Annotated in this window: 63 protein-coding genes, 1 tRNA gene and 1 pseudogene (1 of these 65 only partly in view); 36 read left to right on the plus strand and 29 right to left on the minus strand. The window is 64.3% G+C overall.

Annotation, left to right across the window (positions count from 1 at the left end):
• Nucleotides 1-171: 171 nt before the first annotated feature.
• On the minus strand, nucleotides 172-1362 hold the full coding sequence (locus ACIHAX_RS28300; protein ID WP_397280497.1) for a lipase family protein: 1191 nt from the start codon (nucleotides 1360-1362) through the stop codon (nucleotides 172-174).
• 198 nt (nucleotides 1363-1560) lie between these two features.
• On the opposite strand from ACIHAX_RS28300, the gene ACIHAX_RS28305 reads away from it, so the two are divergent.
• Complete coding sequence (locus ACIHAX_RS28305) at nucleotides 1561-2562, plus strand: YdcF family protein (protein ID WP_356964953.1); 1002 nt, start codon at nucleotides 1561-1563, stop codon at nucleotides 2560-2562.
• A 1-nt stretch (nucleotide 2563) separates the two neighbouring features.
• Here the strand turns inward: ACIHAX_RS28305 and ACIHAX_RS28310 are convergent, their stop codons facing one another.
• Entirely contained in the window at nucleotides 2564-3304 is a 741-nt protein-coding gene (locus ACIHAX_RS28310; RefSeq protein ID WP_364427488.1) for a glucose 1-dehydrogenase, read from the minus strand.
• A 212-nt stretch (nucleotides 3305-3516) separates the two neighbouring features.
• On the opposite strand from ACIHAX_RS28310, the gene ACIHAX_RS28315 reads away from it, so the two are divergent.
• On the plus strand, nucleotides 3517-4413 hold the full coding sequence (locus ACIHAX_RS28315; RefSeq protein ID WP_397280500.1) for an alpha/beta fold hydrolase: 897 nt from the start codon (nucleotides 3517-3519) through the stop codon (nucleotides 4411-4413).
• Nucleotides 4414-4459: 46 nt separating this feature from the next.
• Here the strand turns inward: ACIHAX_RS28315 and ACIHAX_RS28320 are convergent, their stop codons facing one another.
• Nucleotides 4460-5851, minus strand: a complete 1392-nt coding sequence (locus ACIHAX_RS28320; protein ID WP_364427494.1) for a wax ester/triacylglycerol synthase family O-acyltransferase — start codon at nucleotides 5849-5851, stop codon at nucleotides 4460-4462.
• Between the two features lie 196 nt (nucleotides 5852-6047).
• On the opposite strand from ACIHAX_RS28320, the gene ACIHAX_RS28325 reads away from it, so the two are divergent.
• From ACIHAX_RS28325 to ACIHAX_RS28335, 3 genes are all read left to right on the plus strand, one after another.
• A complete protein-coding gene (locus ACIHAX_RS28325; protein ID WP_397280502.1) occupies nucleotides 6048-6950 on the plus strand; it encodes a metal-dependent hydrolase in 903 nt (300 codons plus the stop codon).
• 62 nt (nucleotides 6951-7012) lie between these two features.
• A complete protein-coding gene (locus ACIHAX_RS28330; RefSeq protein ID WP_397280719.1) occupies nucleotides 7013-8050 on the plus strand; it encodes a PDR/VanB family oxidoreductase in 1038 nt (345 codons plus the stop codon).
• 32 nt (nucleotides 8051-8082) lie between these two features.
• Nucleotides 8083-9861, plus strand: a complete 1779-nt coding sequence (locus ACIHAX_RS28335) for an SDR family oxidoreductase (RefSeq protein WP_397280504.1) — start codon at nucleotides 8083-8085, stop codon at nucleotides 9859-9861.
• A 2-nt stretch (nucleotides 9862-9863) separates the two neighbouring features.
• On the opposite strand, the gene ACIHAX_RS28340 is transcribed toward ACIHAX_RS28335, so the two are convergent.
• Entirely contained in the window at nucleotides 9864-10376 is a 513-nt protein-coding gene (locus ACIHAX_RS28340) for a hypothetical protein (RefSeq protein ID WP_397280506.1), read from the minus strand.
• A gap of 315 nt (nucleotides 10377-10691) precedes the next feature.
• Nucleotides 10692-10844 carry a hypothetical protein gene (locus tag ACIHAX_RS28345; protein WP_174553193.1) on the minus strand — a complete coding sequence of 51 codons (153 nt, stop codon included), beginning with the start codon at nucleotides 10842-10844 and terminating at the stop codon, nucleotides 10692-10694.
• A 78-nt stretch (nucleotides 10845-10922) separates the two neighbouring features.
• Here ACIHAX_RS28345 and ACIHAX_RS28350 point away from each other — a divergent pair, with 78 nt between their 5' ends.
• Nucleotides 10923-11918, plus strand: a complete 996-nt coding sequence (locus ACIHAX_RS28350; RefSeq protein WP_397280508.1) for a zinc-binding dehydrogenase — start codon at nucleotides 10923-10925, stop codon at nucleotides 11916-11918.
• 64 nt (nucleotides 11919-11982) lie between these two features.
• A complete protein-coding gene (locus ACIHAX_RS28355; protein ID WP_397280510.1) occupies nucleotides 11983-12138 on the plus strand; it encodes a hypothetical protein in 156 nt (51 codons plus the stop codon).
• A 5-nt stretch (nucleotides 12139-12143) separates the two neighbouring features.
• Here the strand turns inward: ACIHAX_RS28355 and ACIHAX_RS28360 are convergent, their stop codons facing one another.
• Complete coding sequence (locus ACIHAX_RS28360; protein ID WP_397280512.1) at nucleotides 12144-12572, minus strand: nitroreductase/quinone reductase family protein; 429 nt, start codon at nucleotides 12570-12572, stop codon at nucleotides 12144-12146.
• A gap of 112 nt (nucleotides 12573-12684) precedes the next feature.
• Between ACIHAX_RS28360 and ACIHAX_RS28365 the strand changes: the two genes are divergently transcribed.
• From ACIHAX_RS28365 to ACIHAX_RS28375, 3 genes are all read left to right on the plus strand, one after another.
• Nucleotides 12685-12758, plus strand: a tRNA-Ile gene (locus tag ACIHAX_RS28365).
• A gap of 97 nt (nucleotides 12759-12855) precedes the next feature.
• The gene (locus ACIHAX_RS28370) at nucleotides 12856-13788 is read left to right on the plus strand and encodes a tyrosine-type recombinase/integrase (RefSeq protein ID WP_397280514.1); all 933 of its coding nucleotides are present in this window, start codon (nucleotides 12856-12858) and stop codon (nucleotides 13786-13788) included.
• 64 nt (nucleotides 13789-13852) lie between these two features.
• Nucleotides 13853-14383 carry an HD domain-containing protein gene (locus ACIHAX_RS28375; protein WP_397280516.1) on the plus strand — a complete coding sequence of 177 codons (531 nt, stop codon included), beginning with the start codon at nucleotides 13853-13855 and terminating at the stop codon, nucleotides 14381-14383.
• An 18-nt stretch (nucleotides 14384-14401) separates the two neighbouring features.
• Here the strand turns inward: ACIHAX_RS28375 and ACIHAX_RS28380 are convergent, their stop codons facing one another.
• Both ACIHAX_RS28380 and ACIHAX_RS28385 read right to left on the minus strand, forming a co-directional pair.
• Entirely contained in the window at nucleotides 14402-14872 is a 471-nt protein-coding gene (locus tag ACIHAX_RS28380; RefSeq protein ID WP_223517490.1) for an NUDIX hydrolase, read from the minus strand.
• 6 nt (nucleotides 14873-14878) lie between these two features.
• Nucleotides 14879-15619: a helix-turn-helix domain-containing protein gene (locus ACIHAX_RS28385; RefSeq protein ID WP_397280519.1), complete on the minus strand. Its 741-nt coding sequence runs from the start codon at nucleotides 15617-15619 to the stop codon at nucleotides 14879-14881.
• A 75-nt stretch (nucleotides 15620-15694) separates the two neighbouring features.
• Between ACIHAX_RS28385 and ACIHAX_RS28390 the strand changes: the two genes are divergently transcribed.
• From ACIHAX_RS28390 to ACIHAX_RS28475, 18 genes are read left to right on the plus strand one after another with little or no spacing between them, the layout of a single operon-like run.
• Complete coding sequence (locus ACIHAX_RS28390) at nucleotides 15695-15982, plus strand: helix-turn-helix domain-containing protein (RefSeq protein ID WP_397280521.1); 288 nt, start codon at nucleotides 15695-15697, stop codon at nucleotides 15980-15982.
• On the plus strand, nucleotides 15979-16251 hold the full coding sequence (locus tag ACIHAX_RS28395) for a hypothetical protein (RefSeq protein ID WP_397280523.1): 273 nt from the start codon (nucleotides 15979-15981) through the stop codon (nucleotides 16249-16251). The genes ACIHAX_RS28390 and ACIHAX_RS28395 overlap by 4 nt, the downstream gene beginning before the upstream one ends.
• Nucleotides 16245-16400 carry a hypothetical protein gene (locus ACIHAX_RS28400; RefSeq protein WP_397280525.1) on the plus strand — a complete coding sequence of 52 codons (156 nt, stop codon included), beginning with the start codon at nucleotides 16245-16247 and terminating at the stop codon, nucleotides 16398-16400. Before ACIHAX_RS28395 ends, ACIHAX_RS28400 begins: the two co-directional genes overlap by 7 nt.
• Nucleotides 16397-16738: a hypothetical protein gene (locus ACIHAX_RS28405; protein WP_397280528.1), complete on the plus strand. Its 342-nt coding sequence runs from the start codon at nucleotides 16397-16399 to the stop codon at nucleotides 16736-16738. The genes ACIHAX_RS28400 and ACIHAX_RS28405 overlap by 4 nt, the downstream gene beginning before the upstream one ends.
• Complete coding sequence (locus tag ACIHAX_RS28410; RefSeq protein WP_397280530.1) at nucleotides 16735-17067, plus strand: hypothetical protein; 333 nt, start codon at nucleotides 16735-16737, stop codon at nucleotides 17065-17067. Before ACIHAX_RS28405 ends, ACIHAX_RS28410 begins: the two co-directional genes overlap by 4 nt.
• Entirely contained in the window at nucleotides 17064-17474 is a 411-nt protein-coding gene (locus ACIHAX_RS28415) for a hypothetical protein (RefSeq protein WP_397280532.1), read from the plus strand. The genes ACIHAX_RS28410 and ACIHAX_RS28415 overlap by 4 nt, the downstream gene beginning before the upstream one ends.
• On the plus strand, nucleotides 17471-18532 hold the full coding sequence (locus ACIHAX_RS28420; protein WP_397280534.1) for a hypothetical protein: 1062 nt from the start codon (nucleotides 17471-17473) through the stop codon (nucleotides 18530-18532). Before ACIHAX_RS28415 ends, ACIHAX_RS28420 begins: the two co-directional genes overlap by 4 nt.
• The gene (locus ACIHAX_RS28425) at nucleotides 18529-20523 is read left to right on the plus strand and encodes a hypothetical protein (protein ID WP_397280536.1); all 1995 of its coding nucleotides are present in this window, start codon (nucleotides 18529-18531) and stop codon (nucleotides 20521-20523) included. The genes ACIHAX_RS28420 and ACIHAX_RS28425 overlap by 4 nt, the downstream gene beginning before the upstream one ends.
• A 32-nt stretch (nucleotides 20524-20555) precedes the next feature.
• On the plus strand, nucleotides 20556-21170 hold the full coding sequence (locus tag ACIHAX_RS28430; RefSeq protein WP_397280538.1) for a hypothetical protein: 615 nt from the start codon (nucleotides 20556-20558) through the stop codon (nucleotides 21168-21170).
• A gap of 23 nt (nucleotides 21171-21193) precedes the next feature.
• On the plus strand, nucleotides 21194-21559 hold the full coding sequence (locus tag ACIHAX_RS28435; RefSeq protein ID WP_397280540.1) for a hypothetical protein: 366 nt from the start codon (nucleotides 21194-21196) through the stop codon (nucleotides 21557-21559).
• A 38-nt stretch (nucleotides 21560-21597) separates the two neighbouring features.
• Complete coding sequence (locus ACIHAX_RS28440; protein ID WP_397280542.1) at nucleotides 21598-23109, plus strand: hypothetical protein; 1512 nt, start codon at nucleotides 21598-21600, stop codon at nucleotides 23107-23109.
• 1 nt (nucleotide 23110) lies between these two features.
• Nucleotides 23111-23530 (plus strand): hypothetical protein, encoded by a 420-nt coding sequence (locus ACIHAX_RS28445; RefSeq protein ID WP_397280544.1) that lies wholly within the window; start codon nucleotides 23111-23113, stop codon nucleotides 23528-23530.
• Between the two features lie 3 nt (nucleotides 23531-23533).
• Nucleotides 23534-23869, plus strand: coding sequence for a hypothetical protein (locus ACIHAX_RS28450; RefSeq protein WP_397280546.1), 336 nt, complete (start codon nucleotides 23534-23536; stop codon nucleotides 23867-23869).
• Nucleotides 23870-23871: 2 nt separating this feature from the next.
• Nucleotides 23872-24909: a toprim domain-containing protein gene (locus ACIHAX_RS28455; protein ID WP_397280548.1), complete on the plus strand. Its 1038-nt coding sequence runs from the start codon at nucleotides 23872-23874 to the stop codon at nucleotides 24907-24909.
• A gap of 30 nt (nucleotides 24910-24939) precedes the next feature.
• Nucleotides 24940-25347, plus strand: a complete 408-nt coding sequence (locus ACIHAX_RS28460; RefSeq protein ID WP_397280550.1) for a hypothetical protein — start codon at nucleotides 24940-24942, stop codon at nucleotides 25345-25347.
• Between the two features lie 3 nt (nucleotides 25348-25350).
• Nucleotides 25351-26271 carry a DUF2637 domain-containing protein gene (locus ACIHAX_RS28465; protein WP_397280552.1) on the plus strand — a complete coding sequence of 307 codons (921 nt, stop codon included), beginning with the start codon at nucleotides 25351-25353 and terminating at the stop codon, nucleotides 26269-26271.
• A complete protein-coding gene (locus ACIHAX_RS28470; RefSeq protein WP_397280554.1) occupies nucleotides 26268-26468 on the plus strand; it encodes a hypothetical protein in 201 nt (66 codons plus the stop codon). Before ACIHAX_RS28465 ends, ACIHAX_RS28470 begins: the two co-directional genes overlap by 4 nt.
• Before the next feature lies 1 nt (nucleotide 26469).
• On the plus strand, nucleotides 26470-26646 hold the full coding sequence (locus tag ACIHAX_RS28475; protein WP_397280556.1) for a hypothetical protein: 177 nt from the start codon (nucleotides 26470-26472) through the stop codon (nucleotides 26644-26646).
• Nucleotides 26647-27355: 709 nt separating this feature from the next.
• Here ACIHAX_RS28475 and ACIHAX_RS28480 read toward each other — a convergent pair.
• From ACIHAX_RS28480 to ACIHAX_RS28550, 15 genes are all read right to left on the minus strand, one after another.
• Nucleotides 27356-28801, minus strand: a complete 1446-nt coding sequence (locus tag ACIHAX_RS28480; protein ID WP_397280558.1) for a HEPN domain-containing protein — start codon at nucleotides 28799-28801, stop codon at nucleotides 27356-27358.
• A 489-nt stretch (nucleotides 28802-29290) separates the two neighbouring features.
• Nucleotides 29291-31072 carry a recombinase family protein gene (locus tag ACIHAX_RS28485; RefSeq protein ID WP_397280560.1) on the minus strand — a complete coding sequence of 594 codons (1782 nt, stop codon included), beginning with the start codon at nucleotides 31070-31072 and terminating at the stop codon, nucleotides 29291-29293.
• Nucleotides 31069-31500, minus strand: coding sequence for a recombinase family protein (locus tag ACIHAX_RS28490; RefSeq protein ID WP_397280562.1), 432 nt, complete (start codon nucleotides 31498-31500; stop codon nucleotides 31069-31071). Before ACIHAX_RS28490 ends, ACIHAX_RS28485 begins: the two co-directional genes overlap by 4 nt.
• Complete coding sequence (locus ACIHAX_RS28495; RefSeq protein WP_397280564.1) at nucleotides 31497-32141, minus strand: ImmA/IrrE family metallo-endopeptidase; 645 nt, start codon at nucleotides 32139-32141, stop codon at nucleotides 31497-31499. The genes ACIHAX_RS28490 and ACIHAX_RS28495 overlap by 4 nt, the downstream gene beginning before the upstream one ends.
• Nucleotides 32142-32298: 157 nt before the next feature.
• Nucleotides 32299-32712, minus strand: a complete 414-nt coding sequence (locus ACIHAX_RS28500) for a helix-turn-helix domain-containing protein (RefSeq protein ID WP_397280566.1) — start codon at nucleotides 32710-32712, stop codon at nucleotides 32299-32301.
• A 117-nt stretch (nucleotides 32713-32829) separates the two neighbouring features.
• Entirely contained in the window at nucleotides 32830-33486 is a 657-nt protein-coding gene (locus tag ACIHAX_RS28505; RefSeq protein ID WP_397280568.1) for an antirestriction protein ArdA, read from the minus strand.
• 113 nt (nucleotides 33487-33599) lie between these two features.
• Nucleotides 33600-34025, minus strand: coding sequence for a hypothetical protein (locus ACIHAX_RS28510; protein WP_397280570.1), 426 nt, complete (start codon nucleotides 34023-34025; stop codon nucleotides 33600-33602).
• 81 nt (nucleotides 34026-34106) lie between these two features.
• On the minus strand, nucleotides 34107-34733 hold the full coding sequence (locus tag ACIHAX_RS28515; RefSeq protein ID WP_397280572.1) for an MT-A70 family methyltransferase: 627 nt from the start codon (nucleotides 34731-34733) through the stop codon (nucleotides 34107-34109).
• Entirely contained in the window at nucleotides 34730-35743 is a 1014-nt protein-coding gene (locus ACIHAX_RS28520) for a replication-relaxation family protein (protein ID WP_397280574.1), read from the minus strand. Before ACIHAX_RS28520 ends, ACIHAX_RS28515 begins: the two co-directional genes overlap by 4 nt.
• Nucleotides 35740-37932 (minus strand): type IV secretory system conjugative DNA transfer family protein, encoded by a 2193-nt coding sequence (locus tag ACIHAX_RS28525; protein ID WP_397280721.1) that lies wholly within the window; start codon nucleotides 37930-37932, stop codon nucleotides 35740-35742. Before ACIHAX_RS28525 ends, ACIHAX_RS28520 begins: the two co-directional genes overlap by 4 nt.
• Nucleotides 37913-38167, minus strand: a complete 255-nt coding sequence (locus ACIHAX_RS28530; RefSeq protein ID WP_397280576.1) for a hypothetical protein — start codon at nucleotides 38165-38167, stop codon at nucleotides 37913-37915. Before ACIHAX_RS28530 ends, ACIHAX_RS28525 begins: the two co-directional genes overlap by 20 nt.
• Before the next feature lie 207 nt (nucleotides 38168-38374).
• A complete protein-coding gene (locus ACIHAX_RS28535) occupies nucleotides 38375-38575 on the minus strand; it encodes a hypothetical protein (RefSeq protein ID WP_397280578.1) in 201 nt (66 codons plus the stop codon).
• A gap of 2 nt (nucleotides 38576-38577) precedes the next feature.
• The gene (locus tag ACIHAX_RS28540) at nucleotides 38578-39849 is read right to left on the minus strand and encodes a hypothetical protein (RefSeq protein WP_397280580.1); all 1272 of its coding nucleotides are present in this window, start codon (nucleotides 39847-39849) and stop codon (nucleotides 38578-38580) included.
• Nucleotides 39850-40085: 236 nt separating this feature from the next.
• Nucleotides 40086-41288: an OmpA family protein gene (locus ACIHAX_RS28545; protein ID WP_397280582.1), complete on the minus strand. Its 1203-nt coding sequence runs from the start codon at nucleotides 41286-41288 to the stop codon at nucleotides 40086-40088.
• Between the two features lie 87 nt (nucleotides 41289-41375).
• The gene (locus tag ACIHAX_RS28550) at nucleotides 41376-41525 is read right to left on the minus strand and encodes a hypothetical protein (protein ID WP_397280584.1); all 150 of its coding nucleotides are present in this window, start codon (nucleotides 41523-41525) and stop codon (nucleotides 41376-41378) included.
• 237 nt (nucleotides 41526-41762) lie between these two features.
• Between ACIHAX_RS28550 and ACIHAX_RS28555 the strand changes: the two genes are divergently transcribed.
• Both ACIHAX_RS28555 and ACIHAX_RS28560 read left to right on the plus strand, forming a co-directional pair.
• The gene (locus ACIHAX_RS28555; RefSeq protein WP_397280586.1) at nucleotides 41763-42404 is read left to right on the plus strand and encodes a hypothetical protein; all 642 of its coding nucleotides are present in this window, start codon (nucleotides 41763-41765) and stop codon (nucleotides 42402-42404) included.
• A 97-nt stretch (nucleotides 42405-42501) separates the two neighbouring features.
• The gene (locus tag ACIHAX_RS28560; protein WP_397280588.1) at nucleotides 42502-43206 is read left to right on the plus strand and encodes a hypothetical protein; all 705 of its coding nucleotides are present in this window, start codon (nucleotides 42502-42504) and stop codon (nucleotides 43204-43206) included.
• A 1312-nt stretch (nucleotides 43207-44518) separates the two neighbouring features.
• Here ACIHAX_RS28560 and ACIHAX_RS28565 read toward each other — a convergent pair.
• Both ACIHAX_RS28565 and ACIHAX_RS28570 read right to left on the minus strand, forming a co-directional pair.
• Nucleotides 44519-44791 (minus strand): hypothetical protein, encoded by a 273-nt coding sequence (locus ACIHAX_RS28565; protein ID WP_397280590.1) that lies wholly within the window; start codon nucleotides 44789-44791, stop codon nucleotides 44519-44521.
• 6 nt (nucleotides 44792-44797) lie between these two features.
• Nucleotides 44798-45016 (minus strand): hypothetical protein, encoded by a 219-nt coding sequence (locus ACIHAX_RS28570; RefSeq protein WP_397280592.1) that lies wholly within the window; start codon nucleotides 45014-45016, stop codon nucleotides 44798-44800.
• Between the two features lie 299 nt (nucleotides 45017-45315).
• Between ACIHAX_RS28570 and ACIHAX_RS28575 the strand changes: the two genes are divergently transcribed.
• Together ACIHAX_RS28575 and ACIHAX_RS28580 are read left to right on the plus strand one after the other, a co-directional pair.
• Complete coding sequence (locus tag ACIHAX_RS28575) at nucleotides 45316-46644, plus strand: hypothetical protein (protein WP_397280594.1); 1329 nt, start codon at nucleotides 45316-45318, stop codon at nucleotides 46642-46644.
• Nucleotides 46645-46672: 28 nt separating this feature from the next.
• Nucleotides 46673-47002 (plus strand): MTH1187 family thiamine-binding protein, encoded by a 330-nt coding sequence (locus ACIHAX_RS28580; protein WP_397280596.1) that lies wholly within the window; start codon nucleotides 46673-46675, stop codon nucleotides 47000-47002.
• A 194-nt stretch (nucleotides 47003-47196) separates the two neighbouring features.
• On the opposite strand, the gene ACIHAX_RS28585 is transcribed toward ACIHAX_RS28580, so the two are convergent.
• A complete protein-coding gene (locus ACIHAX_RS28585; RefSeq protein WP_397280598.1) occupies nucleotides 47197-47796 on the minus strand; it encodes a TIR domain-containing protein in 600 nt (199 codons plus the stop codon).
• A gap of 80 nt (nucleotides 47797-47876) precedes the next feature.
• Here ACIHAX_RS28585 and ACIHAX_RS28590 point away from each other — a divergent pair, with 80 nt between their 5' ends.
• Nucleotides 47877-48770 (plus strand): DUF4231 domain-containing protein, encoded by an 894-nt coding sequence (locus tag ACIHAX_RS28590; RefSeq protein ID WP_397280600.1) that lies wholly within the window; start codon nucleotides 47877-47879, stop codon nucleotides 48768-48770.
• Nucleotides 48771-48799: 29 nt separating this feature from the next.
• Here the strand turns inward: ACIHAX_RS28590 and ACIHAX_RS28595 are convergent, their stop codons facing one another.
• The 3 genes and pseudogenes from ACIHAX_RS28595 to ACIHAX_RS28605 form a co-directional block, all read right to left on the minus strand.
• Entirely contained in the window at nucleotides 48800-49759 is a 960-nt protein-coding gene (locus ACIHAX_RS28595; RefSeq protein ID WP_397280602.1) for a toll/interleukin-1 receptor domain-containing protein, read from the minus strand.
• Between the two features lie 398 nt (nucleotides 49760-50157).
• The gene (locus ACIHAX_RS28600) at nucleotides 50158-50697 is read right to left on the minus strand and encodes an Lsr2 family protein (protein WP_397280723.1); all 540 of its coding nucleotides are present in this window, start codon (nucleotides 50695-50697) and stop codon (nucleotides 50158-50160) included.
• Nucleotides 50674-51843 (minus strand): annotated as a pseudogene (locus ACIHAX_RS28605) (IS110 family transposase); the annotation flags it as partial. The pseudogene ACIHAX_RS28605 and the gene ACIHAX_RS28600, both read right to left, overlap by 24 nt.
• Before the next feature lie 425 nt (nucleotides 51844-52268).
• Between ACIHAX_RS28605 and ACIHAX_RS28610 the strand changes: the two are divergent.
• The 3 genes from ACIHAX_RS28610 to ACIHAX_RS28620 form a co-directional block, all read left to right on the plus strand.
• On the plus strand, nucleotides 52269-52847 hold the full coding sequence (locus ACIHAX_RS28610) for a DUF3558 domain-containing protein (protein WP_397280604.1): 579 nt from the start codon (nucleotides 52269-52271) through the stop codon (nucleotides 52845-52847).
• An 84-nt stretch (nucleotides 52848-52931) separates the two neighbouring features.
• On the plus strand, nucleotides 52932-53366 hold the full coding sequence (locus tag ACIHAX_RS28615; RefSeq protein ID WP_397280606.1) for a hypothetical protein: 435 nt from the start codon (nucleotides 52932-52934) through the stop codon (nucleotides 53364-53366).
• A gap of 10 nt (nucleotides 53367-53376) precedes the next feature.
• On the plus strand, nucleotides 53377-54336 hold the 5' portion of the coding sequence (locus ACIHAX_RS28620) for a WXG100 family type VII secretion target (protein WP_397280608.1). 249 nt of this gene lie beyond the right edge of the window; only the first 960 of its 1209 coding nucleotides appear in the window; it begins with the start codon at nucleotides 53377-53379; the stop codon falls past the right edge of the window.

Below are 54336 nucleotides of genomic sequence, written 5' to 3' on the forward strand. Positions count from 1 at the left end.
CGACGATCCATATCGCTGCGATCAATCAGTGGCTGCGACACGGGTGAGGACGGGGCCCAACAGCCCGCCCTCCCCACTTCGAAACACTCCCTAGCTCCCGCGAGATTCGATGTGGCCGTTTGGCGGAACGGCCCGTCACCGGCCCGGCGGTGAACCACCGCCGGGCCGTTCTCAGCAATTACTCGGCGCGGGAACACCTTTGAAGCGCGCTTCCAGCCAACTGAGCGCGGACGGTACGCCGAGCACCGCGGCGGACAGATGGTCCGGGCTCGGGAATTTCTCGTATTGCACTCGCGCACCCGCGGCGCAATACCGCCGAACCGTAGCGTCGACCGACTCAACCGGGATGAGAGTGTCCTGCTCCGCCCGCCATTGGTAGCTCGGCGTGGCCGGGATGTCCTCGTAGAGTTCGAGGCTGTTCTCCTCGAGCACCTCGCGTGCGCGCTTGTCGTCGGCCAGTGAGTTCGAGGCCGCGACGTCCACGATGCCGCGGCCTGCGCCGACCAGCAGGATGTCGTTGGTGCAACTGTTGGCGATCCGATTGCGGACCGACAGCCCGAGCGAATTCAGCTGATCGCTCACCGGCAGCCGCGTCGGGTACTCACGCTCCAGCCCGAGGGCGGCGGCGAAAGCGAGACCGAACACCGCGTGCGGCGCGTAGCCGAGGCCCTCGATCATCTTGACCAGATTCATCGGCACCCCGCCCGAGGCGACCCCGACGAGCGACAGTTCCGGCGCGTAGGTCGGCGCCAGCGCGGCCGCCCACGCGCTCGCCATGCCTCCGCCGGAATAGCCGAGCAGGCCGACCGGGCTGTCCGCCAATCCGAGTTCGGCGACCCGCCGTGCGGCGCGGATGCCGTCCAGCGTGATCATGCCGCCGAGTTTGGCGGCGCCGTAGGCACTGGTGGGTCCGAGGTGGTCGGGGAGAGCGACCGACCAGCCGCGCAGCAGGAGGGCATTGAGCGCGGGCGCTTCGCGGATCGACAGGTTGGGGTCGCTGGTGTAGAGCACGCGCGACACCGTGCACTGGGTGCCGAGTGCGTTGATGATGTGCTGATAGGACAGCAGTGGCCTACCGGGGGTGGGATTCTGCGGCGTCAGCACGGTGGTGGTGGCCGCGATCGGCTCGCCCGCGGAGTTGGTGGAGCGGAATTTGATCATCGTGACCGTCGAGCCGGGAAACATCGGTAGCGCGGGCATCGGGCGGACGGCGAGGACGTCGCCAGGCGCGGCGTGGTCCAATCCCGCCGAAGCGGCGTAGAACGGATCCGGATCCGGTGCGGGGTAAATCGGTTGCGCCGCGGCCTGCGGTGTGATCACACAGAGGGCGGCCGCTGCGGTGGCGATGAATAATCGAAGCATGGTTTTCGTCGACTCCCCTTCATCACAACGTGCTGTTCAGTAACGCTGGTGTGCTGAAGCCGAATGCAGCCGGACACCGGTCGCTCGCGACCGATGCCCGGACCTGCACACTGTAGGGGACGATCGGGAAAAGCCGAGGTCGCCGCGCCGCCCGTCGACGGAGGGGCGCGCCGCGCGCCCGTCGGCTACCGTGACCCGGTGCTTTTGCTGGTCGTCGGCGTGGTCCTGCTCGGTGTGTTCGCGGTGCGATTCGGCAGGGACCGCAGGCGTCTGGGCCACGGGGTGTTCCTGCTCCTCGGGCTGGGGTTCGTCGGCGCGTGGGTGGTCGGCCGGATCATCGAGGGCGATCGCACGGTGGTGCTCGCGCCGCTGGTGGTGCTGCTGTCACCGCTGCTGGTGCTGGTGCTGGCCGGGTTGTCGATCGCCAACGGCGCGCAGTTGGTGCGCCGTGAGGGTTGGCGTCTTCCGAACCTGTTGCCGCTCGGACTCGGTATCGCCCTGTTGACGCCGTACGTGGTGCTCCTCCTGGCACTGCTGACCGAGAACATCTGGCTGGTAGTGCTTCTGGCGTCGCTCACGATGACGATCAGCTACGTCGGATTTCTGTTCGCGGCGTTCCTGTTGTATTCCCTGTGCTACGGACTGTTGCCCTACCGTCCCGGGATGGACGCGATCGTCGTGCACGGCGCCGGGCTGGTCGACGGTGAGGTGCCGCCGCTGCTGGCCGCGCGCCTGGATCGGGCGATCGAGGTCTACCGTGACGAAGCCGGTGCTGGGCGCGCCCCACTGCTGATCGCCAGTGGCGGTAGAGGAGACGACGAGGAGGTCTCCGAGGCGTCGGCCATGGGTGATTACTTGATCGACCGGGGCGTGCCGGAAGACCGCGTCGTGCTGGAAGACCGGTCGGGAACGACCGAGGAGAATCTGCTCTTCACCAAACGGCTGCTCGGCGAGCGCGGTCCCACTACGCGCATGGTGCTGGTGACGAGCAACTTTCACATGTTGCGCACGGCGATCCTGGCCCGCCGCCTCGACCTCGACGCCGAGGTGACGGGCGCCAAGACCGCCTTCTACTACTTGCCGAGCGCCTTCCTGCGCGAGTTCGCCGCGCTGCTGGTGGCCTACAAGTGGAGCAACGCGATCGTGGCCGCGGCGCTGGTGTCGCTTCCGCCGCTCGCCCTGCTGGCCACCCGCGGGTGACTCAGAAGCTCTTGTGCGGAACGCCTACGGTGAGACCGCCGTCCACCACGAACTCGGCGCCGGTCGAGTACGACGATTCGTCGCTGGCCAGGAACGTCACCAGCGCGGAGACCTCGGACGGGTCGGCGCCGCGGCCGAGCGGGATCTGGAGGAAGTCCTCCGGGATGTTCTCGGTCATCGGTGTACGGATCAAGCCGGGGTGCACGGAATTCACCCGGATCTTGTACTGCGCCAGCTCGAGCGCGGTGGATTTGGTGAGCCCGCGCACGGCGAACTTGGTGGCCGTGTAGCCGTGCAGGCCCGGGCTGCCGCGCATGCCTTCGACGGAGGAGATGTTGATGATCGAGCCGCCGCCTGCATCGATCATCGCGGGCGTAGCGGCCTGCATCCCGAGGAATGTGCCGGTGAGGTTGATGTCGATGATCCGTTGCCACTCGGCCAATTCGAACGCGACGAGCAGGTTGCCGTTCACGATGCCCGCGTTGTTCACCAGGACACTCAGCGAACCGAAGCGCTCCACCGCCGCGCCGACGGCTTTGCGCCAGTCTTCCGGCTCGCGCACGTCGAGGTGGACGTAGGCGGCGTTGTCGCCGAGTTCCGCGGCGACCGCGGCGCCCTCGTCGTCGAGCACGTCGCCCAGCACCACGCGCGCGTCCTCGGCGACCAGGGCCTTGGCGTGCGCCGCGCCCATGCCACGCGCTCCGCCGCTGATCAACGCCACCTTGCCGGTCAACCGCCCCATCCGGGGTACCTCCGTCTCTCGATCTGCCTGTAACACGTTACAGAAAATGCGCCTGGTGTCGACACGTCTCGCGACAGTAGCCCAGGCGGTCGCCGGTGACAGCGTGATCGACCGCGCGTCCCGGTGAGCGGGCCGTCGATGCCATTCCTGTGCGCCGCAGATATGGAACGTGTTCTAGAATTGCGGAGGTGTGACCACTCGGGAGGTGCGCTATGACGAACCCCGGCCGAAGCGTGACGCGGTTCGGCGGACGTTTGCGGGTGCCGGATATCGCCGAGGTGCCCGGTGGCCGCCTGGTCGAGCTGGCGGGTCGAGGCCGGACCTACGTGGTCGACATCCCGGGGCCCGAGCACGCGCCCGCGCTGGTGCTGCTGCACGCCACCGCCTGCACCGCGTACCTCACCTGGTTCCCGTCGCTGGCGGAGCTGGCCCGGCGGTACCGGGTCATCCTGTTCGACCAACGGTGGCACGGGCGCGGCATCCGCTCCGAGCGGTTCACCCTGGAGGATTGCGCCGACGACGTGGCGGCCGTGCTCGACGCGTTGGAGATCGACCGAGCCATCTGCGCCGGGTTTTCGCTGGGCGGAATCGTCAGCCTGCTGGCGGGACATCGCCATCCGGACCGAGTGAGCGGCCTGGTGCTGTGCGCGACGCCCTATCGGTTCCGCGAGAAATGGCGCGAGCACGCTTTTCACCGGACGTTCGGCGCTGTCGCCGCCGCTGTGGAGCAATACTCCTACCGCCGTGCCGAGAAGCTCGCGGGCCGTCTGCCCGAGCTTCCCGAGATCACGTGGGCGCCGGGACGCTTGGATCGCTGGGCGCTCGGCGAGTTCCGCAGCACCAGCGGGTGGGCGCTCACCCAGGTGCTCGCCGCGGTGGGGCGCTTCGACGCGACCGCGTGGTTGCCGGAGCTGACGATGCCGACGGCGGTGGTGATCACGACCCGAGATCGCGCGATTCCCGTCTATCGGCAGATGGAGTTGGCGACGATGATTCCAGGGGCGAGCAAGCATCTGGTCGCGGCCGGGCACGCGTCCTGTGTGCTGGAAGCCGATCGTTTCGTACCGGTGCTGCTCGAAGCCTGTGCGGCCGTCGCCGCGAAGATGTGACTCGGCGGGTCCCGTCCGGCAGCGGTGGCGGACCGGGACCCGGCGCTCAGCCCGACGTGCGTGCCGCGGCGAGCAATTCGGCGACCACGCCGGGAACGGCGTCGGCCAGCGCGGCGATGTCGGGCACCAATTCCTTGCAGGCGATGAATCCGAAATTCAGCTTGTCGTTGTTCGACAGCACGGTCACCGTCAGGCCCGCGCCGTGGAACACCGGTCCGAACGGGTACATCCCGTCCACCCGGATGCCGAGGAAGTACAGCGGCATCGGCGGACCGGGCACGTTGGACACCACCAAGTTGTGCACCACCGGGTGCTTCTCCGCCAGCTTGAGCGAGGAGTACATCCGTGCGGCGAGCCGGAATGTGTTCGGCGGGGCGTATTTCGACCAGTCCTGCAGGAAGTCGGCACCCATCACCTCGTGCTCTTCCTTGGCCCCCCGGTTGGCCTCGGCCACCTCGCGCAGGCGTTCCACCGGGTCGGCGAGGTCGGTGCCCAGCCGCGCGAACAGCGTGGACACCTTGTTGATCCCGGCCTTGTGCCGGGTCGACTCGTGCACGGACACGGGTACGGACGCGATGAGCGAGCGGTCCGGCAGCTCGTCGCGCCCGGCCAGATAGGCGCGCAGCGCACCGGCGACGACGGTCAGCACCACGTCGTTCACCTTGACGCCGAACGCGGAGCGGATCTCCTTGACGGCGTCGAGTTCGGCCTCGGTGAACGCGACGGCGCGGTGCGGGGTGATGGCGAGATTGAACGGCGTGCGGGGAGCGGAGAACGGGATGGCCATGCCCGTCTTGTTCTGGCGACGGCGCTGCGCGAAACCGGCGACTACGCCGACCGTTTTCGGCAGCATCCCGACGATGCCCGCTCGGGTCGGGAACTTCACCACCGCCTCGGCCAGCAATTGCCAGTCATTCGGTTTCGGCTCGGGGCGCCACTCCTGGTCGGGTACCTCCTTGGCGGCACCCGGCTCCAGATCGCACAGGTGCATCATCAGGTCGGCGCCGGTGATGCCGTCCACGGCGGCGTGGTGGTATTTGCAGACCACCGCGACCTTCCCGTCGTCGAGACCCTCCACCACGGACATCTCCCACAACGGGCGGTCGCGATCCATGGGGCGGCTGGCGATGTCCCCGACGAGTTCGGCCAGTTCGCGGCGTCCGGCCGGCGCCGCGATCGCGATGCGGCGGACGTGGTAGTCGAGGTCGAAATTCTCGTCCTCCACCCACACGGGATGGTCGAGGTTCAACGGCACCTCGTACACGCGGCGGCGCATCTGCGGAATCAGGGGAAGTCGCCGAGCCAGTTCGGCTTTGAAGCCGTCGAACGAGTAGCCGCCCGACGACGGGTCGAGGATCAGCAGCGCGCAGACGTGCAGATGCTGGGTCCCGGTTTCCAAGTAGAGAAAGCTGGCATCCAATCCGGTCAATCGTTCCATAGCAAAAGACTACTAGAACACGTTCTAATTTTGGGCCGGAAGCGGCAGGTGTGACGACTGTCGCGGGTGGTGTCACCGTACAGCGGTGCGTGACGCTTTTGTGTGTTACCGAAAGTTCCACGTATGTGTATGATCCTTGCTACGGATATGTAGGAATCGCGCGGCGACGCGGGTGCGTGAGGATCGAGGAGTATCGATGAAGCTACTTCGCAGGGCCGGGCGGCGGCCCGACATCGACCCGGGCGCCGTGGCGCTGCACGCCCGCAACGTGCGCTTCGACTGGTCGGACACGCCGCTGCGCTGGATGCCCGCCGAGCCCATCGCCTCGCATCTGATCAACTCGCTGAATCTCCTGCTGCCCGAAGGGGAGCGCATGTTCTGCGCCGCCTACGCCGAGGCGCTGCCGTACGTGCGGGACGAGCGGCTGCGGGAGGCGATGCTCGGGTTCATCGGTCAGGAATCGATGCACGCCGAGACGCACGACAAGGTGTTGCACGAGGTGCTCGCCGCGCACGGCATCGATCCCGAGCCCTATCTGCGGCACGCCGAGTATCTGTTCCGCCGCACGCTCGGGCCGAGAGATGTCGAAGGCGTCGCCGAACGGCAGGTGATGGTGGAGCGGCTGGCCTTCATCGCGTGCCTGGAGCACTTCTTCGCCTACCTCGGCGACTGGGTGCTCAACGCGGATCTGGAGCGGTTCGGCGCCGACCCGCGCATGGCCGACCTGTTCCGCTGGCACGGGGCGGAGGAGGTCGAGCACCGGCACGTCGCGCACGACGTGGCCGTGTACTTCGGGGCCGGATACGTGCGGCGCGCGGCCCTCATGCTGCTGGTGTTCCCCATCTTCCTGACGTTGGTGGTGCGCGGCACCAAGTTCCTCGTCCACCAGGACCGCGACCTGCCCGATTACGGCTATCCGGGGCTGCTGATGCGGGCCTTCGGTGCGATGTGGCGCGGCGCGTTGCCCGGCGTCCCCTCGCTGCTGTGGAGTGCGTTGAGCACGTTCAGGCCCGGCTACAACCCGGAGACGGTCGGCTCCACCGCTCAGGCGGTGGCCTATCTGGCAAAGTCCCCGGCGGCGCGGGCGATCGCCTCGTGAGGTCGCCGGTTCCCGATCAATTGCCCGCAGACCTGTTCGGCAGACGCGAGCGCGACCGCACCGTGCGGGTGCTCGACGCGGTGGCCTCGGCTCGACTGCGCTGGACCGCTCTGATCAATCGGCGCGATCCGCGGCCGAAGACGGACGATCGGCGGCTCGCGCTGGTGGTCACCGAGCGGCGGATCGAGGCGCACGACCAAGACGTGGTGAGCCTGCGGCTCGCCGCCCCCGACGGGCGCGCGTTGCCGCCCTGGCGTCCCGGCGCGCATCTCGACCTCGAGTTGCCTTCCGGCCGTTTGCGGCAGTACTCGCTGTGCGGCGACCCCGCGGACGTCCGCGCCTACCGGGTGGCGGTGCGCCGGATCCCCGAAGGCGGCGGTGGATCTGTCGAGGTGCACGACTGTCTTCCGGTGGGTTCGGCGATCGTGGTGCGCGGTCCGCGCAACGCCTTCCCGTTCGCCGTGCCCGGTCACGGATCCCCATCTGCGCGTTTGCATTTCGTGGCGGGCGGCATCGGTGTCACGCCGATCCTGCCCATGGTCAGGTTGGCGCACCGGCTGGGTATCGAGTGGTCGATGGTGTATACGGGGCGCAGCCGGGATACCTTGCCCTTCCTCGACGAGTTGGCGGGATTCGGCGACCGCGTCGTGGTCCGCACCGACGACGAACACGGTCTCCCCGATGCGGGCGCCCTGCTGCCCGGCGTCGGACCCGACACCGCCGTCTATTGCTGCGGTCCGGTGCCGATGATCACCGTCGTTGCCGATTCGGTGCGGGAAATCCCCCAGGTGGAACTGCATTTCGAGCGGTTCTCGCCACCGCCGATCGTGAACGGTAAGCCGTTCGAGATCGAATTCGCTTCCACGGGGGACGTCGTCGAGGTCGCCGCGGACCGCACCGCGCTCGACGCCATCCTCGCTTCCCGGCCCGACCGCCCGTACTCGTGCAGACAGGGATTCTGCCGCACCTGCAAGGTCCGGGTACTGGCCGGCGAACCCGACCATCGCGACAGCGTGCTCACCGACGCCGAGCACGAGGCGGGCGCGATGCTCGTCTGCGTCTCGCGCGCCGACGGTGGCCGCCTCGTGCTCGATCTGTGATCCGACCCGCCATTCGGCTGAGGAGAAACTCGATGACCACCACCGAAATCGCCGAACTCCCCGCGGTGGGACGCAGCGTGCGCAGCGGCGAATTCGACCTCGCCGTCTACGAATACGGCGACCCGGCCGCGGAAACCATTGTGCTGGTGCACGGTTGGCCGGACACCCATCACCTGTGGGACGCCGTTGTGCCGCGACTGGCTCGACGCTTCCACGTCGTCGCCTACGACACCCGCGGGCACGGACGCTCCACCCGCACGCGGCGCACCGCCGACTTCCGGCTCGACCGCCTGGCCGCGGACTTCTACGCGGTCGCCGACGCGGTCAGCCCCGATCGGCCCGTACATGTGCTCGCCCACGACTGGGGTTCGGTGCAGGTATGGGAAGCGGTGTGCGAGCCCGGCGCGGCCGCCCGGATCGCGTCGTTCACCTCCGTCTCGGGACCGAACCTGGACCACGTCGGCAAATGGATCCGCGACCGGCTGACGCGTCCGACACTGCGCAACGTGTGGCAGCCGTTCACCCAACTGCTGTCCTCGGCATACACCTTCTTCTTCATGACCCCCGGGCTGCCGCGCGCCACATTCGGACTGGTAGGGACCGAACGCCTCTGGCGGCGGGTCGTCGCGCTGATGAACGAGACCGAGCCGTCGAACGTGCGTCTCGGCCCCACCTTTCGCGCCGACATCGTCGACGGCCTGCTGATCTACCGCGCGAACATCGTGCAGCGCATGCTCGCCCCACGCGAGCGGCGCACCGAGGTGCCGGTGCAGCTGATCGTCGCCGGACGCGACGTCGCCGTGCGACCCGCCGGATTCGACGACGAACACAAGTGGTCCGAGCGGCTGTGGCGGCGGGACGTCCCCGCCGGGCACTGGATGCCGTTCTCTCATCCGGAGTTGCTGGCCACCGCGACCACCGAACTGATCGACACCCTCGGCGGCTCACCGGCGCCCCGGACCCTGCGCCGCGCCGAGGTGGGGCGGACCGGGCGGCCGTTCGATGATCGACTTGTGGTCATCACCGGCGGTGGCAGCGGCATCGGGCGCGCGACCGCGCTCGCCTTGGCCCGTCGCGGCGCGGAGATCGTCGTCTCCGACATCGATCCGGCGGCGGCGAAGGAGACCGCCGAGCTGATCGCCGCCGAACACGGTGCGGCGCACGCCTATCCGCTCGACGTCGCCGATGAAGGCGCGATGCGCGCGCACGCCGAGGCGGTGCTGGCGACCCACGGCGTCCCGGACATCCTGATCAACAACGCGGGGATCGGTCAGGCCGGTGGATTCTTCGAGACGTCGGCGGAGGAATTCGACCGGGTGCTGCGGATCAACCTAGGCGGGGTGGTGAACGGCTGCCGCGCGTTCGGTCCGGCCATGGCCGAGCGCGGTCTCGGTGGACACATCGTGAACCTGTCGAGCATGGCGGCCTACAGTCCGCAGCAGGGATTCAGCGCCTACGCCACCAGCAAGTCGGCGGTGTTCATGTTCTCCGACTGCTTGCGAGCGGAAGTCGCCGGTCGCGGCATCTCGGTGCACACCATCTGCCCCGGCATCGTGCACACCGACATCGTGCGGCGCACTCGGTTCTCCGGCGTCAGCGCGGAGGAGGAGAAGCGCAAGCAGGAGCGTTACGACAACCTGTACCGGATGCGGCGCTACGGGCCGGAGAAGGTGGCCGAGCGGATCGTGCGCGCGGTGCAGCGGGATCGCGGCATCGTGCCGGTGACGCCGGAAGCCCACTTGCAGTACCACTTCGGCCGGTTCGCGCCCGGCGTCGTCCGATTCCTGGCGGCGCGGGTGAAGCTGACCTGAGATCAGGAGGCGAGAGTGCGGGCCAGCTCCGCCTCGACGGCCACGACCCGATCGGCGTCGATGCCCCACGGGTGCTCGACACCGACCCGCCGGTCCAGATCCCACAGCACGCATTCCTCGCCGGGAGCCGCCACGAACGACCACGCGACCACGGTGCGGCCGAGCTGTTCGTCCATGGATCCGTGCGCGGGGTTCGCCGGCCCGGCGCCTTCCGGGAAGTGGTGCAGGAAGCGGCCGTAGGCCCTCGCGCAGAAATCGGCGTAGCGCGTGGTGCACAGGATGAATCCGTGCCATGCCTCGTCGACCGCGTGTGACGGCATGCCGATCACCTGGTTGTCACGCATGGCCGCGCCGCAGCACAGCAGCCACTGGCGCAATCCCTTGTCCACCAATTCCCGTGGCTGCCAAGGGCAGGTCTTGTAGACTGCCTCGGGCAGTTTCAGCGCGTCGACGGCGGCGCGTACGGTCGCCAGGTCGACCTCGCGCACCGGGTTTCGACGGAACCTGAAGTTCACCACAGTTCACTGTACGTGCGCGCCGATGTGCCGCTACCGTTCTGACATGAGCGCACTCATCTTTCTGATCATCCTGTTGATGGTGCTGCTCCTCGTGGCGGCTCCGATCATCGCCGTAGTCGCCATCATCCGTTCGCAGCGCAACCGCTATCAGCCGCCGCCGTACGGTGCGTGGCGCGGTGGGCCCCGAAGCGGCGGATATTACGAGGGGGGTTCCACAGATCCGTTCTGGGCGGCCGGCGGAGCCGGTCTGATCGGCGGGTCCGACCAGCCGAGCGGCTGTGGCGGCGGGCATCAGCACCACCACGGCCATCATCACCACGGCAGCAGTTGCGGCGGGGGAAGCGGTTGCGGCGGCGGGAGCAGTTCCAGTTGCGGCGGCGGCAGTAGTTCCAGTTGCGGCGGGGGCAGCAGTTCCAGCTGTGGTGGTGGCAGCAGCTCCAGCTGCGGCGGCGGTTCCTGACGCATCATTTGACCTCAACACGACTTCAGGTTCCATGCTGATCTTCGTCCGAAGACGGCAAGGAACGACGAAGGGTGTGTGACATGCGGGCTGTGCAAGCCGGTGAGTTCGGTGGACCGGAAGTGCTCGTGGTTCGGGAGCTGCCGGATCCGGTGGCGGGACCAGGGGAGGTGGTCGTCGACGTGGCCGCCGCGGATGTGATGTTCCTGGACACCAGGCTGCGGAGCGGTTGGGGAACCGACTTCTTCGCGATCGAGTTGCCCTATGTGCCCGGCGGCGCGGTCGCCGGGGTGGTGGCGTCGGTCGGTTCCGGCGTCGATTCGTCCTGGATCGGCAAGCGGGTGTCGACGCCCACCGCGGCCAGCGGCATCGGCGGCGGCCTGCCGATCGGCGGATATGCCGAGAAAGCGCTGGCCAAGGCGGATACGCTGACTGCCTTGCCGGAGGGGCTGACCGCGACGCAGGCCGTCGCGCTGGCCCACGACGGTCGAACCGCGCTCGCGGTGTTCGACCATGCCGCCGTCCAGCCTGGGCAATGGGTCCTGATCACCGCCGCGGCCGGTGGGCTCGGTGTGCTGCTGATCCAGCTCGCCCGTGCGGCGGGCGCGCACGTCCTCGCCGCCGCACGTGGCGCCGCCAAGCTGGAACTCGCCGAGCGGCTCGGCGCGACCGCGGTGGTCGACTACTCCGCGCCCGACTGGGCGGCGAAGGCGCGCGCCGCGACCGGGGGAGCGGGCGCGCACGTGGTGTTCGACGGCGCGGGCGGCGCGCTCGGCGAGGCGGCGCTCACGGTTGCCGCTGATGGCGGGCGTTTTTTCGGATACGGAGCCGCCGCAGGCCAATTCGCCGTACTGAACCAGGAAACCGCCGCGGCGCGCGGCATCAGCGTCTACGGGCTGTTCGACATCACCGGCGCGGACATCGATTGGCAGGCGATCGCCCGGCGCGCTCAGGAGGAGGTCGTCGCGGGACGCCTCGAGGTCGTCATCGGTCAGATCTTCCCGCTCGACCAGGCCGACCGGGCGCATGCCGCCATCGAGTCGAGGGCGGCGCTCGGGCGCACTTTGTTAACAGTGTGAACAAACCGGCGAACTGGACAATCGACGTAGTGCGCTGCCCCGGCGACGGCGCTAGGGTGCCGGGGTGGAAACTGTGCTCGTCGTCGCAATCGTCATCGTGGTCCTCGGCTTCGTGGTAGCTGTCGTCCAGTTCGCCAGCAGGCCGCCGAAGGAAGCCGAGCCATGGGACGACCATGACGACGCCGAGGACGACTGGGACGAGGACTACCGCGAGGGCTGACCCCGCTACGCCGGGGTCAGCACCACGATCGCGATGGGCCGCTTGGTCAGCTTTTGATAGGCGCTGTAGCGCCCCTTGTTCACCTCGTCGACGAGCGCCCACCGCCGCGCGTACTCGGGATCATCCGGCAGCGTCGCCCGGGCCCGCACCGTCAGTTTCCGCCGTCCGACCTGGATTTCGCACTCCGGTCGGGCCTTCACGTTCGCCAGCCATCCTGGCGGCCGCGGCGATCCGCCGTTGGACGCCGTCACCAGATAGTCCGCACCGTCGCGCGCGTACGTCAGCGCCGAGGTTCGTTCCTTGCCGGACTTGCGTCCCACCGTCCGCAGCAGCAGCGTCGGATTCCCCAGCAGCAGCCGATGCCCCACCAGCCCACCGCTCTTCTCGTACACCCACTGATGCGCCTTCAGCACCTTCGTGAACAGACCGGCCATACCTGACCCTCCAGTAAGTTTCCGACCCACCCACCCTAGGTCACTCCAGCCGACTGGTCCGGAACCCACCCGACCCGGTAGCATCCCCAACGCTCGCGGTTCCCCGCGGCACGGGGCGGTAGCTCAGTCGGTTAGAGCCGTGGACTCATAATCCATTGGTCGCGGGTTCGAGCCCCGCCCGCCCCACAAATGGCCTCTGATCTGCGGAAACGTCGAACTCGACAGCCGAGTTGATCCAGAACAACGCTCCGACAGCAATGTATTTTGCCGGTAGAATCCGGACATGGGGCTGGATCTTGACGACATCCGAGAGCTTGCGGAGGACTTCGCGACGGAGCTGCGTCGCAAGAACCGGAGCAAGTACACGATCGACGGCTACCTGACGCGGATCAGGTACTTCGCCGCCTATCTTCAGGAGCGCGACCTGCCGACCACGGCGCCGGACATCACTCGCGCCCACATCGGCAGCTACATCGAGGACTTGCTCACGCGGCCCAATCAGCGCAGTGGCGAGTTGTTGTCGCCGGAGTATGCGCGGGGTCAGTACCGATCGTTGCAACAATTCTTCAAGTACCTCGCGGCTGAAGAGATCATCGACGCGAATCCCTTCGACAAGATGAGCCCGCCCGCCGTCCCTGATCAGCAGGTGCCCGTGCCGAGCATGGACGCGGTGAAAGCTCTTCTCGCAGAGTGCGATGGCGCAGATTTCGCCGACCGACGCGACAACGCCATCATCCGGTTGTTCGCCGACACCGGGGTGCGGTGCGGCGAACTCGCACCGCTCGAGGTGGACTCGCTCGACTTCAACGAAAACACAGTGCTGGTGATCGGCAAAGGCGGCCGACCGCGGACGTGTCCGTTCGGCGACAAGACCCGAACCGCGCTGCGGAGATACCTCCGGGTCCGTGCGAAGCATCCGGGTGCGAAGAACGACAATCCAGCTCTGTGGCTCGGTTACCGCGGAGTGATGACCGATTCCGGTATCCGCCAGATGCTCGAGCGTCGATGCGACGCGGCCGGCATCGAACGTCTGCATCCTCATCAGCTCCGTCACTTCTTCGCGCATACCTGGCTCGACAGCGGTGGCCAGGAGCAAGACCTGATGATGCTCGCCGGATGGCGGTCCCGTCAGATGTTGTCCCGTTATGGCGCCGCGGTCGCGGACAGTCGAGCGAAAGCAGCGCACCGCCGGGCGCGGCTGGGCGACAAACTGTAGGCCGTCCGGACGGCGCAGCCGGGGGCAACAGCAGGTCATGCGGCAAGGCGATACGGTTGCCTGTATGACCGATGACTTCGTTGCGTGGGCTGCGCAGCTGGCACGGGACAATCTCGTCGGCATGTCTCGGCGGTGGCGGCACGTCCAAGGCGTTGCTCGGCATGCTCAGCAGGCCGTTGATGTGGTTGACGACGGCGACCTATTGGTAGCTGCGGCGTGGCTGCATGACATCGGCTACGCGCCGTCGATCCGCGAGACCGGATTTCATCCGGTTGATGGCGCCGAGTTCCTGCGGCGTGAGGGCGCGCCGGAGCGATTGTGCGCTCTCGTCGCCAACCATTCGTGTGCTTGTGTCGAGGCGCGCAACCGCAATATCGAGATCAGCTGGCCGGATGAGCAGACAGCACTGCGCGACGCGCTGTGGTGGGCGGATATCACGACGACCCCAACCGGTGAGACGACGGATGTGCTCGGTCGCATTGCCGAGGTCCGCGAACGGTACGGCCCGGATCATGTCGTATCTAGGTCGTTGGCTGAGGCCGCGCCTGAGCTGATCGAAGCAGTTGACCGTACCGAGAAGCTGTTGCGTGAATAGTCAGCTGTTCATCGTCTGTCACGTGTAATACGGCCGCGCTGAAGGAGTCAGGCCCCGCTCAATACGAAGCGCGATCGACGGATGGACGTCCAGAGAAGAAACATCGCTCGGTGCAACCCATCTGACTTCCTTCGACTCCGAACTGGTTCGGAGTTCGCCTCCGATTGGGTCGGCGCGAAAGCAGATCGAGAACTCTTGACGGACTTCACCATCGTCGTATGCGATGACGTGCTCCGGATTCGAGAATATTCCGATGAGGTCGGTCACTTGGACGTCGATCCCGGTTTCCTCTTTGACCTCTCGTACGAGCGCCTGTGTCACCGTCTCGCCCGCTTCGAGCCCGCCCCCAGGGATCGAATAGTGATCATTGTCGGTGCGGTGGATCATCAGGATTCTGCCCTGTGAATCGCGCACAAATGCACTAACGGCGACCTTGACGCTGTTCGGCGTGGGCGCGTCCGGGTCATGGAAATAGTCGGTCCGGGCCATGAACGATCACCTTTCGGGGGTCGCGTTCGACCATACGTGCTCGAAGCTGGTCATATATGTCTCGAACATGTCGCCAGCGGGCAACTGGCGCAGATGAAGCGCGGGGGCGTGCGCACCCGGCAGCCCGTAGACGTGCATGTTTACGATCATCTCGTTGTCGAATCGGAACACCGAGTTGTAGAGCGTCGTGTCGTGGTATCGAAGTTCGACGCCGTCGATCTGGGCCAGCGGCTCGATCAGTGCCAGTGCGTTGTTGATACGCGAGGGGACGGTGCCTGCCGCCAGGCGTTCCTCGGCGCTCCGCTTGTCGGCTTCCGCCGCGGTCGGGCGACCGAACAGCAGTCGAACCGTCAGCCCGTCGCGTGTCTTCTTGCGCAGGGTTCGTGTGAATTCGGGCTCCTCGGCAAGGAACAAGCCCGCGAGTACGAGGACGTCGAGTTGTTCGCTCGTGCTCGACAGCAGCCGCTTCCACAGGTCGCTTGGAATTGCACTGCGGTGTGGGTAGACCGTCAGGACTTCTGATTGTGCGACCTCGACCTTCCGTTCTGGCGCGAGAGCGTCAGGCCACAAGTAGTTCTCGGTTTCTCCGACTAACGCGGCGACGGCATGCCGGTGCTTCGGGTAGGGCACGCGGCCCTTCGTGATCCACCGTTCGACGGTCTTTGGCTCCACACCGGCCTTGTCCGCGACGTCCGGGATGTCGAGGCCAGCCTGCTGCATCGCATTGCGAAGGCGTTCGTTCGCCATTTCGCCTCCAATTCTGGGGACGTCTAGGGACTTCTTCAACGGTACCTGAGACGTCTGGACAAGTCCACCTATGCGGTGCTTACGCTCGAATTTTCGGCGAAAAGTGAGGAACTGCAACGTATTTCCCACTTTTCGAAGGAGCGGGCATTGATGGACAAGGCTTCTACTGAGGCCCGGAATCTGATCAGCCTCAAGACCGCGGCGGCGCTCGTCGACGTCGACACGAAGACGATTCGAAACTGGATCGCGGCCGGTGATCTCAACGGATTCAGGGTGAACGGACGCCTGCTGCGGGTCGAGCGTGACGAGCTGCTGGCGCTGATTCGGCCCGCCGCGACCGTCATCCACGGCGGTGTGGCATGAGCACCCCGGTCGAGCGGACATTGCAGGCGCGGATCGCCGCGCACGAGTCCTGGGCGAAAACTTCCGATCGCGCAGCGCGCACCGCGAAGGCGCGGGCGGCGATGGCGAGCAAGTTCGACCGCATTGTCGACCCGGATGGGCTGTTGAGCCCGGAGGAGCGCGCGTACCGCGCTGATCAGGCTCGGAAGGCTCATTACACGCGGCTCGCGTTGAAGTCTGCGCAGGTCCGCCGCCGTCGCGGTCGAGACCGCAAGGGCGGTGAGTGCTGATGCGGGCGCGGACGTTCGGTCTGGCGGTTGCCGCCATCGCGGTCGGCTACCTCGTGCTGACGGCGCCTGAGGTTGTCGGTTTCACGGTGATGTCTCTGGGCGTGATCGCGTTCTGGCGGACGTCGCGGCGATGGAAGGTCCGGCGATGAGCGCGCCGTGGCGGCAGGACCAGCCTGTTCAGGGGTACACGGTCACGCATTTCGACCGCCGTGGTGGTCACAACCCGTTGCATTCGATGGCCGGGCCGGAGTTCACCGGCACGGGTGCGGTGTTCGCGCCGCTGGGGCTGTTGCCGCCGGTGGTTCGGCTGGCCGCGTTCGGTGTGTTGCTGCTCATCGGGATGGGCGGGTGCACGGCGGCGTGGATCGATCAGCAGCACTATGTGCCGTCGCCGAACATCTGCCGCCCGGTGGACGCCGGGGTTCCGGCGGAACCGGCGGGGTCGTGTGTGCCGCGGTCGCAGCTGCCCGAGGGGGCGGCACGGTGAGCGCACAGGACCGCCGCCGCGAGCGGGCGGAGCTGGAGGCCGAGAAGGCCCGCTTGGATCTCGTTCACGGTGTGCTGGCCGACATGGTGTTCTCCGCTGGCGATGTGTCGGAGGCGAAGGGATACCGCGACAACGACTTCGAGATGTCGAGGGCGCAGCACGTCGGTGAGCATCAGGCGCAGGTTCACGCCGAGCGGACTGCGGTGTGGGACCGGTTGCTCGACTACCGCCATGGTCCGGCGTTGGCGGCGAAGATGCGCGCACAAGTCGCGGCTGATCGGGACCGTCTGCGGCGGGAGCGTTCCCGCGGGATCGAGCGTTCGCGATGAGCCGTTTTCACGATCCGGATGGCAAGCGGTTCGGTGTCCCGACCTGGCCGTGGGGGTTGGCGCCGCAGCATCTGCGGACGCGCCGCCAGCTGGCCCGGGAGGGCAAGAGCCCTGGTGGTGAGTACGAGGCGCAGGTGCTGCGTGCTCGGGGTGGTTCGCGAGGACCGCTGAAGGCGCACCTGTACGACGCGGAATCAGCAGTGCCGAAACGAGTTTCGAGTGAGGCGCAGCTGGAGGCATTGCAGCTGGCGCGGTGGACGCGCTCGGCGATGGCTGCGGAGCGGCGAGGGGTGGATGCGACGGAGATGCGTGAGTTCATCGCGCAGGCCCGCGCCGATATCGCCGAGCGCCGCCGCGCGGCCGGTCACAGCCGCGGCTCGCGGCAGGGAAGGGAGCGAACCCGATGAACCACAACAAGGAGAGTCACGGTGCGGATCTCGACGAGTCCATCACCGCGTTGCGCGCCTCGGGAATGGGCTACCAGAAGATCGCCCGCACCCTGGGCATCCGTGCCCGCCGGGTGGAGGTGGCGCTCGGGGAGGTCACGCGATTGCACGGTCGCGGGCTCAGCCAGGCCGAGATCGGGCGTCGAGTTGGGCTGCCTCGCACCACCGTTCAGGCTCTCATCCCCGACCGGCCGCAGCGGTCGACAGCGCGGAAGACATCGGTGTTGGCGGCGTTGTCGGAGATGAACGGGATGCAGCGGGACACCTTGGGCTGGTTCCTGGGGATGGAGCGCAACCACGTGTACGCGCTGGTCGCCGACCTCGTCCGCGACGGCGACGTGTACGAGCCGGAAGAGGTTCAGGCGGGTGAGAAATGGGTGGTGCCCACCCGCGTGACCGCGGCCCGCTTCTTGGGTTGGCGGCCCAGTGATTGGCGTCCGCGGTTGGCATTGGCCGAGCACTACCGGGCAGTGGCGCAGGCACGGGTGATGCTGGTCGGTTCCGATCCGCAGCTGTGGGTGTCAGAGCGGGTGCTGCGCCACCGTGTGCAGTCCGCCGAGGGCGGACCGCGGTCGAAGACCCCGGTGCCGGTGTCGACCGGCCGCGAGCCGCAACTGGGGCGCACCCACATCCACGACGGCCGGTTCCTTGGTGCTCGGGAGGGTGTCCACGGCTGGTGGGCGCTGGAGGTCGAGCTGTCCAAGAAGCAGCCGGAACACATGGACATCGCGTTGCGGGGCGCGATCCGCGCCGCCCGTGACAGCGACGTCGAACCGATGGTCGGCGTGCTCTACCTGTGCCGGTCCCGAGCGGTCCGCGACAACGTCAACGCCGCTTCGGATCGACTGCCAGACCACGAGTTCGGACGGCTGGAACTGCATCTGGTGGTCAGCGATTTCGACGCGGAATGGGCCGCGTGGCTCGAGAAGTACGCGCAATTGCGCGAGGCCAGCAAGGCGGCGAGCCCGAATCGTCGGCGCCGCAACCTCATTCATCTCTCCCAGCAGGAAGCATCATGAGCAATCCGAACTGCCAGCCGATTCTCACCCCCCACGATTGCGGCCCCTTCGGTGCCTCGCAGGTACCCGCATCGCCGGAGCAGACCGCCCCGCTAGTGCAGCCGGGCGCGGGTAGCGGCCCGCAGGCGCCGCCGGTTCGCCACGTCGAAGGCTGGGATCTGCCGACGCTGGACTTGTCCGCGGTCGGTGACGCGGCCTCGACAGCGACGGTGTGCGGTGTCGTGATCGTGGCGATGCTGGTCATGATCGTGGCCGTCGCGGCGCGCTGGCCGTTGGCGCCGCACCGGTTGCGCAACTTCGCGATCGGCTCTCTGCTGCTGCCCGCGGCGTCGGCGATGGCCGGCGGATCGTGGATCACCCCCGCCTCTCTGTTGTGGTCAGGTGCGGCACGGGTCGCCGAGGGCGACCTGGGCGGGCTGCGCACGATGGTCGTGCTCGGTGCCCCGGTGGCCGCGCTGGCGGCGACGTACTGGTGGGCGTCGTTCGTGCACAAGACCAACACGGTCGGGTTGAAGAACCTGGGCCGCACCGAGCGGGTGCAGGCGGCGCTGGCCGCGCGGCAGTTCGCCGGGGCCGCCCGGGTGGCGCGGTCGGTCGGTGCTCCGTTCACCACAACGGACGGGATCGTGCTGGGGCCGCTGGCGGACCGACGCTCGGCACACCCTCTCGGTGTGTGGTCGGAGCTGACCGCGCGGCATCAGGCGTGGATGGTGGTGCCGCACAAGGAAGCGCGCCGCCAGATGGCCGCCTTCGGCACGACCGGGACGGGCAAGACGGAGCTGCTCAAGCGGTACGCGGTCGGGATGCTCGAATACGAGTGGAACGCCTGGCAGCGGTGGAAGGACGTGCCGGGCATGCGGGGCAAGCACCCACGCCCGCTGCTGGTGGTCGTGTCCTGTAAGGGCGGCAACGACGACAAGGTTCTCGGCCACGAGTTGCGCGAGATCGCCCAGCGCCGCGGTATCGCCGCCGACCGCATCGCCGAAGTTCCCCACGGCGCCCGACTGAACGTGTGGGCTATGCGCGCCCGCGACCAGCGCGCCGTACTCGGCGACATGCTCAACGCCGGACAGGCGTCGACCTCGGAAGGCCAGCACTTCGACGAGCTGCGCCGCCGCATCGTCTCCCTCGTCGTGGACGCCCCGGCCGGGCCGCCCCGCTCGAGCCGGGAATTCTTGCAGCGCTTGAATCCCGAGACGCTGCTGGATCTGTGGGGCAACGCCCCGGACGTGAAGCGGATGGTCGAAGCCCTCCAATCGGAGAAGGTCGACCAGCTCGCCGACATGCTGATCAAGGCATCCAACCTCTTCGACAGCCTCCAGGGTGAGGACGGGCGGATGGTGTTCGACGACGGCGTCGACCTCGACGACCTCGACGTGCTCTATGTGACCGTGCCCGGCCTGGACAAGGACGCCGCCCGCGCCCAGGTCGCCGCCATCCTGCGGATGCTGATGCAGCGCGCGGCCCGCACCGCCAAGGACCAGCGTCGCAGCGTCACCCTGATCATCGACGAGCTGAGCGCGCTCACCACCAGCCAGGGCTCGATCGGGCTGGAAGAGGTGTGCGAGCGGGGCCGCTCCCAAGGCGTGAGCGTGCTGTTCGCCGCCCAGAGCCCCGAGGGGGTCGCCGGGGATCAGTGGGCGCTCGATCGGATCTTAAAGTCCTGTGCGGGTGGAGTGCTGCTCGGCTACGTCGAGAACGCCGGAGAGCTGTGCAAGCACTTCGGGTCGGTCCGGCACATGCTGCCGTCTCGGCACCTGATCAAGGGCCAGCGCACCGGCGACGAAGGACAGGTCTCCGTCGGCGAGAAGTGGCTGGTCGACCCCGACCGCGTCCGCCAGTTCGACACCGGCCAATTCGTCTACGCCAAGGCCGGACGCGCCCAGTTCGGGCACGTCGTGCCCGTCGACCCCGCCACCGTGCGCCCCCTGCCCGGCACCACCGCTGCCGATCTCGAGGCCGAGACCGTCACCGCCGACGCGACCGCCTGAACCTCCTCCGAAACCGACTGAAAGGCAACACCATGCGCATCATCCGACCCCACGACGACAACGACGACAACGAGGATCAGCGGCGGCCCCACCACGCTGCGACGCCAACCGATCCCGCGATCGCGGGCGAGCTGTTCGCCGACGAAGTCGAAGACTGGCTGGCCGGTATCGCCGACCTCGACACCGCCCCGACCACCGCACCCGCACAGACCGAAAGGCCCGCCGCCGACGCCAGGCCGGTACGCCGGGCCGCGCTGACCGTCGTGCCCGACCTCGACGACAAACCCACCGAGCAGGCCGCCGCCGCGGTGGCGCCGGTCCCGGCGCGGTCGCGGACGCAGACCGCTCGCCGGACCGCGGCAGCTTCCGCCGTTGTGGTCGGCGCAGCCGTGACCGCCGGATGGGGCGAGGGGCCGCTGGTGGCCGGTCCGCTGGCCGTCTACGGCGGCGCGTGGGTGGCCTACCTGTGGTGGAACGCCGCCCACCGACCGCCCCTGCCGCAGGCCATCAGCACTGTCACCGCCGGTATCAGCCACGCCGTCGCCGCCGTCGCGACCGCCATCGTCGGGCTGCTGCGAGCCCTGGTCGAACGCCTCGACCGCGCCCGCACCCAGCACGAGACCAACCGAACCACCCCGGCCCAGTAACCAACCACAAGGAAGGAAAACCGTTGAGCACCAACCGAATCCCCGATGACCCCATCCGCACCGCGCCGGTTGATCTCTACGAGCGCCTGCACAACGTCGACGACCGACTGTTCCAGCTGCGCCGCGAGATCAGCGAGATCCGCCGCGAGTACGCCGCCCTGCGCCGCCACCCCGACGCGTTGGCGGTCGACAACCTCGGAGACCCGCTCGACCCCGTCGAAGCCACCTTCCGCGCGGAAACCGCGCTGGCGATGGCCGACGAGAAGTTGGACGCCGCCGACATCTGGCTGACCCGCGCCCGCGGCCGGTACGCGACCCGCCTCAAGCTCACCGACGCCGCCGCCGACGAGCTCGACCGCCGACGCAACCGCGTCGAGCGGACTCGGTGACCACCGAAACCAACCACGACTGAGAGGAATTCACCGCAATGACCGACCGTAGCCCTGAAGACGAGATGATCGCCGAGGCCCGCAAGTTCGCGCGATCGCTGCCGGAACTGACCCGGCTGCACGCCCAGGCCCGCAACTTCTTGGAGCGCCGCAAGATCCGCAAGGAGATCAGCCGGACGCTGCGCGAGCAGCGCCGCGAGGCCGAGGTGATGCGCAAGCATCAGCTGACCTGGACCAGCCAGGCTATCGACCGCTACCGCGTACACGTCCAAACGGTCGCCGCCCGCGCGAACGACCCCAGCGTGGACCATGACCGGCGGGCCCGCGACGCTCACGCGCTGGCAGAGCACCGCAACCGCCTGGCCCGCGGCTTCATCGGCAACGAGCACCTGACCCGCACCGAGCAGGGCATAGCCCTCGACGGGTTGGATTCGGCGACGATCTTCCCGCATTTCCAGGTCGGCAACATCTTCGCCAAAGCGCACAAGGTCCGTGGTATCGACGCGCTGCGCTACCGCGCCCAGGTCGCTCGGGAGACGGTCAACGCCCGCCAGCGCACCGAGGTGGAGCGTGAGGAGGGCTGGCAGCAAAGCCTGGACGCCGCGCGCCGCGCCAACGCTGAGGAGGCTCTGCTGGCGCGTATCGACGCGGCCCAGGACCACCGTCACCGCTACACCGCGGAAATGACGTGGACCGACCCGGACGGCGGGAAGCTGACCGAATCTCGCTCGTTCGCCACCGAGCACAGCGCGACCAGCTGGTTGCAGCGCAACATCAGCGGCACGTCGTGGTCGGACGGCACCACCCTGGCGGTCGAGACCCGCGACACCCTCAACGCCGCGAAGCAATACGTCGACCACGGCCGCCCCGAGACCGTCGCCGGGCAGCTCGCCGACCGGGAGGCGGTGTTGCGAGAGCGGACGTTGTCCGGGCAGGTGCACCGCGAGCAGGCCGAGCAGCCCGACCGGCAGCAGGAGACCGCCGACCGTGAACGCCCGCCCGAAACCGGCGGTGTTGACCGGCTGGCGCAGGTGGAGCGCCAGTTGAACGACATGGCCGCCGACCGGGACCGGCTCGAAAGCCGGGTCGGGATGCTGCAACGCGGCCTGGATTCGGTCACCGCCGACCGCGACGAGATCCGCCGCAAGCTCGATACGGCCGAAGGGCACATCGAGGCGCTGAAGAACCGCAACCTGCGCCTCGCGGCCGAGATCGGCGAGTTGCGGGACCGGCCGGGTGTCGAGCAGTTGACCGCGGAGCGTGACCAGCTCAAGCAGGAACGCGACGAAGCGGTGCGCAAGCTCGTGCAGTCCACGCCCGAGCACGAGCGCTACGGCAACCGCCCGCGCAGCACCGGCAACGGCGCGGCGCCGGAGCCGACCGCGGAGGCGGGGCGCCAGTCCGGCGACACCGGCCCGGTGGGCAAGCGCGCCAGCTACCTGCACGACCTCACCGGGACAGGCCGCGAGCAGGCCGGTCCAGACACCCAGTCCTGGCCAGGGCCGGAGCGGAATGGCAACGGTCGCAACGGTGTCGAGAGGAGGCGTTGACATGGAACGCGAGCACGAGGAAACGATGCGCATCGAGTTCGCCCGCTACACCCAGCTTGGCGAAGACATGCAGCAGCCGACCGCGACCGACGCCGACCGCGACCGCATCACCGCGCAGCGGCGCGAGATCGGTCAGCGGTGGGCGGACGGCCCGCACGCCGAGCATTGGGGCTACCTCGATGACGCTTACGAGGATTGGCGGCGCTCGCCGGAGCCGATGTTTCGGCTGGTGGACAACATCGTCTACAACGACGGCGCCGGAGCGACTGAGCTGCAATACCGCAGCTTGCAGCACTCGTTGCATCTGGCGATCCGCGACAGCCAAACCGTCCGCGACGCCTTCCACCGCCACACCAACCCCGACATCGAGCAGCAGCAGCCGCAGCCCGTGCGTGGGCGCGGTGTGCAGCGGGGGCGGTGAGTCATGCACATCGAGCACGAGGAAGCGATGCGCGAAGCGTTCGCCGAGGTCGACCGGCTGTCGCGGTTGCGGGACCGGCCGGGCGCCGGTGAGTCGGAGATCCACAGCCTGTACGCCCAGCAAGAAGCTATCGACCAGGGGTGGCGCAACGGGCCGCATCCGGGGGAGTGGAAGTACCTGAAGGACGTCCACGACTTGTGGTCGCGCTCGCCCAATGCCGTGCGGCGGATGCTGTCGTTGCCGGGCGCGGATGCGCTGAACGGGGTGCAGCGGCGCAGTATCGAGCAGGCCCGCATCCTCACCGCCGCTCAGCGGCCCGAGATCGAGCGGGGGCGGTGACGATGACCGAACCGACATCGCCGCAGGGCCGTTCCTACGAGGTGGTCACCGCGGCGTTGATTCGCCGGGTGGGTCCGGCCAAGTGGCCGCGTGAGCCGCAGCAGTGGACGAACTACCTGTGCCCGGTGCACGAGGGTGACGGCCACCACCACAACCCCAGCCTGGGTGTGCGCTACGACCCGCGGCAGGGCAAAACGATGGTGCGCTGCTGGGCACGCTGCGACGACCAGGACGTGCTCGACCGCATCGGGTTGCGGGTGCGGGACCTGTGGGACCGGCTACCCGAGCGCACCAATCAGCAGGGTTCTGCTCGTCGGCCGTACACGGGCGGCGGGCGGCCCGCCCGCTCGGTTGCCGTCGCCTCGCCGGTCGAGAAAGCCATTCTCGCGGCTCGGTTCCCGTTGCCCGCGAAGCGGGATCTGGGTGCGCAGATCGGGGAGCCGGAGGCGGTGGACACCTACGTCTACCGGTGGCCGGGCGGTCGTGTCGAGGGCGCGGTGGTGCGGCTGCACACCCCGCACGAGCACGGCCACGCCAAGAGCTTCTACCAGCGGCGCTGGACCGGAACCGAGTGGATCAACACCGGGTTCGCTCCGCTGCCCTGGCAGCTCGCCGACGTGCGCGAAGCGCTCGACACCGGCCGCGAGTTGTACGTGTGCGAGGGCGAGAAGGACGTGCAGCGAGCCCGCCAGGCCGGGCAGCTCGCGACGTGCAACGCGATGGGCGCGGGGAAGTGGACCGACGACCACGCGCGCTGGCTGGGTGGCGCTGGCCGGGTGATCGTGGTCGCCGACCGCGACCGGCCCGGCTACCGCCACGCCGCCCAGGTCGCCGAATCCCTCGCCGACCGCGTCGGCGAAGTCCGGGTGTTGCAGGCCCGCGACGGCAAGGACCTCTGCGACCACCTCGACGCCGGACATGACCTCGACGAACTGGAACCGGTCGCCTACCTCGACCGGCCCCGATCCCCGCGCAGCATTCACGACCTGCACCCCACACCGACCAGCCGCGGCCGGCCCGACCGGACCCGCGCCCGCTGAACACCACAACAGGAAGGACCTCTATCCATCATGAGCAGCAACACCGTCGGACAGCGTTTCCGCCGCGCCGCACGCCCCGCGTCGGCGTTCACCAAGACCAGCAAGCCCGGCACCACCGTCTACGGCCGCATCGTCGCTGCCGTCGAGGAACCCAAGCTGAAGTTCGGTGGCGCGCCCGGTGAGGTCGAACTCGACGAGGACGGCCAGCCGGTCATGCAGACCGTCGTCACCCTCGACACCGGCGCCGGACCACGCAACCTGTACGTGTCCTGGCGCATGGAACAGGCCATCGGGCTGGCGCTGGAGAACGCAGGCAGCGAGGACTTCGAGATTGGTGCGACCCTGTCGGTCACCTACACCGGACCCGACCCCGAGTACTCGCGGGCGCGGCTGTTCACCGCCGTCTACACCCCGGCCGCCGCGAGCAAGGATGCGTGAGCCGTGACCGGACTCAGCTCCGGTGCGGACGTGGTGCGCAGCAGCGATCCTGCTGCGCACCACAGCGCACCAGACGATGCACAGGCCGGTGCACGGACCCGCGAGCAGGTGTCGGCGATCCGGTTCTTCTGGGGTGAATTGCTGTTGGTCGCGGCGATGTCGATCGCGGGCAACCTCGTTCACGCATGGATCAACGCACCGGACGGCAAGCAGCCGGTCGCGGCGTTCGTCGCCAGCTTCCCGCCCATCGCGTTGCTGGCAGCAACCCACGGCGTCGGGCTGCTCGTGCGCGCCCAGAACAAGGCCCGCCTGGCCTACTGGGCTGTTGTCGCACTTACCGCCGCTATCGCGGTCGGCGCGTTCCGGCTGTCGTTCGACGCCCTGCGGGAGCTGTCGATTCAGGTCGGGATGAGCGAACACCTGGCATGGCTGTTCCCGCTCATCATCGACGGCGCCATCGGACAGGCCACCGTCGCCCTGCTCGTGCTCGCACGCACCGACCACACCACCACCGAACCGGCGGTGCGCACCGAGCCGGAACCAGTGCAGCGGCCCGAGCCGGTACGCACCGTGTCGGTGCGCGAGGTTCACACCGAGACCCGGTCTACCTCGACCGAACTCACCGCGCATCGACCGTCCCCGGAGCTGCGCACCGCCGAACAGTCCGCGATCGAAGCCCCTACGCAGCACGCACCGGCGCCCGGTGCGGAGGTCGACCGGTGGGCGCGGGTCGCCGAGTTGCTGTGCAGCGCTGACCCGTCCGGGCGGCGTGACCCGGAGAAGGTGACCGAGATCCTGCGCCTGCGTCACGAACAGAACTGGTCGCACGCGCGCATCGCTGAGCACGTCAGCCTCAGCTCGTCCTCGGTGACCCGCACTCTCACCGCGGCCCAGGAACACATCCGGGAAGGAGCCCACCAGTGACGAGCGTGGTCAACGTCCGACTGTCCGGCGATGCGGCCGCCGTCGCCGCAGTGGCCGCGATGCTCACCGCCGCCGGATTCGACATCCGGCTCGTCGAACGTATCTACCCAAACCGCAACAGCTTCGGCGTTCGCGCATACGGTGAGATCGCCGTAGCCGACGCTATCCCGGTGTCTCGAGGGAGAGGGGAACCCTGACATGAAGATCATCCCAAAGCCGGTGACGTACGAGCCGCCAGAGCCGGACAGTTCACGGTTCACGCGCATCAGGTTCGCTGTGGCAGGTTTCGAACTCATCGACATCACGATCGAGTCCGGCGTACGTCCGGCGCTCAGCGCCCGGACTGCCAGCGCAACTGACGAAAACGATCAATAGACACGGCGGAGGTTGCCCACTTCAGCAGCCCCGGACTCGCTCGAATCGCACCCGAAACAGCCGAAGGCCCGTCAGCCCGCCTGACGGGCCTTCGGCTACGTCCGGAACACCGTACTTGCCGGGACAGTGCCGGGATATTGACGGGACTTTGACGGGACAGTGCCGGGACATATCAAGTCCCGGCACTGTCCCGGCACGCCCAGGCCAAACATGCGTTTGACCTGGGGTGTTTTGCGCCGCCTCCTGCCCTGCCCGGCCGACACTCTCTATGGCTTCGCTGTTCATAGAGAGTGTCGGCCGGGCAGGGCAGGAGACAACACAAAACACAAAGCAGAGAAGGACCAGAAGGAGGGGAGACCACAAGGGAAGGGAGGACCACAAAAGGCGGGTTGGGAGGGTGCTTACGTCAGGTGCGGAAGTTGCGTCTAGAGCTGCGCCACCAACGGTGGCGTGTTCGCGCGCAAGGGCGCGCTCAGTGCTGTAGGGGAGTCGGGAGCGCAGGCGGCGGTCGAGGGCACGGGCAGGTCGCGTGACGCGCGTGCAGCACATTGCCGTGCCGGGGATGGACCACAAGAGGAGGGTTCGGGGCGGACATCGCAACGGGTTGATTCGTTTGCATCGATCGTCGTCCGCGGCCGGGGTGCGCCAGCCACCTCCGGTCGGGATATGACCGAGTCTCATGAGGCCGACCTGGACCGGACTGTCGATGTCAACGATTCTCTTCAGACAGGTACATGTGTTGTTCCATCGCGCGGACCTGGACAGTCCCCGGAAGTCCTAGCTCGCACATCAGGACCAAGTTCAGCAGGTTCTGCGATCGATGAAATGTCATTGCCATCTCCATGATGTCTTTGCCAGACTTATCATCGAGCATATGAGCAAGCCCGTTTCTGATCTGGGTTTGCCTCCCCGCCCATTTCTTGATGTCCTTTATTATGCAGTTTACCGCTTCCTCGTTTGGCGTCTGCGCAAGGTGTTCGATCCGCATTTTATAAGTGGGCTCGTTACGCATGGCATTGTTCAAATGGTCCCGGTCCTCCTGGCTGTCGAGGCTGGCGAGGGCACGCTCCTTCAATTGTTCAAAGTCTGCGGGGAGCATTCTCAGCGAATCCGGATACAAGAAGCGGTGCATTCCTTCGAGTGCGACACCGGCAGTCAGTGCTCTTATTTGCAGGAAGCGTGGTGGGCCGTAGATAAGGCTGAGGAGTATGTCAGTGGCCGGTTTGATCTTCTTGCGCAGAGAAAGCCACGCGGGAATTATTTTCTCGAAGCTCATATCGGCGCAAGTGAACAAGAATTCATGTAAAGGGGTCAATGGGGTGTCGTCGATTTTTGGGCTCACCCGAGTCTGGCGGTATACTGCTGCCATAACAGTGCGTTCAACTGTGCGCGCCGAAACTGAGCCATTGGTAAATTCGGGGACCTCGAACCTGTCCTTTTTCTCCACTTCTAGTGAGTGGCTGAGCAGGGCGCACGGCTCCCCTGATGCGAACGTGAGCAAGTCTGTCATCGCAAGTGAGAGTCCATCGAAACCGTCCTGTGGCAGCGGATTTTTGGATCGAGCTTCGAGTACGACGTATGTCTCGGCTCGAACATCCGTTCCATCTCGCCGAGGGGCGAAGCCGAAGATTCCTGAATACATTGTTGCACTGATGGTAATGTCGTCGTAGTCGACACTGAGCGGGTCCGGAACTCTTATTTCGGCTTTGCGTAGTTTCCCTTCCGTGTCGAAACCATTCGAAAACTCTGTGACTCCAAGCCATCGTTGCAGATTCTCGATTCGAAACTTTGCGGCGATGAAGACTGGATCGTTAGGTTTGTTGAGGTGAATGCCCACTATGGCTCTGGCGGTCGAAAGTTGTTGCCAAGTGGGCGGGCCTTCAGGGCTGAATACTGGGTAGTTGGCGTCTTCTTCTGAGCAGTTCAACAGGGTTATGTCTTTCCCTGCCGATTCTCCATGAAGCATTGCAATGCAACGACGTTCACCGGAAGAGTCGAACGTGCCGGGGCCTGTTTGCCTCCAAACCATTAGTGGGAATCCGCCGAGAAGTTCTAAAGACGCCTCGCCATCTGTCGAGATCCTTAGCGTGCCCGAGAACTTCTCGGCAGGTGTCTCGGGTTTCCACCAGGTCCCGGTGTACGACTGCTCTGGCATCTTTTCAGTCCTGTCGTTTCGAATGGGTTCAGCGTTGAGACATCGCCGAGTTGCCAAGCGTTGTTACGCTTACGGGCTCAGCTGACTGTCGAATGTCTGTGGGCACATCCGATACTTGCAACTTGGGTATATCGATCTGTCGATGGTCGTACGATGTATGCCCCCCGTGAGTCCGACAGCGGCCGTGTCATTGCGCCCAACGAAGTCGGGGAGTTGCGGAGCGGGAGCGGCTGGCGAGTCGTCAGATCGAACACTCAAGTTCGGGACCTGCCGATGCCCGTGTGGCAGCCCGGCCGTCATGAGGCGCCTGTATCGGCGGTATCAGGAACTTGCTGCCCTGGTGGAGTCCTCGGCAGGGATGAGCAGCTGCAGCGCTGTCCAGGGAGCACAAGATCAACAGGTTATCGCTCGACACCAATGTATTTTGTCTACATGGTCACAGCTAACCCGTCTTTTCCCTGGTCAGGACACTGTTCGGAGTGTTTGATCTCATAATCCATTGGTCGCGGGTTCGAGCCCCGCCCGCCCCACCATGACAGCCTTACTCGAAACCCCGACACGAAAAACATCGGAAAGGGTGAGCGAGTCTGTCACGGTAGAAGACGAAGGAACCTCCACGTTGTGGGGGTTCTCTTCGTTTGTGCAAGAAATTGGGCTCCCAATGGCTGCTGGACGCTGCGCTCGTCCTTCTTGGTAGACCCGTACGGCGTCGTGTAGCTCGCCAAACAGTGGTTTCTTGTCGTCGTCGACGACCTCGATGTCGTCGACGTAGAAGGCCTCGTAGAAGGTCTGGTTGAGGTGACGGCGGATCTTGGGTTCAGCATCGCGATAGAGCGCGTACGGGTCGTCCAGGAGGGCCAGGGCGTCGCGAAGTACGGATGCGCCAACCGCGAGCTGTTCGCCCGTGTTGGCGAGCCCCGCTTCGATTCGTTTGCGTTCGAGCTTGATGGCACCGAGCTTGGCGCGGATCTTGGCTTGAGGAAGGGCAGCGTCGGCGGCCAGGTCGACCAAGTTGCTTTCCTGGGTTTCGAGCTGGTCGAGTCGGCGTTTAAGGCTGGCGTGTCGTTCGCGGACGTTGTCCTGTTCGTCGTCGATGCTCGCCTGAAGCTCGGCGCGGACCTCGCTGATGAAGTCTTCGGGAAGCTGTAGGAATCGGTAGCGCTCGACGATGGCGTGCTCGACGCGTTCAACCCGCAGGTACGGAAGATCGCATGACTTCTCCTGGCGAGCGCGACAGGCGAAATACTCATATTTCTGTTTGGTCTTGCCCGTGACTTCCATGTAGATCAAGCGGGCGACGCGCCCTTTGTCTCGACAGCGGGCGCAGAACAGCCCACCCTTTAGGTAGTGCTGGTGGACGCGGTCGCGTTGACCTGGAGCGCTGCGGGCATTGAGGACATCCTGAACCTGGTCGAACAGCTCCTGGCTGATCAGGGCCTCATGCCGGCCGGGGTATAGGTCGCCTTTGTATACGACGAATCCGGCGTAGTACGGGTCGCGCAAGATTCGGTGCCAAGTGCTGTCGCTGATCGGCTTCTCGACGGGAAAACGGCCGGAAGCGCGGGCAGTGAGGCCCATGTCGGCCATGGTGGCTTCGAGCCGGTCGATGCTGTACTCGCCAGTGGCGTACAGCTCCCATGCCTTCTTGACTAGGTCCGCCCGTTTGGGGTCGAGTGCTACGGCGTTGACCAGGCGGCCTTCGAACTCCATCCGTGTGTTGAGGTAGCCGATCCGGGTGCGCCCGATGGTGCCGCCTTTGGTGGCCTTGTTCTGCAGCTTGATGCGGATGTCTTCGCCGCTGAGGCGGTTCTGAACGTCGTTGAAGATGTCGGTGATGGCTTCCATCGCTTCGCCGAAGATACCTTCGCCGAAATCTTCGCGGGCGGAGACCAGTTTGACGCCGAGCTTGTCGAGGAGGCGTTTGGTGATGGCGGCGTCGATGTAGTTGCGGAAGGCTCGGGAGCGGGCGTAGACGATGACATACTTGATATCGGGGTGCTCACGCAGGTACGTGATCAGGTCCTGGAACTCTTGACGTTTGTCGATGGTCTGGGCGGAGATGCCGGGGTCGAAGAACTCCTTAACGATGCGTGCGCCAAGGTTGTCGGCCTTGCGATCAACGTGAATGCGTTGGGTGGCAACTGAGTTGCCGTCTGGGTCGATGTCGCGGGCGGTGTCGAGCTGCTTCTTGCTGGAGACGCGCAGATAGGAGACGGCGAGCTTCAAGGCGTCGTCAAGGTCGAAGTCAGTGTGGTCGATGGTGTTTGTCATACGGCGGGACCTCCTGCCATCAGGGCTGCGAGTGATTTCGGATCGCGTGGAGTGGACTGCTCCCCACCGGTCGAGATGACGTCGACGCCGAGTTTGCGAAGCCGCTGGTGCATCGACTGGGAAGCGACGTAATTGCGGGAAAACCGATGGGGGTCTGGGAAGATGGCGACCCGGATCTCCGGGTGCTGCTGCAGGTAGGTGAGCATGCGCCGCAGGGCAGGGCGTCTGCGCAGGCTGGTTGCCCCCGTGCCGATTTCAACGAATTCCTTGACGATGCCGAGCTTGTTCTCGGTGGCGAGCCGGTGTCCAGCTTCCCGTTGGACTTGGATCCGGATGGGTTCACCATCTGCCAGTAGGCCGTGGGCTTGGGCAGCGGTCGATAGGAACAGCACGGCCGGGGTGAAGTCGGTTAGTGCCCGCCTGCTCATGCGGAGCTCCCACGGGCAACCAACGGACGAGCGCCTGGCTCGATCGCAAGCTGCAGGTCGTGGAGACGTTCGCAGATGACGTCCTCGGTGACCCCGAAACGGTCGGCGAGGTCGCCAGCGTCAGTTGTGCCGGAGCTGACTGCCTCGATCAATGGATCGTCGGGCACGAGCAGGTAGCGGGCGAAGTAGCTTGCAGCGCAATGAGCTTCGCAGATGGCCGATCTTGTAGGACTGCCTTGGTACAACAGGTCGTTGTGACGGTAGTCGAGGACGTACTTGAATTCATGGGCGATGGCAAATAGTTGTTGCTTCCAATGGCTGTCTTGGTTGATCTGGATGACCCACTGTCGGGCGTGGGTATCCCAGAAGCTTGCACCGTGCAGCCGTTGTCCGACGACGTAGTCGACCCGGACCTTTGGCGTCCTTGCGATGGCGTTGATTGGGCCAGTGTTGCTCTGTGCTGCGTGCTGCAGGAGTAGGTCTGCTTGATTGCGAGCCACTCGGAGGCTGCGGTTGAAGGCGACCGGCTGGCGAGGTGTCATGCGGCGGAGCCGGGTAAGGTTGATCTTGGTGCGCGATGCGGCATAGGGGTGATGCGCGAGTGTGTTAGGTCGAAGTGCGGTGAATGGTGGTGAAAACATGTGAGGATCTCCTTTCGATCGTTTGGTGTGCTTGTCGTTTTAGGTTCCTTTCTTTTTCATGTTTGCGGATCAGAGTCTGGCCGGGGTTATTCGTGTGGTTGGTTCTGAGTCTGTTGTTTCTCCTTCCTAGTCAGTTGGCATTCTCGCATGGGTAATCTCAGCGGTGGGTGGCTGGGTCGTGGTCGCTGTACCTGAATTCATGCAAGCTATTTAGCGTGATGCCATGTCGTTTTGCAACGGCGTAGATCGCATCGAAGATTTCACTCGCGGCTTCGGATGCCACATCGTGGTACGTGATGCGGATCCGTGGCTTCCGCGGCAGGCTCTTCGCTCGGGGCATGCCTCCTGTCAGTGTGAATAGCTCATCGGCGGGCATGTCCAGAGCCTCGGCGATGGCGCGCAGGCAGTGCGGGGTTGGATGGGCGAAGACACCTTGCTCGATGCGGGTGACCGTTGACGGGCTGAGTCCGGCTCGAAGCGCAAGCGCGTGGCCGCTCAGCTGCAATTCCTGCCTCCGACTTTTGATAACCTCTGCGAGTTTTCCGGGCTCGCGCGTACGTGATGTAGCCATTCGCGTTTTCTCCATTATATTTTCCAAATTAAAGAATACCTCGGTTTTTGCGCAAAAACAATTGCTTTCGGTAATTTGTGGCGAATAAAAGCTGTCTTTGTCGAGGCTATTTATTTACTACGCTCTCTCGTCGAACACCCACACCCCGCCGCCCTCAGCTGGAATGGCGACAAGGTCACCTTCGCGCAGCATCTCTTGCCCGATCGCGGCATAGTCGACGTAAACGAACTCCTCCAGAGCTGTCGGCACCGCGCGCTTGAGCATCTCGTCGATGCGCAGCGGCTCTAACAGCTGGCGCACGTAGGCAGCCATGTTTTCGTGGTGCCCCTTGTAAGCAGTGGCGAAGTGGTCGAATAGGAGTGGATCGTCATCGTGAGCATCGGCCCATGCTGCGTAGGCAGGGCCGTATTTGGCTATGCCCCGGGCGATCTGGCTGAGCAGCTCGATGCTATCGACGCCTTCGAGGCCGATCGCGCCAGTCGTGACATCGAAGGCACCGAAGTCGCGGTAGTCCCATATGTAGAGACGTTCGCCGTCGGAGGTCTCGTCTTCTAGGATGCCGTACATCTCGGCGTAGATGTCTCGAGGGTCGCGGGCCATGTCCAGCCACGTCCCGGTCGTCAGCTCGGCGCGCAGGGGCAGCCCCTTGGTGATGTAAATGCGGGGATGCGGCCGGGGTTCTCCTTCGCGGTCAGCTGCGCGTTCGTCTGCTGCTGGTTGGTGTTCCTGACCATCTTCTGCAGCTGGAATGTGCTGCGGGTACTTCTCATTCATGCTCACCTCCTTTGCGTTATGTTTGAGTGTTGGCCGGTCGGACAGCGGAAAGGGTGTGCATTCCCTCGATCCGCCGTCCGCCGGCCTCTTACACCGGGCGCCCTGAGCGGGGCTCAGCTGTCCGCCTGCACGCCTTCGGCCTGCTGCCCAGCACGGCGGCCCCGGCTGCGGCGACCCCCTTGCGACGGTTCCCCTGCCGAAGTTACGGCCTCGTCAGCCGGTTCGGACTCGGCATCCGCCATCGTGATGGTGGCGCTGTCGTCCTGGTCATCCGGCGGCGGTGGCGGGGCTACGGTGAACAGGTTGTCGATGGCTGCCTGCCGGGTGCGTGCCTCTTCTTCAATGGCGGCGCGAGCGGCGTTGGCCCTGGCCATCAGGTCAGGATCGTTCTTCGCAGCCTCGATCCAGGCGTCCACGGCGGCGAAGCATTCAGCCTTCAGGCTGCGCTTTCGCAGGTCGGCAATCCAGGTCAGCTGGGTATGCCGGGCGGTGTCGATTCGGATAGCCAGGGTGACTTCCTTGTTCGACGGTTCGGACATCGCTCCTCCTCGGTGCGAGCGGCCGGTAAGCGCTCATTGCGTTTACGGGTACGGCCGCATGGCACCGACGAGGGCATCCCGCTATCCGGTAAGGCCGGGTGGTGCGGCGTGCGGGTCGTCAGTCGCCTTGTCAGAGTGCTTGCGGTCGGACGGCACCGGGTAGCCGGGCAGCACGATGTCCGCGTCGATTTCATTTCCCCACACGTCCCAGCCGGGTTGCCGCCGCCGGGCGAACAGCTCCAAGTACGGACCGCGACTAACCCGTTCGATGATCGCGTACTGTTCTTCCGGCTTGTGGCTGTGCTCCTGGACGGGGGCGATGAACCACGTCGGCTGCGCCCGGAAGTTGACCGGAGCCTTGCCGCGGGTACCGAACAAAACGTGTTCGGTCATGTTGCGCAGGTACTGGCCGAGTTGCAGGCGCGGTTTCACCCAGGTCAGCGGCGAGCGGTAGGTGAAGCCCCAGGCGGTCATAATGTCGTAGCCCGCCCGCCACGATCCGTTCGTGACCCACAACCAAAGGTGCGCGTCGTCTTCCGCGAGGCTGCTCACGGGCATGTTCGCGATCTGCTCGACGGTCATGAGCGGGTAGTGTTGGATCGCTCCGCGTCCACCAGCCTGGGAAATGTCCCACGGTGGATCGGCAAGGATCGTGCGGTAGCGCTTCTGGGGCGCCTCTATGGTGTGAATGATGTTGTCTTCGTTCATACTTCGCCTCCTTTCTGCAGTACGGAGATCAGCTGATCGGGTGCGATCACCCGGAATAGGTGGACGGGCAATCTCCGGTCCCCGTCGATCGCGTCGCGCAGAGCGGCGCATCGCCGTTCGGCCTTAGCCTCGGTGTCGGCAGACATGCTCCAGACGACGAACGGGAACGCACCGCCGCTTTGCTCCTGCTCGGTGCCGCATCGGCGATACGCTTCGTATTCGCGGCATTTCTTGAGCAGCGTCGGAATGCTCTCGGTGCCCTTGTCAATCTCGATGAACGCCGCATCGACGTACTCGCTGCCGGGCGGACACGCTGTTTCGGCGTAGAGGTCCGGCTTCAGGGTCAGCCGCGTTCCACCAACGCCGACGTAGTCGCGCCAGGCTGTAGGCTCGGTCTCACACCTCACCAGCTCCAGCTGGCCCTGCCGGTTGGCCTTCACCAGCGCCACATGCGCCTCGGCAATGCCGAGCTGATGGTCCAGGAACCGCTGGGTCGGCTGTTCAAAGCGCCGCCGGGGTCCCCGGCCCGCTTCCAGCCGCAAGAGCCGGTCTCCCACGACGTCCACGTAATGGACGAGGCCGCTACTACCCGATCGCATGCCGCCGATCCGTTGTGTCAGGCTCGCCAGCACCCGATAGCGCCGCAGCCGGGCGAGTACCCGCTGCGTCGTCCGTAGGCCGCTAGCGGGCGGCAGGTCGCCGAAGTGGAGCGCCTGAATCTGCGGCACGGCCAAATAGCGATGTTCGGCCACCGAACGCAGGATCGACCAGTCACGGTCACTGAGCTGACTTGCCAGCGACGTGATATCGCGGACGGGGCCGGTGGTGCGTGAGCGGCGGCGGTGTGTGGTGCCCGTATGGGCACCATCATTCGGCTCCCGCAAGGAGCCATTGACCGACGTAGAGGGGGATGTTGTGGTTGATGCGGCACGAATAACGGGACGAATACCGCTACCAGATGTAGTTTCTACGTCGCTTCCGCTCCGGCTGCCTGAATTTTCCGTCGTCATACCGACCTCCTCCGACGCCGAGGCGCACCGTCCGCGTCGCCGCTCACCTGGTCGAGCAGCTCGGCGAATCCGGCTTCGATCTCATCGAGGGGTTGGCCGTAGCGTTCGCGGCTCAGGCGCCGGATCTCGTTCGGATCGCTGGTTTCCGGGGGCGGCGGCAAAGTGATGCCGGAGGCCCAGGGCTGGACCGTGTTGTCGCGCATTAGGTTCACGTAGACGTGGTGGGCGGGTAGCGCCCCGAAGTCCTCCTGGACAAGCACGGATTGCCCGGTCGCCATGTCCTTGGCATCACCTGCCTGGAGCTGGAACGTAATCCGGCTCCTTGCGTTGTTCCGGAAGGCATCGAGCATCGCGGGCGGCAGCTGCTTCTGGTACTGATGTGCCAAGTGGAACCCCGCGCGGAGGGAACGCGCCGTCGCCAGTGCGTCACCAAGGTCGGTCGGCAGGCGCAAGTAGTCCTGCACCTCGTCGATGTAGACCATGACCGGTGTACGGGTGTCCTCCGGTGTCCCGGCCCGCTCCCGGATCGCCTGCCAGAGTTCGGCGAGGATGATCGCCCCCAGCAGCTGCGCCGCCTCCGGCCCGATGACGCCCTTCTGGAGCGGCACCAGTAGCACCTTGTTTTCGCGCAGCACCTGCCGGATGTTGAACTTCGGCTTGCGCTGCGCCAGAACAGCTCTCAGCTGCTTGGTCAGCAAGGGGCGCAGCTTGTTACTGAGCGGCGCGATCTTCGTATCCACCGCTTCCGGTGACAGCGAGTCGAACCAGGCCCAGAACGGTCCAGCCGCAAACGGATCGTCACGGATGACCTGCTGTGTCAAGGAACGTCGGAACCCCGGATTGGTCAACAGCAAGGGCAGCATGGTCAGGCTGGCGTCGTCACGTTTGGCCAGCACCTCCAGCGAATTTCGCAGAATGTCGGCCGACCGCGGGCCGAGGTCGCCGTGGATGGCGTGGATGGTGCCGAACAACGAATCCGCGATCACCTCCGGCGTGCGCCCCTCGCTGTGCGCCAACGGATTGATCCCCACCGGCACCTCATCGAGCGGATCGAGCAGCACGATGTCGCCGGCCCGTTCCACTGGGATGCGAGCCAGGATGTCGGCCACCAAGTCCTTCGGCTCGATGACCACCACCGGGCGCCCGGCTTCGAGGTCTTGGACGATCAGGTTGAGCAGCAGCGTCGATTTTCCAGTGCCATTCGGCCCGAGTATCCAAGAATGTCTGGTGGCGTCGAGCACGTTGTAGCCGACCGTGCCGGAGATGCCGGGCGCGTTGGCTCTAGCGATCACCCGCTCACCGGACAGCAGCGCCGGTGTCGGCCGCACCGGCTTCGGATGCAGCGGCGGCTGGCCCGGAAACCGTTCGTCGTGGTCGCTGACCGGCCAGGCCAGCAGGTGGCTCAGTTCGGGCACGCTGAGGAGTTGTGCGGGCGCGAGAACCGACCAGGTTGCCTTCGGCTGATTGATCTTCCCGGCCTTCTCCTCGGCCAGCTTGAAATGCACTCCGGCGGTCTCCACCGTCCCGATCGCTGCGGCCAACCCGAGCAACAAGGATTTCCGTCGCTCCGCGGTGCCGGCCTCGACGCCGATCCGGATCACGGTCGCGAAGCCGTGCTGGCCGAGCTTGCGGGCAATGGCCTGGCGGGCGTTCGGCCGCTTGTCCGGCAGCAGCCCGTTCCAGACCCTCGACGCCACGGACTGGTGCCCGCCGTCCGCTCCGGTGACCGGCGGCAGCATCGGCTGACGCCGCGGCCCGAGGACGACCTGGACGACCAAACGCTCCCCGTGGTTCACCGCCGTGAGGGCGCTCAGGATGGACCGGCTAGAGGCCACCCGGTCGACCGGCTCGAGTGGCCAGTCCGTGGTGGTCAACTTCAGTCGGCGGGCGGTGATGATCTCGCCACGCTCGTCGGCGTCGAATGGTGTCACCACTGCGCCGGACACCAGTTGCTCGACCGCCCGGCGGACACTTTGGGCGTGCCGAAGTTGGCTGCCGACAAGGTATTCGACGCCCTCGGCAGTGGAGTGGGCTTCTAAGATCAACTGCGGAGCGTGCTTTTGGGCCGCCCAGTGGCGAAGCAGACTCGTCGCAGCAGACTCACGGAACGGACTGGGCCAGAACAGAAGTTGCCAGGCCAGCGAGTCGGCGGTGGGGTCGGGTGCGGGCCTACTGATTGTCACGGTCAGCCTCCTTTCCGTCAGAGTCGTCTGTTGCACCGGAAGAGGAGGTGCGCTCTGCGCCTTCGCCTGCGCTGGCCTTGGCCTGCACCTCAATGCCCATGCTGATCATGGCGCGGCTGAGTTTGCGCAGGTCGGGCCGCTGACGGTGCACTGCATCGACGACAATGCGCTTCTCGGGCTTGAAGCCCCGGCTACGCTCCCGGTCCTTGCGTCGATAGTTGGGTCTTCCTGTTTTAGACATAGCTCTCCTCCTCAATGAATTACGATTGATATCTACAAATTTGGCAGCTCGGCCAATTTGAGCTACTGGCTATTGCTTTTGCGCAACAGCACTGCCCCTAATATGTTTTGCCTTTGCGCAAAACTCAACGGTTGTTGCAAAAACCACTACACCGAGGCGAACACCACTGTAAGAGGTCAGGTTCGCGACTATGATCCGCGAAGCCCGTCACCATCTGGTACGCACTTTTCGGTAGATGACGATGCCGCCAGCAACGAGGGCAACCAAGCCGATCAAGCCGATGACGACGGCCAGTGTCGGCCAGATGGATTCGATGACACCGACCGCGCAGTACATGGCAATCGCTCCGACAAAGATGCTGACACACCCACGTTTGAACTTCTCAACCACGTTCAGGTCGTCGCTCATCGTCACCACTCCCCGGCCAGTTCATCCTCGTCGTCGACCTGCGCGTGCAACGTGACGTCGTCGCGGGAAGGCAAAGCAGTCGTGGCTTCCTCGGGGCTGGCATCGGAGGTCGCGTCCTCCGGGGCCATCTGCTTGAGCAGGTCATCGAGGAGCGATGTATCGACCGTGACGTCGGGCAGCAACAGCCCACGCATCGGCTGGTTCTGCTGATCGCTCAGTTCGGTTTCGGCACCGCAGCCCTGGTGATACGAGCGGGCCAGCAAACGCACCTGATCCGCGCCTTTGATCGCTTCGCCCATCTTGGCGAGCGTGGTGGCGTGTACCTGTTCGCCCTTGACGCGCAGCACAGTCAGTTCCGGAGTCAGGTGGTCGATCCAGTGTTGCAACGTGACGCGCTGCGCCTCGATCGGTTCCAGTTGCGATGCCAGGCGGTCGATCTCGTCGGTCTGGAGCGACCCGTCGCGGTAGTGCACTGAGAAGACCACCACGTTCACCGTGATGACGATGACTGCGAAGAACGCGCCTAAGATCACCGCACTGGTGATGCCGTTGCCTGCAGCCAAGCTGTCGTACACGATCCGATACGCCATAACGATGCTTGCTCCGACGGCTACGGTCACCGCGAGGCCGATATACACCAGCGGGATAACGCGGGCCTTGCCCTTGGGCAGGCGGATGTGACCGTGTTCGTCCTTGTAGCCCTTGAGGTCTTGACCGAGGAAGTGCAACCCGATGGCCACGGCCGCCGTGCCGAGGATGGCGAAGACGATCGAGGTCAGCAGCGGCACGATGCTTTCGCCCAGCGCCGCCCCATCACCGGCCGCAATTCCAGCAAGATCGACGTTGAACACCTGGGTTACGAAATACAGCAGCGCTACGAAATCCAGCTGCGTTGCGGCGGTGCTGATCCGTCGCAGTCCGACAGGTACCCGCCGATGCTTCACGCTGCCCGCGTCTTGGTCCTTCTGTACTGACGCCGCGACGGTCTGCATTCGCTCGGTCACCTTCTTCGCGGTGACGACATCGCTGTTCATCGCGGTCACGGGCTGCTCGTCGAGCCGCCCGAGTTCGGCCCGTGCTTTGGCGATTTCGGCCTCGGCACGCTTGTACTGGTCGACCAGCTTGCCCAACTGTTCGGCACCCCGATTACGGATCTCGCCGGCTCCGGCCATGCCCTTGCTGAGCACCAGGGCTTCCAGGTTGCTGAGCTTGTCGGCGGGTCGTTTCGCGCCGATGCGCCACTGTTCGGACACCAACGCCAGCACCATCACCACCCAAGCCGACGGAATCGGGCCGCGTCCGAGCAGCGATGTGGCGATTTCTCGCTTCGGCACCGGCTGCGGTTCGTATGGCGTTGGGGTCATACCGACTGATTCGGTCGGTCTGCGCAACGTGAGGGTTCGGGGTCGATGCGGGGTGCGGCGGCTGTTGGGTCGGGTGGCTGGAGTGATGGTCATAGTGGGATCTCCAATCGGATAGTGGAACGGCTGAGTGGACTTAGGAGTCGGTATCAACGGCCTGTCCGGTGAAAGGTGATTTCGACGCGCCGGTTCTGCTGGGCCTTGACTTCGTCGAACTGGCCGTTGGTGAAGTTCGGCACGACCGGCTCGCGAGCGTCGCGTCCAGTGATGGCACCGAGCAGCTCACGCCGCAGGCCGAGGGTGAGCAGCCGATCCGCCACCGCACGGGCGCGGCGAGCGGCCAAGTTCCGGTGATCGTCACCGTCGCCGGTATCGGCGATGTGCCCGGTGATATCGACAGATTGGATATCGCAGCGGGATATGACCTCCACGAACGGCCGGAGGGCATCGTCAGCGGTAGCCGGCAGGGTCGCGCTCTCCGGGGCGAAGTGCAGCACGGAATCCGACGACAGGTTCAGCCAGACCGGGCAACCGCCCTCGGTGATCGCATCGGGCACAGGCACGACAGGTACCGGCATGGTGGCCGCGGGCGCCGCCGCGGTCGGCGCATCACGGGCGACGACGCAACTCGCCGCTCTAGCGCGCCCGCAGATGCCGACCCAAACCTGTTCAATGAAAGTGCGCGCGAACGGCGGCAAGCTCAGCTGCGACCCAGCTGCGATACCCAAGCCGTGAAAAGTCACATGACGTCCCGACAGGTTGGGCAACTGTCCCTGTCGGACGATACTGTCGATCACGCTCGCGGCGCTGGCATTCCAGCCGATCATCCGAAAGTCCATCGGGGCCTCTGTGCTGATGCCGGACGACAAGACATGAATGTCGGTGTCCGGGACCTGCGCGGCGCGGTCAAGTAGCGGCAAGACGGAGAGGCCCGGTGCGGTGGCGGTGGTTTCGGCCAGCGTGACGCCGAGTTTTTCGATAGCTTCGCGGATTTGGTGGTCGGCGTCGGCCGTGGCGTGTTGAACCTGACCGTTCGGGCGAAGTGACGTCAAGTCGATCGCGCCAGCCTCGCCGCTGAGCGTAGTGACGATTCGGACCAGTGCGCCGCCTCGGCGTTTGGACCGCTTCGCCATGTTGGTCAGTTCGTCCACCACTGAATCCGGCAGCGCAGGGCCCGGTTCGGCACTGGTGGCGGTGGCGACGAGAGTGATTGCGGCGGCCGCGGGTGTGGGTGTGCAGCCGGTTAGTACACCGATCGCGAGGATGGCGATGGCCAGGGCGAAGACGATGTACCGGACACGCGCCTTGACGAGTAGACGGCCGATGATGCGCTGGGTGTTCTTCCGTGGCATAGGCGGGGTTCCTTTCGGATCTGAGCTGAGTGGATATCCAAGGCACGGGGCTGGATGAACCAGCCCCGCAGCCGAGGTGTTCGAGGATTAGCGGCGGCCTCCCTTCCGGTTCCGCTTGTTCCGAGAATCCGGGCTGAAGCGCTTGGCGAGCTTCATGTGGATCTGGAAGGCGACATCCGGGAAGACGATCACGTAGGTGAGCATCAGGAATGCCCACACGGTCAGCGCCGTAAGCAAGTAGTCCTCCTATCACTGATGGCTATTCCGGGCGGATGAGCCGATTTGAGAATGTCAGCGACAGTGGTGGAAAGAAATAGTTCCCGTCCCTGTTCCCGGCCTGGTTCTTGGACAAATTTCAGTTCAAGAACCAGGCCGGGAACAGGGACGGGAACTCTTGCATTTTCGATCACTATTGACAATTTAAAGTAAATATGATTAATTAGGACTAATAACTAAATAAGGATCATTGAATAAATGGGTGAACATCGAAAACCCGAGCCGCAGTACGATCTAGGCGGATATCGACCAGAACATCTCAGCTCAGTGGTGCCAATACTGAATCTTGAGAATCGATCCATAGAGGATATTGTCGACATGTTGGCGCAGGTGCGCGCACAAAGCCTTGAGGAACGCAGCGGGATGGAGCAGTCCCGCCAAAACTCTCAACTCAACTGGGAACTCGACCTGCTCCCTGGTCAATCACCTGAGCACGCCAGCGCCGTCATCGCAGCACTAATGGAAAGCGAAGACCCGTTTGAGCGTGTGAATGCAGTACCTATCGTGGTGCGGCTCTTAAGTCACGACTTCGAGAATGCGATGGGATTCGTGCGAAAACTAATCGTCGATGACAGCGAGGAAGTATTTGATTGGGTAGCGGAATTGACATCGGAGGCTATCGCTGAAGGAATCATTGATGCTGCAGACGCGGCGCAGATAGTGCAAGTCCTAGCAAAATCGCTCCGTGTTGCAGACAGACATGAACCCCGGGAGCTGGGGAATACGGCGGGACGCCGATCACTTGGAGGCGTAGCTACTCGCTACACCATGAGTACAGACAGCTCTTCTGTCACCATTGAGAGCGGTCAGATGCAGATCAACTTTATCGGACGAGAATGATACCGACAGACTAGATTAAACTGGTCGGTCGTATAGTTTAGTGAACAGTTGCCGTACTAGTGCTGTACTCATGCGCAGAGCGTGCAATACTCACGGCATGCCCTCGTTGACCGTGGTGACCTCGGACCACGCAGCGCTGATGGAAGAGTTGGAAGCCCTCCGGCAGCGCAGCGTCCCAAAAGCCTTCAAAAAGCACGAAGGCAAAGACCCAGTCAAGCTCGACGTGCTGTCGCGCATCGTTGAGAAACTACGGCCCGACCTGCTGCAAGACGTTGATGGTCGTGTTGTAGCCACGACAGAGGTTCTTCTATCTGCGATAGAAAAACTTCCGGAGATTCCCCTACCTCGTGCTGTCGGTAGCGAGGAAGTGACGTGGCGATACGCCGCGAAATTTTTGTTTCAGGTGCCGCCTCTGCCTTTCGAAGTCCTCAGCACCATAGAACAAAAATATCCAAAAGAACCTCCACAAACCTCCGCCAAGATCGCCTGGTATATACAGGATCTGGCTGGTCTCCCTTTTGGCCCCAAGCCAAGGAAGGAGATCAACAATCTAATCCGTTCTGAATTAGCGAAGATTTTACTATCGGAGGTCAATATGGCTGCACCGCTCGAAAACCCCGAAAGTGTACCTGAAACTGACCAAGCGGATGCAATGGAATCGCCTCGGCTGAATGATGAGACTCGTCGGAGTGGTAAGAAAAAGAAGAGGGCAAGCCGTCACAACGATGCCACAGTAGACTTTCGGCATTCGAAGGGTGTATATCATGGGCCGGGTGGAATTCAGATAAATTACAACTTCTAGCCCGTGCGAACCCAGTTAGGAGAAGCGCGCGACAGGATGCGGTCGAGAGGATTGCAGTAGTGGCTAGACCGACTAAGCGGAGAACAAACTCGCGGACGAAAATTGAGGTTGACGCTCAACGCTCCAGCGGTATTTATCACGGAGACAACGGTATTCTGATAAATATAAACCACCTACCTCCTGTAGTCGTCAACAAGAAATGGATGCTGGCCGGGGGTGTGATTGCACTTGTCATCGCGTCCGTCACCATCCTGATAGTACGGAGTGGGAGCAACACTGACAGTCGAGCAATACCGACTGCAACAGCCGCGTCGAGATCTACGACAACGGCGGCATCGACGCCGCAGAAAATTCCTGTCAGCTGGGGTCCAAACAGGGCGATGTATTCGACTAAGGAGCCGTCGCCAACTGCCGTCTTCAATAGTTATACCGATATTGGCGAGCCCTTCCCCGACGAGCGCGAATTCGTAGAATGCGGCGTCGCGGCACCTGTCATGACTTATCAGAAGCAGCTGTCGGTATATCAAAACTCGGCAATATCTGTCAGCATATGGGGGCGGAATTCAACCAAAAATCCTTCTCAGTCAATTTCAGGAGCGTGGATGGAATTAATTTTTCCGTCCGACCCTGCTTTAGACCCATTTATTACAGTCGCACTTCATGGTCGTAACGTAGCTACAGTTTGGGCCAGTTGTCACATTTTGACCCACAATAAAGTTGTCATGATCCAGTATGTGCCAGGATACGCTTCAATATCGCAGTGGAGGGCCGATCAGCAGCTTGTCGAGAAGGCATCCTTGCGGGACGGCATAGTTCGCAATCGAGAACTACTGCCTGGAATTGGCGGCGATCGTGATGGAATTGTCCCGAGTGACTGCTCATTTTCAATAAGTATTGCATTTCAGGTTATGTTCCTATAACAGGCAATCGGACTGCACAATCAAGCGTGGTCGTTCTACTCCCATAGCCCCATGGCCAACGACGACAAGCCTGGATGCACCTCGCTATCAACCGAGACATAGCAATTCGACTGCTGCTTGCAAATGCACCCAACAATCATCCGGTCGGTGCATCCGGTGGCTCTCACGCAGCTGTCGTGCGCGGATAACCGTCAGCTCCAGCAAGTATGCATCACACATCACTTCCGCCAACGGCCCATCTGCATGGACGTAGGTACGTCCGATCGGCTTCCGGTCACGCTCGGGTGTCAACTGCGATCATCCTTCGGTTCACGGTCGTCGCCTCCACGGCACTCGGCTGAAGCTCGGAAGTGGATAGGTTTCCGGGAGTAGCTGTCTCGGCCGCCTTTCGGTCAGTCCCACAGCACAGCGCACGGCAAGGGCGGCAGATCGGCGCGGATGTCGTCATCCACGGTGACGATCAATTCCGGAAAACCCTGCGCCAGCTGGTCGGCGACGTTTTGAGCCTGCTCAGCGCTGGCGATGTAATCGAGGTTCAGGGCACCGAACTCGATGTGGATGTGGCGGAACCGGCGTAACAGACGAGGCGGTGTCATCCCATCTCGCACACCAGGTTGCCTATGCCTTCTGCCTTCGATCGGATTGCTATCCGGGATGGCAGTCACGCCGGGTCACCGCGGCTTACTCGTCGACAAGACCATTCGTCCGCCTTTGACCAGCGCATCGAGAGCGGCGGCCTTGCGCGGGCAGCGGTTCGCCCGACAAGCCACATGGAACTGCATCACCGAATGCGCCTGTTCGATCGTGAACGGCACCCCTGGCGGTTGGTGGGCTTCTTCCTGGGTCATGGCGATGAGTCGGTACATAGCAAGCGAATGCGTGGTGACCATTGGATCGAAACCTCCGGGCAAAATGGGGAGAACGGGCGGTACCCGGCACCGGGGGCTTTCGCCACCGGCCTGCCACTCTGGTGGGCCAGTGCGCCGCGTGAGGGGGTACGGCGTCGGCCCGGTACCGGGTACCGCCTTTGACTTTGGCGCACAGGCGGTTTCGGGCGGTACGGCGCGGTGGTGGGGTAGTGTGGGCGCAGCGTAGGTATTTGCCCAGGTCAGGCCCAAAAACATAGGCAAAGGCGATGGTACGAGCGCGACAGTGGACCGGCTTCGAAGCCGCCGCACTTCAAGAAGCTATGCGCAAGTCGATTCGTGAGTTCGCCGCTCTACTGGGGGTAGAGACGACCACGATCACGAACTGGCGCAGCGGGCTCAGCGCAGTCACGCCACGCTCCGGTACCCAGGCCATCCTGGATACGACCTACCAACAGCGGGCGACACCGGAGGACCGCGCCCGCTTCGAGCAGATCGTGGCCGAGGGGGAGTCGGTGTGGCGGGAGCGGCACGATCGCGGTCGCCGTCCGGCCACCAGCCGCGCCGTTCATCCGTCCTATGATGAGGAGGCATGGGCCCCGGACCACCAGGTGGATGATGTGCGTCGCGCTGACTTTCTTCGCGGTTTGTTAGCTGTATCCGCCACAGCTGTAACCGACGATGTGGTGGCGGCGGCTACCCACCCGATCGACCGCGCTCCGGTCCGCGTGGGCATGGACCACGTCAACCGCGTCCGTGACTGGGCCTCCTTGTTCCGTGCAGCGGATGACGCGGGCCTGCACATCGGGGACGGCATGGTCGCGCAGCTCCGAGTGGCAGTGGACTACCTGCGGGCGGATATGTCGGAACCAGTGCGGCACGCCATGCACGCGGTAGTCGGGACGCTCTTCCGAGTCGTCGGGTGGGCACAGTACGACCGCGGCAACCATGAGGCAGCCCGGACGAGCTTTCGCGCAGGGTGGCACTGCGCCGAGCAAGCCGACGAGTGGTGGCTACGAGCGGCCGTCCTGACGTGCCTGGCCCGTCAGGACATCTACCTCGGGAGTGCCGACAGTGCGCTGACATTGCTGGGACTGGCCTCGGTTCGGTCCGACCGGCTGTCGCTGCTGCGCCGCGCCGACATCGCGGCAGTGCAGGCACGAGCGTTCGGCACCCTCGGCAACGCGGTCGAGTGTATGCGGGCGGTCGACCAGGCCGAGCAGTTCTTCGCCGAAGCGCGGAGCCAAGACCATCCGGATACCGACCACGAGGGCTTCAAGTCCTACTACACCGAGTCGCTGCTTCGGGGGGACACGGCGCAGGGGCTGTTCGACCTGGCGTATCACCAGAAGGCCGAAGTACCAAGCACCACTGCTAGGCTCCGGACCGCGCTGAATCTGTCCGATGAACACGCCCGGTCGCGTCAGCTCAGCCTGATCCGGTTGGCCGCTCTTGAGTTGCGCCACGGGGATAGCGATGAAGGATTGGCGCTCGGATTTCAGGCGGTCGAAAGCGCCGGCGGCACCAGCTCGGCGCGCGTCCTGGATGGACTGAGGCTGATGTACCAGGCGGCCAGCGCGGACCGCCTGACATCTTCCGCTGGCGCCCAGCAACTCCGGCGCGGGATCGCCGATCTGCTCCACGCCTCGTAATCTCAGGAACCTACCGACAGGAGCTGCAGTGATCATCGCTTTCTCAGTCACGCCGATGGGTACCGGCGAGAGCGTCGGCGAAGGAGTTGCCGAGGCTGTGCGCGTGATTCGAGCGAGCGGACTGCCGAACGAAACCAACGCCCTGTTCACCACGATCGAGGGGGAATGGGATGAAGTCATGGCGGTGATCAAGCAGGCGATCGACGCGGTCATGGCTGTCGCACCTCGATGCAGCATCGTGCTCAAGGGTGACATCCGTCCGGGTGTCACCGATGCGATGACCGGCAAGGTGGCATCGGTCGAGCGGCACTTGGCGGCGAAACCGGGATCCTCCGAGGCGCAATCGAACGGCCGCTAAGAGAGCTGTTGCGAAAGCTAACTTCGACTGTCCGAAGTCTGTTAAGGAGTTGCTCCTGGGTCAACCCGCAGCTACGACGGGCCCCGCACGACTAAATGCGCGTTCTCAGACGGCTACACCCAAGGTCGCGGATAACGCGAGTCGTCAATCAGTAAGTGTCTACACGTTCTTTGGGTCGAGGGTGGGGCGGGCTATTAGCATGAAGAACTTCTTTGCTTTCGCGCGCGGGTGTTATTGATCAGGTGCTTCCTTGCCATCCTGGCATTGAAGGCGTCACTGATCAGGTTGCGCATGGTGGCGGTACCCGCCGGATAGGTGTTGTAGCGCGCGTACCCGATGTCGTTCCCGTTGGCATCCCGCTCGACGTTGTCGTTGACGCGAGCTGGCAGCTTGCCGCCGTTGACGGCGGCGCTGGGCAATTGGATCGCGAGGAGGCCATTCACCTTGCTGTACTTGCTATCCCGGAGCGACGAGTATACTTCCCAGTCCACGTAGCGACGCGCCCAGGTACACTTGCCGATGAGGACGATCGTGACCGTTGAATCGCCGAGGTAGTCCTGACGGATGCGACTCATGATGTAGTCGGTATCTTCGCTATCAATGAAGTCATCCTCGTCGGTGACGCCGATGGTCTTGGCAATGAACTCGGAGCCAAAGGCATCGAGGAACTCCGCAACTTCCTCGGAGTCTTCTGCGTGGTAGGAGATGAAGCACTTGTGCCGTGTGGGGTCGACCTTGCGTGCTGCTGCCCGCTGGGCAACAGCCAGCAGTTGCCGCTGACTGTAATGACTCACCTGAATCTCCTTGGTCTCATCGTAGTGTCGCTGACGGAGTGTAGACGGCACGTCTGACACTTCTGAGGGATGATGGTGCAATGGCCACTGTCCCAACGGTTCCTGACTCATCCATGCCGCAGCTGTTCCAAGCTGCTGACGCCGCCTCACTCGATGGGCAACGCTCATACGTGGGAGGGATTCGGCGCAGGCTGCTATTTCTGATTGTTGCTGCAATCAGTGGAATCGTGACTTGGCGCGTGGGTGGTGGGCGACTCGATGTCCTCGGGCTCGTTGGGATGCTGGCATTCGTCGCGTCGATCTTGGAGGAGTCTTCCCTGTGGCGGCGCCGACCGGATAAGGCGTGGTATGACGGCCGCGCTGTCGCCGAGTCGGCGAAAACGCTTGCCTGGAAATACGCCGTCGGTGGCCTCCCGTTCCCTGTCAGCATGGTGGCTGACGAGGCGACGCGTGGGCTGGTGGCAAAACTAGGAGAACTCAACAATCAGTTTTCTGATCTTGAGCTTGAGCCGGTCGCTGCCCCCCAAGTCTCCGATTGGATGATGGAACTGCGCGCTAAGCCATTAGATGAACGCAGAAAGATCTACATCGAAGCTCGGCTCCGTGCGCAGCAGAGCTGGTATGCTGCTAAAGCTAAATATAACAAGCGTCGCTCGAAACAGTGGCGTATTGCGCTATTCGTTTTGGAGTTCTCGGGAGCTGCAGCATCATTGTTCACCGCCGTGGTGCAAACCACGCTTATGCTGGGCCCTGCCTTGGCGATGATCGCTGGCGCTGCGATCGCCTGGATTGAAACCAAGCAGCACGATTCCCTCGCTCGTGCTTATTCTGCAGCATGCACGGATTTATCCAATGCAGAAGCGAAGTTAGTAATTGTGGGTTCCGAAGATGCCTGGAGTAGAGAAGTCGATGATGCCGAGGAGGCAATAAGCCGTGAGCATGTAGTGTGGCTGGCGACCCGCCATCGTCTGTGACCGTAGCTACCCCACTTCGGGCCGGTCCACTACGCTGATTGCTTGCGTGAATCCACGACCTGGATAAGATCGCCGTCGTAGTCGTACCAGTGCTCGATTACGGAGTCGTCATCGGTGTATTCGAATACCTTGCGTGCATACCCGTACGAGGTGTCGGGATCGCCACTCTCGGTGATGATATTCTCCTCTGTTTGACGGCCATGCTCGTTATAGGTGAGCTCGCGCCCACTTCGGGCACCGTCGTACTTCATATACTTTTTCCACCTTCGGCCCGTCTGCGGATGATAGGTGTAGTACCAGACATCCTCTTCGACATGCCAGCCGCCTTTACCGTCGGGGGAGTACATGCGGTTTTCTACCACTCGCCCGCGATCGTCATAACCGAATTTCTTATAATTGATCAGATTGGCATTTTGGAATACGTCGACTCGGTCGACAACGCCTTTATCCCAATAGATACAGTAGGATGATCCCGTGGGCGCTACTTGGGTCAGCGCACCGATGCCCGTCGGTTGGCCAAGCGAAGAAATCTCAAGCGACTTGTACCAGCGGCTTCCACTGAAGTCGTCAGAGTGCAGTCGTACTTTTCGGGAAATTTTACGCACATTTTCACTGTATCGATTCCTGCGCGTAAAATCAAGATAATGCCGACCGTCTAGGCGTGCGGGAAGTTTATCGGCAACCGGCTGTACCAGAATTGGAAGAATGAATGACTCTCGTTGGTCTCGCGTCATGACCGTAAAGGCGGATTCAAACTCCACTTGTCGAACATAATAGGATGCGAGCGCGGCCGGCGAGATGGCGATGCAAAAGTAGCGACTCTTCTCGATTGCTTCTTCGATCTTGAGACTGACTAGGTCGCCAACTTCCAGCTCGATTGTATCGAGCCAAACATCGACATGATGGCTTTTAAGATCTTCTACCAAGCGATTTATGAAGCGGCTGTTCTTGCGTGAGTAGGCAATAAAGAGATCGTGCTGCACAGTCATCCCTCCCGGCCCAGGGCCTCTCGGTAGCGCATTGCATCTTCGTCGAGCGTAGCCGATGCCGGGATGCTGAGGTGTGCCATCGTGGACTGTTGAACGCACTGCGGAACCCCGCTCCAGATATGACGAAGCCTTGTGTTCGCATCGCGTGTGCAACTTGCTCGGGCCTTATCGAGTCAGCGGAAGATCAACTTTGTTCCGGGTACTTGGCGAGATGTTCCTTGCTGCAGGGGTTGGCTGCCCAGAGAGCGGCGACATTCGGGCCGTGGGCGCACTGATCCGTCGGCTTCGCAGGAGCGGGTCGGCCAGGCTGCTGAACGGGTGGGCGAAGTTGCCTGCCCGGCTTGAACATCATGATCCATCAGCCTGCGCGCTGGCTGTGGGCATCGGGCTCGGATTGATCACTGGCCATGCGCCTCCTGGTAGGCCGCAACAAGAGTAGTCGCAATACGTCCCCGGTCGGACACCCGATACCCCCGGCTGCGGGCCCATGCGCGGATAGCTCTGCTTTGTGGACCCCTGACATCCTGCGGCCCATTACGGTCGGCTGTCTGTGTGGATCGGCCTACCTCACGGGCATGCGTTGTCCACTCTCCGAACGCGTTTCGTAGCTGCTCGGCTTGGACGGCGGTCACCGTGATCCTGTAACCGACCCCATCGAGAGAAAACCCGATGGTCTCCATTATCGGCGATTTGTTGTCGCTGTCGCCGTTGCCTACAAGCGCTCGCGCCCAACGCCTTCGCCCCAGCGCTTCCTGTCGCACTCGGATGGGTTCGTATGAGGACAAGCATGGCCCTGCAGTCGGGTGGCCCAGCGGTGATAACGCCGTGGGAAGCGTACTGGCACCGACGACTTCTGTTTGCTGTTCAGCACGACCGTCCTGCCCCTGCCCTCGGACCCCCCGTTGTCCGGCCTCATACAGCGTGCGGTCGCGCAGCATCGCCCACAGCACGTTGATCCGGCGTCGTGCGAGGGCGAGTACCGCTTGGACGTGGGTTTTGCCTTCGGAACGTTTGCGCTGGTAGAACGCGTCTGATGCCTCATCCCAGTGGCGGGCCGACTGTGCAGCCAGATAGCAGGCGCGCAGCAGACGACGGTTGTAGATGCGAGGACGCCGGTGGTTGCCGCGGACCTGCCCCGAGTCACGCGGTACAGGAGCGAGGCCGCAGAGTCCTGCTAGCTTGCCGGCGTTAGGGAATGCTCTGAAGTCACCGCCGATCGCCGTGACGAAATCGGCAGTCAGTAAAACGCCGAAGCCTGGCATGCTCAGGATGATGGCAGCGTCACGGTGACGGCGGACGCGGGCCTCGATCTGTGCGTCGATGTGGGCGAGCTCGACGTCCCGGTCGAGGCTGGCTTGAGCGAGTCGTGATACGAGGCTGGCCGCGAGTGCCTCGCCGGGAAGAGCGATCTGTTGAGCGTCAGCGGCCTCGACGGCGGATGCCGCTATTTTCCCTGCGCTGCGGATTTTGAGGCTCTTCAACCACGCCGCCAGTTCGTCGACACCGGCCGCCCGGACCGCCTGCGGCGTCTGAAACCTGGTGAGCAGGATGCAGGCGCCCTTACTGTGGGCGAAGTCGAACGCAGCTTCTAGGGCGGGAAAGCATTCCATAAGCAGAGCCCGTAGTCTGCTGAGGTTCCGGATCCGGTCTTCGGACAAGCTGGCTCGCTCAGCGGTGAGCAGGCGCAGCTCCGCCGTAGTCTCATCAACATGTTGGATTGGCCGCAGGTCGCGTCGCGTGCGTGCCTGCTGGGCAATGACCGCTGCGTCCTTAGCGTCGGTTTTTCGCTCGCCCGATTGGGACTTGGCCGCGTGATGAAATATATGCCCCGGGATGAAGACGACCCGCTGGCTTCGGTGCATGAGCGAGGCAACGAGCAGGGCAGCGCAGCCTCGGCTGAGGTCGGTCGCCCAAGTGACCTCGGCACCCTCAACGAGGGCTTGCACCGACGTGATCAGCGAGTCCAATGCTGCGTGGTCATTCGGCACTCGCTGTGAGAACAATTCGACGCCTTCATGATCAACGACGATGCAGTGGTGTGCTGCCTTTCCTACGTCGATGCCTGCCCAGATCTTCTGCTGCACAGTCATACTTCCGTTCAACGGTCCTTCATCGGGTCCTGAACGACTCGCCGGCACTCTCGAAGAAGCGCTCGAAGCGCAGACCTTCACAAGCGGTCGAGTCGTGCCTTTCATTCGGGCGTCGCGTCGGCCTTCTTGCATAAGCCTTCGGACAGGATCGGAGGTGTGCCAGCCATGTACGACGTCCAGAGGTGTATTCGGAGCCAACGGCGCCATGGCGGTGTGGTGAGTCATGGCTCATCGGATTCAGCGCAAGTGAATGAAACCTGTTGCAGCAGCGCCGATTCGCCATGCGGACGCGCAATAGGCGTGCTTGCGAGCGCAAAGAGGCTCACGGTACGGTGCACCGAGGCAGCCAACAGGAAGCCAGGTGCCGGGTTCTGATTCACCTGACGCCACCAGTGCGCCGAGGCCGTGAGGGGAGCCAGATGACACGCTGCGGCAACACACTGCGTATCTCGGGTTTGGTCATCGTTACAGCTGTGGCGCTCGTCGGATGTGGATCCTCGAGTAGCGAGGGTGATGCGTCTCCAGATAGTCCTTCGCCTACGGCAGTGCCATCCGTTGCAGCTGGCGTGCCGCAGGGGTACGACCCTTGTAAGGACATCCCGGCCGAGGTGCTGTCGTCGGAGAACCTCACGCTTAGGGGGCAAGCGGACGCCGAGGCAGATGGTGGCGTCAAGTGGCGCGGCTGCCGGTACGGTCGATCCAACGGCTACGTGGTGAGTATCCGCACGACCAATTTGACCGTCGAGGTTGTGCGTGCCAAGCAGCTCCCGGAGGCACAGGAATTCACCATTGCCGGCCGCCGGGCGATCTCCACCCGGCAGTTCGACGGCCCCTATATCAAGGAAGCCTGCACGGTGGACGTGTCGATGCAGGGCGGCAGCCTGGAGTTCAACCTCAATAACCCAGCCTCGAACCGTGCCACGGGAAGCCTTGATTCATGCGAACTCGCCCGGACGCTCGCGGAGAATGTGGCGCCGACGATGCCCGCGACGGCGTGACCGGGTCGGTGGCCAAGACGCACTGATAGGGAGACTGGATCATTGAGCGGGGATGACAACCTACCTCGGCCGTTGGCGAACTTGGTGAATGACGCACGCGAGGGCCGGCTGCTGGTGCGGATGGATCCGGAGCAGTTCGTCTATGTTGATCGCGACTGCGAGTTCTTCAAGGCCAAGATTCGCGACATCCAGCAGATGATGACCGACATCGCGCAGCAGCAGACGTGGGGTCTGGGCGAGCACTACCGAAGCAAGAGCGGTAATGAGCTGGTGTCGGGAACGACGATGGTCAAGCGGTACCGGGAGAAGGCCAAAGGCTCCCAGAACAGCGTGTATGCGGTGATGGAGTCGCACTACCGGGTGGTTGAGGACATCCAGGATCTGTTCCGTGCCATCCGTGAGCGCTACAGCCAGCAGGACGCCGAGTGGGGTGCGCGCTACCGCGAGCTTGAGGCCACGTTGCCGCAGCAAGCCCCAGCGCCGCAGCGCATCTTCTCAGTGCCCTTCGCGAAGGAGTGACGGTCGTCCGATGCAGGAAAACGAACCGAAGCAGATTCCGGGGAACGGCGAGTACACCGGTGCCTGGTCCCACCACGAGATCAAGGACGCATTCGAGTCACTCAACACCCACAACGCCTACAACGCGGCCGTGCAGTACTCCAATGCCGCGACGATGTGGGATCAAGGCGTCGAGACCTTCGCCCGATCTGTGATCAGCTCGATCTCGCAGGCATGGGAAGGGTCGGCGGCTGATGCTGCTAAGGACGCGATCAAGCGGTACACCGACGCCGCGCGGACACTCGAGCCGATGCTGACGCAGCTGTCGAACAAGATCACTGAATCGGCGGCGGCCATCGTCGATACCCGCAATGCGATCCCCGGCTACGCTGACCACTCGTGGACTGCGAACGTCTGGCCGCCCCGGGCTGCTGAGGAAGAGCGCTCCCGCAACGAGGCTGAACAGAGTGCCCGCGACGCCATGCACAACATCTACGTCACTCGTTTCGCTGACTACGACGCGCAGGTGCCCGTCTTGCCGTCCGGGGTCGATCCGACACAACAGTCCGATGCACCGGCGTTCAATCCCGGAACCAGTCCGACGGTAGACAGCAGCTTCAACCCGTCGTCTCCCGGCAGCCCGGCTTCACCACTCGATCCTGGCTCGCCCAGTGTGCCAACGGATCAGGCGCAGGACGTGCCTACGGCGGACGAATTGATGCAACAGCCGAATTCGGACGCGCCTGTGACCCAGCCGACCGGCTACGACCCGACGGCGACTGACACCGGCACACCCACTCCCACCTCTCCGACTACCACACCGGCCAGCACTGTGCCGACGAGTACGCTCTCTCCGAGCACACCCCACGGGCCGAATTCTGTCGTTCCGGGCAGCCCTGAAAGTCGTGCCCCACTCCCCGGAAGCAGCGTGCCGGGCACTCCCACCCCAAACGTCAACGCGTCTGCGGCCAGCCCATTGGCAAGCAGTCGC

The organism is Nocardia sp. NPDC051929, from assembly GCF_044548645.1.
Lineage (GTDB): Bacteria > Actinomycetota > Actinomycetes > Mycobacteriales > Mycobacteriaceae > Nocardia > Nocardia sichangensis.

What these genes read in the sequence shown, in the direction of transcription:
- ACIHAX_RS28360 (WP_397280512.1), bottom strand. Translation starts at nt 12,572, where the DNA reads ATGGCCGGTCTGTTCACGAAGGTGCTGAAGGCGCATCAGTGGGTGTAC.
- ACIHAX_RS28495 (WP_397280564.1), bottom strand. Translation starts at nt 32,141, where the DNA reads ATGTTTTCACCACCATTCACCGCACTTCGACCTAACACACTCGCGCAT.
- ACIHAX_RS28375 (WP_397280516.1), top strand. Translation starts at nt 13,853, where the DNA reads ATGACCGATGACTTCGTTGCGTGGGCTGCGCAGCTGGCACGGGACAAT.
- ACIHAX_RS28570 (WP_397280592.1), bottom strand. Translation starts at nt 45,016, where the DNA reads ATGGTCACCACGCATTCGCTTGCTATGTACCGACTCATCGCCATGACC.
- ACIHAX_RS28345 (WP_174553193.1), bottom strand. Translation starts at nt 10,844, where the DNA reads ATGCGTCAGGAACCGCCGCCGCAGCTGGAGCTGCTGCCACCACCACAG.
- ACIHAX_RS28600 (WP_397280723.1), bottom strand. Translation starts at nt 50,697, where the DNA reads ATGCTGCGCGACCGCACGCTGTATGAGGCCGGACAACGGGGGGTCCGA.
- ACIHAX_RS28460 (WP_397280550.1), top strand. Translation starts at nt 24,940, where the DNA reads ATGAGCAGCAACACCGTCGGACAGCGTTTCCGCCGCGCCGCACGCCCC.
- ACIHAX_RS28595 (WP_397280602.1), bottom strand. Translation starts at nt 49,759, where the DNA reads ATGACTGTGCAGCACGATCTCTTTATTGCCTACTCACGCAAGAACAGC.
- ACIHAX_RS28535 (WP_397280578.1), bottom strand. Translation starts at nt 38,575, where the DNA reads ATGAGCGACGACCTGAACGTGGTTGAGAAGTTCAAACGTGGGTGTGTC.
- ACIHAX_RS28510 (WP_397280570.1), bottom strand. Translation starts at nt 34,025, where the DNA reads ATGTCCGAACCGTCGAACAAGGAAGTCACCCTGGCTATCCGAATCGAC.
- ACIHAX_RS28455 (WP_397280548.1), top strand. Translation starts at nt 23,872, where the DNA reads ATGACCGAACCGACATCGCCGCAGGGCCGTTCCTACGAGGTGGTCACC.
- ACIHAX_RS28310 (WP_364427488.1), bottom strand. Translation starts at nt 3,304, where the DNA reads ATGGGGCGGTTGACCGGCAAGGTGGCGTTGATCAGCGGCGGAGCGCGT.
- ACIHAX_RS28545 (WP_397280582.1), bottom strand. Translation starts at nt 41,288, where the DNA reads ATGCCACGGAAGAACACCCAGCGCATCATCGGCCGTCTACTCGTCAAG.
- ACIHAX_RS28380 (WP_223517490.1), bottom strand. Translation starts at nt 14,872, where the DNA reads ATGGCCCGGACCGACTATTTCCATGACCCGGACGCGCCCACGCCGAAC.
- ACIHAX_RS28370 (WP_397280514.1), top strand. Translation starts at nt 12,856, where the DNA reads ATGGGGCTGGATCTTGACGACATCCGAGAGCTTGCGGAGGACTTCGCG.
- ACIHAX_RS28350 (WP_397280508.1), top strand. Translation starts at nt 10,923, where the DNA reads ATGCGGGCTGTGCAAGCCGGTGAGTTCGGTGGACCGGAAGTGCTCGTG.
- ACIHAX_RS28450 (WP_397280546.1), top strand. Translation starts at nt 23,534, where the DNA reads ATGCACATCGAGCACGAGGAAGCGATGCGCGAAGCGTTCGCCGAGGTC.
- ACIHAX_RS28420 (WP_397280534.1), top strand. Translation starts at nt 17,471, where the DNA reads ATGAACCACAACAAGGAGAGTCACGGTGCGGATCTCGACGAGTCCATC.
- ACIHAX_RS28405 (WP_397280528.1), top strand. Translation starts at nt 16,397, where the DNA reads ATGAGCGCGCCGTGGCGGCAGGACCAGCCTGTTCAGGGGTACACGGTC.
- ACIHAX_RS28300 (WP_397280497.1), bottom strand. Translation starts at nt 1,362, where the DNA reads ATGCTTCGATTATTCATCGCCACCGCAGCGGCCGCCCTCTGTGTGATC.
- ACIHAX_RS28575 (WP_397280594.1), top strand. Translation starts at nt 45,316, where the DNA reads ATGCGCAAGTCGATTCGTGAGTTCGCCGCTCTACTGGGGGTAGAGACG.
- ACIHAX_RS28430 (WP_397280538.1), top strand. Translation starts at nt 20,556, where the DNA reads ATGCGCATCATCCGACCCCACGACGACAACGACGACAACGAGGATCAG.
- ACIHAX_RS28480 (WP_397280558.1), bottom strand. Translation starts at nt 28,801, where the DNA reads ATGCCAGAGCAGTCGTACACCGGGACCTGGTGGAAACCCGAGACACCT.
- ACIHAX_RS28610 (WP_397280604.1), top strand. Translation starts at nt 52,269, where the DNA reads ATGACACGCTGCGGCAACACACTGCGTATCTCGGGTTTGGTCATCGTT.
- ACIHAX_RS28415 (WP_397280532.1), top strand. Translation starts at nt 17,064, where the DNA reads ATGAGCCGTTTTCACGATCCGGATGGCAAGCGGTTCGGTGTCCCGACC.
- ACIHAX_RS28485 (WP_397280560.1), bottom strand. Translation starts at nt 31,072, where the DNA reads ATGACAAACACCATCGACCACACTGACTTCGACCTTGACGACGCCTTG.
- ACIHAX_RS28425 (WP_397280536.1), top strand. Translation starts at nt 18,529, where the DNA reads ATGAGCAATCCGAACTGCCAGCCGATTCTCACCCCCCACGATTGCGGC.
- ACIHAX_RS28555 (WP_397280586.1), top strand. Translation starts at nt 41,763, where the DNA reads ATGGGTGAACATCGAAAACCCGAGCCGCAGTACGATCTAGGCGGATAT.
- ACIHAX_RS28590 (WP_397280600.1), top strand. Translation starts at nt 47,877, where the DNA reads ATGGCCACTGTCCCAACGGTTCCTGACTCATCCATGCCGCAGCTGTTC.
- ACIHAX_RS28560 (WP_397280588.1), top strand. Translation starts at nt 42,502, where the DNA reads ATGCCCTCGTTGACCGTGGTGACCTCGGACCACGCAGCGCTGATGGAA.
- ACIHAX_RS28490 (WP_397280562.1), bottom strand. Translation starts at nt 31,500, where the DNA reads ATGAGCAGGCGGGCACTAACCGACTTCACCCCGGCCGTGCTGTTCCTA.
- ACIHAX_RS28320 (WP_364427494.1), bottom strand. Translation starts at nt 5,851, where the DNA reads ATGGAACGATTGACCGGATTGGATGCCAGCTTTCTCTACTTGGAAACC.
- ACIHAX_RS28500 (WP_397280566.1), bottom strand. Translation starts at nt 32,712, where the DNA reads ATGGCTACATCACGTACGCGCGAGCCCGGAAAACTCGCAGAGGTTATC.
- ACIHAX_RS28395 (WP_397280523.1), top strand. Translation starts at nt 15,979, where the DNA reads ATGAGCACCCCGGTCGAGCGGACATTGCAGGCGCGGATCGCCGCGCAC.
- ACIHAX_RS28475 (WP_397280556.1), top strand. Translation starts at nt 26,470, where the DNA reads ATGAAGATCATCCCAAAGCCGGTGACGTACGAGCCGCCAGAGCCGGAC.
- ACIHAX_RS28325 (WP_397280502.1), top strand. Translation starts at nt 6,048, where the DNA reads ATGAAGCTACTTCGCAGGGCCGGGCGGCGGCCCGACATCGACCCGGGC.
- ACIHAX_RS28315 (WP_397280500.1), top strand. Translation starts at nt 3,517, where the DNA reads ATGACGAACCCCGGCCGAAGCGTGACGCGGTTCGGCGGACGTTTGCGG.
- ACIHAX_RS28335 (WP_397280504.1), top strand. Translation starts at nt 8,083, where the DNA reads ATGACCACCACCGAAATCGCCGAACTCCCCGCGGTGGGACGCAGCGTG.
- ACIHAX_RS28440 (WP_397280542.1), top strand. Translation starts at nt 21,598, where the DNA reads ATGACCGACCGTAGCCCTGAAGACGAGATGATCGCCGAGGCCCGCAAG.
- ACIHAX_RS28385 (WP_397280519.1), bottom strand. Translation starts at nt 15,619, where the DNA reads ATGGCGAACGAACGCCTTCGCAATGCGATGCAGCAGGCTGGCCTCGAC.
- ACIHAX_RS28520 (WP_397280574.1), bottom strand. Translation starts at nt 35,743, where the DNA reads ATGACGACGGAAAATTCAGGCAGCCGGAGCGGAAGCGACGTAGAAACT.
- ACIHAX_RS28505 (WP_397280568.1), bottom strand. Translation starts at nt 33,486, where the DNA reads ATGAATGAGAAGTACCCGCAGCACATTCCAGCTGCAGAAGATGGTCAG.
- ACIHAX_RS28530 (WP_397280576.1), bottom strand. Translation starts at nt 38,167, where the DNA reads ATGTCTAAAACAGGAAGACCCAACTATCGACGCAAGGACCGGGAGCGT.
- ACIHAX_RS28515 (WP_397280572.1), bottom strand. Translation starts at nt 34,733, where the DNA reads ATGAACGAAGACAACATCATTCACACCATAGAGGCGCCCCAGAAGCGC.
- ACIHAX_RS28445 (WP_397280544.1), top strand. Translation starts at nt 23,111, where the DNA reads ATGGAACGCGAGCACGAGGAAACGATGCGCATCGAGTTCGCCCGCTAC.